The sequence below is a fragment of the Stenotrophomonas sp. CFBP8994 genome (assembly GCF_034044835.1).
Lineage (GTDB): Bacteria > Pseudomonadota > Gammaproteobacteria > Xanthomonadales > Xanthomonadaceae > Stenotrophomonas > Stenotrophomonas rhizophila_A.
In genome coordinates this window covers 1-54,797 of sequence record NZ_JAXCWT010000007.1, presented here as the reverse complement: position 1 = coordinate 54,797, position 54,797 = coordinate 1, and the positions used below count along the sequence as shown (strand labels likewise).

General features: G+C 67.9%; 55 protein-coding genes and 1 tRNA gene (1 of these 56 running past the window's edge). 26 read left to right on the top strand and 30 right to left on the bottom strand.

Annotation, left to right across the window (positions count from 1 at the left end; all coding sequences use genetic code 11):
• The 7 genes from rsmA to SOM39_RS17570 form a co-directional block, all read right to left on the bottom strand.
• Positions 1 to 407 carry the start of a 16S rRNA (adenine(1518)-N(6)/adenine(1519)-N(6))-dimethyltransferase RsmA gene (rsmA, locus tag SOM39_RS17600; RefSeq protein WP_068849330.1) on the bottom strand. The gene continues 409 nt to the left of window position 1, outside the view, so only the first 407 of its 816 coding nucleotides appear in the window; the start codon lies at positions 405 to 407; its stop codon lies off the left edge, out of view.
• Complete coding sequence (gene pdxA, locus SOM39_RS17595; RefSeq protein ID WP_320459114.1) at positions 404 to 1,384, bottom strand: 4-hydroxythreonine-4-phosphate dehydrogenase PdxA; 981 nt, start codon at positions 1,382 to 1,384, stop codon at positions 404 to 406. Before pdxA ends, rsmA begins: the two co-directional genes overlap by 4 nt.
• Before the next feature lie 10 nt (positions 1,385 to 1,394).
• Positions 1,395 to 2,753: a peptidylprolyl isomerase gene (locus SOM39_RS17590; RefSeq protein WP_320459113.1), complete on the bottom strand. Its 1,359-nt coding sequence runs from the start codon at positions 2,751 to 2,753 to the stop codon at positions 1,395 to 1,397.
• Complete coding sequence (gene lptD, locus SOM39_RS17585; protein ID WP_320459112.1) at positions 2,750 to 5,209, bottom strand: LPS-assembly protein LptD; 2,460 nt, start codon at positions 5,207 to 5,209, stop codon at positions 2,750 to 2,752. The genes SOM39_RS17590 and lptD overlap by 4 nt, the downstream gene beginning before the upstream one ends.
• Before the next feature lie 96 nt (positions 5,210 to 5,305).
• Complete coding sequence (locus SOM39_RS17580) at positions 5,306 to 6,217, bottom strand: histone deacetylase family protein (RefSeq protein WP_093532931.1); 912 nt, start codon at positions 6,215 to 6,217, stop codon at positions 5,306 to 5,308.
• A gap of 28 nt (positions 6,218 to 6,245) precedes the next feature.
• The gene (locus SOM39_RS17575; protein ID WP_093532930.1) at positions 6,246 to 6,800 is read right to left on the bottom strand and encodes a cob(I)yrinic acid a,c-diamide adenosyltransferase; all 555 of its coding nucleotides are present in this window, start codon (positions 6,798 to 6,800) and stop codon (positions 6,246 to 6,248) included.
• Between the two features lie 11 nt (positions 6,801 to 6,811).
• Complete coding sequence (locus SOM39_RS17570) at positions 6,812 to 7,396, bottom strand: hypothetical protein (RefSeq protein ID WP_320459111.1); 585 nt, start codon at positions 7,394 to 7,396, stop codon at positions 6,812 to 6,814.
• A gap of 85 nt (positions 7,397 to 7,481) precedes the next feature.
• Between SOM39_RS17570 and ubiH the strand changes: the two genes are divergently transcribed.
• From ubiH to SOM39_RS17550, 4 genes are all read left to right on the top strand, one after another.
• A complete protein-coding gene (gene ubiH, locus SOM39_RS17565) occupies positions 7,482 to 8,687 on the top strand; it encodes a 2-octaprenyl-6-methoxyphenyl hydroxylase (RefSeq protein WP_320459110.1) in 1,206 nt (401 codons plus the stop codon).
• Positions 8,684 to 9,859, top strand: coding sequence for a UbiH/UbiF family hydroxylase (locus tag SOM39_RS17560; RefSeq protein WP_320459109.1), 1,176 nt, complete (start codon positions 8,684 to 8,686; stop codon positions 9,857 to 9,859). Before ubiH ends, SOM39_RS17560 begins: the two co-directional genes overlap by 4 nt.
• A gap of 116 nt (positions 9,860 to 9,975) precedes the next feature.
• On the top strand, positions 9,976 to 10,290 hold the full coding sequence (locus SOM39_RS17555) for a hypothetical protein (protein ID WP_320459108.1): 315 nt from the start codon (positions 9,976 to 9,978) through the stop codon (positions 10,288 to 10,290).
• 155 nt (positions 10,291 to 10,445) lie between these two features.
• Positions 10,446 to 10,871, top strand: coding sequence for a hypothetical protein (locus tag SOM39_RS17550; RefSeq protein WP_093532926.1), 426 nt, complete (start codon positions 10,446 to 10,448; stop codon positions 10,869 to 10,871).
• A 39-nt stretch (positions 10,872 to 10,910) separates the two neighbouring features.
• Here the strand turns inward: SOM39_RS17550 and rlmM are convergent, their stop codons facing one another.
• The 3 genes from rlmM to SOM39_RS17535 are packed head-to-tail and all read right to left on the bottom strand — an operon-like array spanning position 10,911 to position 14,319.
• A complete protein-coding gene (rlmM, locus tag SOM39_RS17545; RefSeq protein ID WP_217537059.1) occupies positions 10,911 to 11,957 on the bottom strand; it encodes a 23S rRNA (cytidine(2498)-2'-O)-methyltransferase RlmM in 1,047 nt (348 codons plus the stop codon).
• A gap of 24 nt (positions 11,958 to 11,981) precedes the next feature.
• A complete protein-coding gene (locus tag SOM39_RS17540; RefSeq protein ID WP_068849352.1) occupies positions 11,982 to 12,542 on the bottom strand; it encodes a nucleoside deaminase in 561 nt (186 codons plus the stop codon).
• A gap of 28 nt (positions 12,543 to 12,570) precedes the next feature.
• Complete coding sequence (locus SOM39_RS17535) at positions 12,571 to 14,319, bottom strand: glutamine--tRNA ligase/YqeY domain fusion protein (protein WP_320459107.1); 1,749 nt, start codon at positions 14,317 to 14,319, stop codon at positions 12,571 to 12,573.
• A 290-nt stretch (positions 14,320 to 14,609) separates the two neighbouring features.
• Here SOM39_RS17535 and SOM39_RS17530 point away from each other — a divergent pair, with 290 nt between their 5' ends.
• Positions 14,610 to 14,876 carry a DUF2007 domain-containing protein gene (locus SOM39_RS17530; protein WP_068849355.1) on the top strand — a complete coding sequence of 89 codons (267 nt, stop codon included), beginning with the start codon at positions 14,610 to 14,612 and terminating at the stop codon, positions 14,874 to 14,876.
• Between the two features lie 30 nt (positions 14,877 to 14,906).
• Complete coding sequence (msrA, locus tag SOM39_RS17525; RefSeq protein ID WP_320459145.1) at positions 14,907 to 15,557, top strand: peptide-methionine (S)-S-oxide reductase MsrA; 651 nt, start codon at positions 14,907 to 14,909, stop codon at positions 15,555 to 15,557.
• Positions 15,558 to 15,965: 408 nt separating this feature from the next.
• Here msrA and SOM39_RS17520 read toward each other — a convergent pair whose 3' ends face one another.
• The 5 genes from SOM39_RS17520 to ahpC all read right to left on the bottom strand — a co-directional run bounded on the left by SOM39_RS17520 (position 15,966) and on the right by ahpC (position 20,877).
• Positions 15,966 to 16,928 carry a transaldolase gene (locus SOM39_RS17520; RefSeq protein ID WP_320459106.1) on the bottom strand — a complete coding sequence of 321 codons (963 nt, stop codon included), beginning with the start codon at positions 16,926 to 16,928 and terminating at the stop codon, positions 15,966 to 15,968.
• A gap of 51 nt (positions 16,929 to 16,979) precedes the next feature.
• Positions 16,980 to 17,384: a nucleoside diphosphate kinase regulator gene (gene rnk / locus SOM39_RS17515; protein ID WP_068849359.1), complete on the bottom strand. Its 405-nt coding sequence runs from the start codon at positions 17,382 to 17,384 to the stop codon at positions 16,980 to 16,982.
• Positions 17,385 to 17,520: 136 nt separating this feature from the next.
• Positions 17,521 to 18,477, bottom strand: coding sequence for a LysR substrate-binding domain-containing protein (locus SOM39_RS17510; protein WP_068849361.1), 957 nt, complete (start codon positions 18,475 to 18,477; stop codon positions 17,521 to 17,523).
• 92 nt (positions 18,478 to 18,569) lie between these two features.
• The gene (ahpF, locus tag SOM39_RS17505; RefSeq protein ID WP_093532920.1) at positions 18,570 to 20,162 is read right to left on the bottom strand and encodes an alkyl hydroperoxide reductase subunit F; all 1,593 of its coding nucleotides are present in this window, start codon (positions 20,160 to 20,162) and stop codon (positions 18,570 to 18,572) included.
• Positions 20,163 to 20,313: 151 nt separating this feature from the next.
• Positions 20,314 to 20,877: an alkyl hydroperoxide reductase subunit C gene (gene ahpC / locus SOM39_RS17500; RefSeq protein WP_068849365.1), complete on the bottom strand. Its 564-nt coding sequence runs from the start codon at positions 20,875 to 20,877 to the stop codon at positions 20,314 to 20,316.
• A 342-nt stretch (positions 20,878 to 21,219) separates the two neighbouring features.
• Here ahpC and prmC point away from each other — a divergent pair, with 342 nt between their 5' ends.
• Together prmC and pip are read left to right on the top strand one after the other, a co-directional pair.
• Positions 21,220 to 22,077 (top strand): peptide chain release factor N(5)-glutamine methyltransferase, encoded by an 858-nt coding sequence (gene prmC / locus SOM39_RS17495; protein ID WP_320459105.1) that lies wholly within the window; start codon positions 21,220 to 21,222, stop codon positions 22,075 to 22,077.
• Positions 22,078 to 22,111: 34 nt separating this feature from the next.
• Positions 22,112 to 23,056: a prolyl aminopeptidase gene (gene pip, locus SOM39_RS17490; protein WP_068849368.1), complete on the top strand. Its 945-nt coding sequence runs from the start codon at positions 22,112 to 22,114 to the stop codon at positions 23,054 to 23,056.
• 34 nt (positions 23,057 to 23,090) lie between these two features.
• Here pip and SOM39_RS17485 read toward each other — a convergent pair whose 3' ends face one another.
• The 4 genes from SOM39_RS17485 to SOM39_RS17470 are packed head-to-tail and all read right to left on the bottom strand — an operon-like array spanning position 23,091 to position 25,934.
• Positions 23,091 to 23,906 (bottom strand): N-formylglutamate amidohydrolase, encoded by an 816-nt coding sequence (locus SOM39_RS17485; protein WP_414715895.1) that lies wholly within the window; start codon positions 23,904 to 23,906, stop codon positions 23,091 to 23,093.
• Positions 23,887 to 24,438, bottom strand: coding sequence for an NUDIX hydrolase (locus SOM39_RS17480; RefSeq protein ID WP_217537069.1), 552 nt, complete (start codon positions 24,436 to 24,438; stop codon positions 23,887 to 23,889). The genes SOM39_RS17485 and SOM39_RS17480 overlap by 20 nt, the downstream gene beginning before the upstream one ends.
• Positions 24,435 to 25,358, bottom strand: a complete 924-nt coding sequence (locus SOM39_RS17475) for a 5'-3' exonuclease (protein ID WP_320459103.1) — start codon at positions 25,356 to 25,358, stop codon at positions 24,435 to 24,437. The genes SOM39_RS17480 and SOM39_RS17475 overlap by 4 nt, the downstream gene beginning before the upstream one ends.
• Complete coding sequence (locus SOM39_RS17470) at positions 25,359 to 25,934, bottom strand: nitroreductase (protein WP_320459102.1); 576 nt, start codon at positions 25,932 to 25,934, stop codon at positions 25,359 to 25,361.
• Positions 25,935 to 26,266: 332 nt separating this feature from the next.
• Here SOM39_RS17470 and SOM39_RS17465 point away from each other — a divergent pair, with 332 nt between their 5' ends.
• Both SOM39_RS17465 and SOM39_RS17460 read left to right on the top strand, forming a co-directional pair.
• Positions 26,267 to 28,576: a DUF1631 domain-containing protein gene (locus SOM39_RS17465; protein ID WP_068849381.1), complete on the top strand. Its 2,310-nt coding sequence runs from the start codon at positions 26,267 to 26,269 to the stop codon at positions 28,574 to 28,576.
• Between the two features lie 711 nt (positions 28,577 to 29,287).
• On the top strand, positions 29,288 to 30,370 hold the full coding sequence (locus SOM39_RS17460) for an NAD(P) transhydrogenase subunit alpha (protein ID WP_320459101.1): 1,083 nt from the start codon (positions 29,288 to 29,290) through the stop codon (positions 30,368 to 30,370).
• 27 nt (positions 30,371 to 30,397) lie between these two features.
• On the opposite strand, the gene SOM39_RS17455 is transcribed toward SOM39_RS17460, so the two are convergent.
• Genes SOM39_RS17455 through SOM39_RS17445 form a run of 3 tightly spaced genes read right to left on the bottom strand, consistent with a single transcriptional unit; the run spans position 30,398 to position 31,715 of the window.
• A complete protein-coding gene (locus tag SOM39_RS17455; protein ID WP_068849384.1) occupies positions 30,398 to 30,817 on the bottom strand; it encodes a DUF3106 domain-containing protein in 420 nt (139 codons plus the stop codon).
• Positions 30,818 to 30,819: 2 nt separating this feature from the next.
• Entirely contained in the window at positions 30,820 to 31,137 is a 318-nt protein-coding gene (locus tag SOM39_RS17450) for a hypothetical protein (RefSeq protein WP_320459100.1), read from the bottom strand.
• A gap of 8 nt (positions 31,138 to 31,145) precedes the next feature.
• Complete coding sequence (locus SOM39_RS17445; protein WP_320459144.1) at positions 31,146 to 31,715, bottom strand: RNA polymerase sigma factor; 570 nt, start codon at positions 31,713 to 31,715, stop codon at positions 31,146 to 31,148.
• 129 nt (positions 31,716 to 31,844) lie between these two features.
• On the opposite strand from SOM39_RS17445, the gene SOM39_RS17440 reads away from it, so the two are divergent.
• Both SOM39_RS17440 and SOM39_RS17435 read left to right on the top strand, forming a co-directional pair.
• Positions 31,845 to 32,153 carry an NAD(P) transhydrogenase subunit alpha gene (locus tag SOM39_RS17440; RefSeq protein WP_068849390.1) on the top strand — a complete coding sequence of 103 codons (309 nt, stop codon included), beginning with the start codon at positions 31,845 to 31,847 and terminating at the stop codon, positions 32,151 to 32,153.
• A complete protein-coding gene (locus SOM39_RS17435) occupies positions 32,150 to 33,604 on the top strand; it encodes an NAD(P)(+) transhydrogenase (Re/Si-specific) subunit beta (protein WP_184124859.1) in 1,455 nt (484 codons plus the stop codon). The genes SOM39_RS17440 and SOM39_RS17435 overlap by 4 nt, the downstream gene beginning before the upstream one ends.
• Before the next feature lie 126 nt (positions 33,605 to 33,730).
• Here SOM39_RS17435 and SOM39_RS17430 read toward each other — a convergent pair whose 3' ends face one another.
• Positions 33,731 to 34,150, bottom strand: coding sequence for a hypothetical protein (locus SOM39_RS17430; RefSeq protein WP_068849394.1), 420 nt, complete (start codon positions 34,148 to 34,150; stop codon positions 33,731 to 33,733).
• Between the two features lie 117 nt (positions 34,151 to 34,267).
• Here SOM39_RS17430 and sufT point away from each other — a divergent pair, with 117 nt between their 5' ends.
• The 3 genes from sufT to SOM39_RS17415 all read left to right on the top strand — a co-directional run bounded on the left by sufT (position 34,268) and on the right by SOM39_RS17415 (position 38,124).
• On the top strand, positions 34,268 to 34,819 hold the full coding sequence (sufT, locus tag SOM39_RS17425; RefSeq protein WP_068849396.1) for a putative Fe-S cluster assembly protein SufT: 552 nt from the start codon (positions 34,268 to 34,270) through the stop codon (positions 34,817 to 34,819).
• A 31-nt stretch (positions 34,820 to 34,850) separates the two neighbouring features.
• Positions 34,851 to 35,948: a branched-chain amino acid aminotransferase gene (locus SOM39_RS17420; protein WP_093534546.1), complete on the top strand. Its 1,098-nt coding sequence runs from the start codon at positions 34,851 to 34,853 to the stop codon at positions 35,946 to 35,948.
• 436 nt (positions 35,949 to 36,384) lie between these two features.
• Entirely contained in the window at positions 36,385 to 38,124 is a 1,740-nt protein-coding gene (locus SOM39_RS17415; protein WP_320459099.1) for a S8 family peptidase, read from the top strand.
• Between the two features lie 91 nt (positions 38,125 to 38,215).
• On the opposite strand, the gene SOM39_RS17410 is transcribed toward SOM39_RS17415, so the two are convergent.
• From SOM39_RS17410 to wrbA, 3 genes are all read right to left on the bottom strand, one after another.
• Positions 38,216 to 38,701: an asparaginase domain-containing protein gene (locus SOM39_RS17410; protein ID WP_320459098.1), complete on the bottom strand. Its 486-nt coding sequence runs from the start codon at positions 38,699 to 38,701 to the stop codon at positions 38,216 to 38,218.
• A gap of 100 nt (positions 38,702 to 38,801) precedes the next feature.
• Complete coding sequence (locus SOM39_RS17405; protein WP_217538802.1) at positions 38,802 to 39,137, bottom strand: DUF2069 domain-containing protein; 336 nt, start codon at positions 39,135 to 39,137, stop codon at positions 38,802 to 38,804.
• Entirely contained in the window at positions 39,134 to 39,724 is a 591-nt protein-coding gene (wrbA, locus tag SOM39_RS17400) for an NAD(P)H:quinone oxidoreductase (RefSeq protein ID WP_093534550.1), read from the bottom strand. The genes SOM39_RS17405 and wrbA overlap by 4 nt, the downstream gene beginning before the upstream one ends.
• 72 nt (positions 39,725 to 39,796) lie before the next feature.
• Between wrbA and SOM39_RS17395 the strand changes: the two genes are divergently transcribed.
• Positions 39,797 to 41,071, top strand: coding sequence for a YihY family inner membrane protein (locus SOM39_RS17395; protein ID WP_068849407.1), 1,275 nt, complete (start codon positions 39,797 to 39,799; stop codon positions 41,069 to 41,071).
• Positions 41,068 to 41,625, top strand: a complete 558-nt coding sequence (locus tag SOM39_RS17390) for a TlpA family protein disulfide reductase (RefSeq protein WP_068849409.1) — start codon at positions 41,068 to 41,070, stop codon at positions 41,623 to 41,625. Before SOM39_RS17395 ends, SOM39_RS17390 begins: the two co-directional genes overlap by 4 nt.
• A gap of 356 nt (positions 41,626 to 41,981) precedes the next feature.
• On the opposite strand, the gene ppk2 is transcribed toward SOM39_RS17390, so the two are convergent.
• Genes ppk2 through hemA form a run of 4 tightly spaced genes read right to left on the bottom strand, consistent with a single transcriptional unit; the run spans position 41,982 to position 46,877 of the window.
• Positions 41,982 to 42,773 carry a polyphosphate kinase 2 gene (ppk2, locus tag SOM39_RS17385; protein ID WP_320459097.1) on the bottom strand — a complete coding sequence of 264 codons (792 nt, stop codon included), beginning with the start codon at positions 42,771 to 42,773 and terminating at the stop codon, positions 41,982 to 41,984.
• A 51-nt stretch (positions 42,774 to 42,824) separates the two neighbouring features.
• Positions 42,825 to 44,534: a tetratricopeptide repeat protein gene (locus tag SOM39_RS17380; protein WP_320459096.1), complete on the bottom strand. Its 1,710-nt coding sequence runs from the start codon at positions 44,532 to 44,534 to the stop codon at positions 42,825 to 42,827.
• Positions 44,531 to 45,616: a peptide chain release factor 1 gene (gene prfA, locus SOM39_RS17375; RefSeq protein WP_217538806.1), complete on the bottom strand. Its 1,086-nt coding sequence runs from the start codon at positions 45,614 to 45,616 to the stop codon at positions 44,531 to 44,533. Before prfA ends, SOM39_RS17380 begins: the two co-directional genes overlap by 4 nt.
• On the bottom strand, positions 45,594 to 46,877 hold the full coding sequence (gene hemA, locus SOM39_RS17370; protein ID WP_095364647.1) for a glutamyl-tRNA reductase: 1,284 nt from the start codon (positions 46,875 to 46,877) through the stop codon (positions 45,594 to 45,596). The genes prfA and hemA overlap by 23 nt, the downstream gene beginning before the upstream one ends.
• Before the next feature lie 64 nt (positions 46,878 to 46,941).
• Here hemA and SOM39_RS17365 point away from each other — a divergent pair, with 64 nt between their 5' ends.
• The 9 genes from SOM39_RS17365 to SOM39_RS17325 all read left to right on the top strand — a co-directional run.
• The gene (locus tag SOM39_RS17365; RefSeq protein ID WP_320459095.1) at positions 46,942 to 48,627 is read left to right on the top strand and encodes a tetratricopeptide repeat protein; all 1,686 of its coding nucleotides are present in this window, start codon (positions 46,942 to 46,944) and stop codon (positions 48,625 to 48,627) included.
• Positions 48,624 to 49,283: a lipoprotein insertase outer membrane protein LolB gene (lolB, locus tag SOM39_RS17360; protein WP_184124878.1), complete on the top strand. Its 660-nt coding sequence runs from the start codon at positions 48,624 to 48,626 to the stop codon at positions 49,281 to 49,283. Before SOM39_RS17365 ends, lolB begins: the two co-directional genes overlap by 4 nt.
• The gene (gene ispE, locus SOM39_RS17355) at positions 49,280 to 50,149 is read left to right on the top strand and encodes a 4-(cytidine 5'-diphospho)-2-C-methyl-D-erythritol kinase (protein WP_320459094.1); all 870 of its coding nucleotides are present in this window, start codon (positions 49,280 to 49,282) and stop codon (positions 50,147 to 50,149) included. The genes lolB and ispE overlap by 4 nt, the downstream gene beginning before the upstream one ends.
• Positions 50,150 to 50,158: 9 nt before the next feature.
• Positions 50,159 to 50,235 (top strand) — tRNA-Gln (locus SOM39_RS17350).
• A gap of 134 nt (positions 50,236 to 50,369) precedes the next feature.
• Positions 50,370 to 51,329, top strand: a complete 960-nt coding sequence (locus SOM39_RS17345) for a ribose-phosphate diphosphokinase (protein WP_038692467.1) — start codon at positions 50,370 to 50,372, stop codon at positions 51,327 to 51,329.
• 114 nt (positions 51,330 to 51,443) lie between these two features.
• Positions 51,444 to 52,061, top strand: coding sequence for a 50S ribosomal protein L25/general stress protein Ctc (locus SOM39_RS17340; RefSeq protein ID WP_217538809.1), 618 nt, complete (start codon positions 51,444 to 51,446; stop codon positions 52,059 to 52,061).
• Positions 52,062 to 52,142: 81 nt separating this feature from the next.
• Positions 52,143 to 52,721 carry an aminoacyl-tRNA hydrolase gene (gene pth / locus SOM39_RS17335; RefSeq protein ID WP_184124884.1) on the top strand — a complete coding sequence of 193 codons (579 nt, stop codon included), beginning with the start codon at positions 52,143 to 52,145 and terminating at the stop codon, positions 52,719 to 52,721.
• Positions 52,722 to 52,773: 52 nt separating this feature from the next.
• Entirely contained in the window at positions 52,774 to 53,865 is a 1,092-nt protein-coding gene (gene ychF / locus SOM39_RS17330; RefSeq protein WP_217538810.1) for a redox-regulated ATPase YchF, read from the top strand.
• Positions 53,866 to 54,676: 811 nt separating this feature from the next.
• Positions 54,677 to 54,797: transposase (locus tag SOM39_RS17325; RefSeq protein ID WP_320457644.1), on the top strand; the 121-nt coding region annotated here is incomplete at its 3' end.

Here is a 54,797-nt window from a genome sequence, read left to right as displayed (position 1 = left end):
ATCGCCGCCGCATGGTCCATCGCGTGGAACAGGATCGGTGACGAGATGTTGTAGGGCAGGTTGCCTACCAGCCGGATCTGGCCGTCGCCGGCCAGTTCGGTGAAGTTCACCTGCAGCACGTCGCGGTGGATGATGGTGAGTTCGCCCAGCGGCTCAGCGGCGGCGGTCAACGGCGCGATCAGGTCGCGATCGAATTCGATCACTGTCAGGCGCGGGTGGCGGCGCAGCAACGGCAGGGTGATGGCGCCCTGGCCCGGGCCGATCTCGACCAGGCGGTCGTCGTCTTTCGGGTTGACCGCCAGGACGATCTTGTCGATGTAAGTGCGATCGGCCAGGAAGTGCTGGCCCAGCTGCTTTTTGGCCGGCGCGGTAAACCCGGCGGCCGAGGGGGAATGCGGGGAAGTCATGGCACCAGTGTACGTTGGCGCGCCAGCCGGGCACACCACTGCGTGGCGGCGAGCAGGCTGGACGGGTCGGCGGTGCCGCGCCCGGCCAGGTCCAGCGCGGTGCCGTGGTCAACCGCTACGCGCGGGTAGGGCAGGCCCAGAGTGATGTTCACTGCGTGCTCGAAACCGCTGTACTTGAGCACCGGCAGGCCCTGGTCGTGGTACATCGCCAGCACCGTGTCGAACCCGGCCAGCTTCTGCGGCAGGAAGGCGGTATCGGCCGGCAGCGGGCCGATCAGGTCCATCCCTTCAGCGCGCAGCCGCGCGAGCAGCGGAATCACCAGGTCCAGTTCTTCACGGCCCAGGTGCCCGTCTTCGCCCGCATGCGGGTTCAGTCCGAGCACGGCGATCCGCGGCGCGGCAATGCCGAATGCCCCACGGAGCGCACCGTGCACGATCCGCAGCGTACGCGCCAGGCCGTCCGCAGTGATCGCATCGGCCACCGCGCGGAGCGGCAGGTGGGTGGTGGCCAGCGCCACCCGGACGATGTCGTTGGCCAGCATCATCACCACCTCCACCCCGGCCTGGTCGGCCAGCAGTTCGGTGGTGCCGCTGTAGGCGATCCCGCCCTGGTTGATGACCGCCTTGTGCACCGGCCCGGTGACTACCCCGTGCAGGTGGCCGTCCAGGCAGGCCTGGCCGGCCTGCAGCAGGGCGCCGATCACCGCGCCGGCGTTGGCCGGGTCGGCCTGGCCGAAGCGTGAGGGGGCCGCATTGCGGACCTCGCGCAACGGCAGATCGCCCGGCTGGCGGGCGATGGCATCTTCAGGAAGCAGGTTCAATGGCAGCGACAGCGCCGCTGCGGCCGCCCGCAAGGTATCCGGGTCGGCGAAGCCCAGCAGCCGGCAATCGGTGCGCGGCTGCTGGATCAGGCGAAGACAGAGTTCAGGACCGATCCCGGCGGGCTCGCCCGGTACCAGAGCGAGCTGCGGGATCATGGCCAGTGCCTCAGGGCTTGGTCGCGGCCGGGGCCGGGGCCGGAGCAGTGGCCGGGGCCGCTGCCGGGGTGCGCAGGTCCACGTAGGCTTCGCCGCGCAGTTCCTGCAGGTAGCGGTTGTACTCTTCTTCCAGCTTGCGGCGGCCGATCGTCTCGCGGATCTGGGCGCGCTTGTTGTCGGTGCCCGAATCGGTCTGGCGGGTCGCCACGCGCTGCACGATGTGCCAGCCAGCGTCGGTGCGGAACGGCTGGCTGACGCCACCGTCGCTCAGGCCGGTGACCTGCTTGCCGAAGTCCGGGCCGAACGCGTCAGCCGGGAACCAGCCCAGATCGCCGCCCTGGCCCTTGCTGTTGGTGTCCTCGGACGAGGCCTTGGCTTCGGCCTCGAAGTCGGCGCCGCCGGCGATGCGTGCACGGATCGAGTCGATCTTGGCCTTGGCGGTGGCGTTGTCCTGCTGGTCGTTGACCCGGATCAGGATGTGCCGGCCGTGGTATTCGGTGATGGTCTGGCCGGTGGTGGCGGCACTGGCGTCGCGCACTTCCACCAGCTTGAGCAGCTGGAAACCGCTCGGGCCGCGCAGCGGACCGACAACGTCGCCGGCCTTCATGCCGCTCATCATCTTCGCGAACGCGCCGGGAATCTCATCCAGGGAACGCCAGCCCAGGTCGCCGCCTTCCAGCGCGTTGGGGCTGTCCGAGTACCGGACGGCAGCCGCGTTGAAGTCCAGCTCGCCCTTGTCCAGCAGGCCCTTCACGCCGTCGACCTTCTGCTGGCCGGTGGCGATCTGCTCGGCGGTTGCGCCTTCGGGTAGGGCGATCAGGATGTGGGCCAGGTGGTACTGGGTGCCTGCGGTGGCTTCCTGCTTCAGCGCGGCATCCACTTCACCCTCGCTGACGCTGATGCGGCTCTGGGCGAAACTCTGGCGCAGGCGCTGCACGGTGATTTCATCGCGGACCGAGCTGCGGAAGTCGTTGAAATCCACGCCATCGGCGGCCAGGCGCTGGCGCAGGGCGTCCAGGTTGGAACCGTTCTGCTGGGCAATCGCGTTCAGGGCCTGGTTGAGCTCCTGGTCGCTGACCTTGATGCCACTGCCTTCGGCGCGCGTGACCTGCAGCTTGACCAGCACCAGGCGCTCGAGCACCTGGCGGCTGAGCACGTCATCCGGCGGCAGCTGGCCTTCGCGGCCGGCGTACTGGGCCTTGATGTTCACGATGGCGCGGTCCAGCTCGCTCTGCAGCACGACATCCTCGTCGACGATGGCGGCGATGCGGTCCAGCGACTGGCTCTGCTGGGCCAGCACCTGCAGCGGCGCGGAAACGGTGCTGACCGCGATCAGGGAGGCGAGTAGGACGGGGAAGGTCTTGGTCATGGGATCAGATTGGGATCGTAGTCTTCGCGCGTGGGGGCGCCCGTGTTGGCGGGCGGCACGAGATAGAGGTCGTCTCGGTAGTACCCGAGAATAGCACGGCGCAAAGTGCGGTCCGTGTTCTGGCCGATGGAGCTCAGGCCCTTCAGCACGAACTCGATCTGGAAGGAATTGTTCAGCTCACCTTCGCGGTTGCGCACGTAACGGCGGGCCAGTGCGCGGACCGCCAGGCAGCAGCTGTCCCATTGCACGCCGCCGATGATTTCCAGCGGCGCCTTGTCTTCGATGGAGTAGTAATAGCGCCCCACCAGGCTCCAGGTCTGGTTGATCGGGTACAGGAAGGACAGGTCCACCTGTTCCAGCAGGGTGCGTTCTTCCTTGGTCGCCGTCGCCGGGGCGGCCGTGTTGAGACGGTGGCGGTAGGTCAGGTTGACGATGCCGTCGTTGGACATCAGGTAGCGCGCGCGCACGCTGGCCAGGTCCTCGCGCTTGTACTTGGGATCCCACTGGTAGGTGGCGCCCAGGTTCCAACGGTCGTTGATGGCGTAATTGGTATCGGCGATCCAGGCCGACTTGCCCTGTTCCACCTGCGAGGTGGTGCCGGGCAGGGTCACCCGGGAATCGTCGAAATACAGGATCTGGCCGATGCTGGCGGAGAAGCGCTCGCGGCCGGTTTCCTGGTTGATGAAGCGGGTACTCAGCGCCATGGTCAGCTGGTTGGCGTCGTTCTGGCGGTCCGCACCGGTGTAGCGCGAATCGCGGAACAGCTGGCCCCAGCTGAAGGTGAAGTCGCGCGTATCGAAGATCGGCAGATCGCTCTGGTCGCGGTAGGGCGTGCGCAGGTAGAACAGGCGCGGTTCCAGCGTGTGCAGGTACGAGGTGCCGCCGATGGTGGTCTCGCGGTCGAAGAACATGCCTGCGTCGAGACTGGCGATGGGCACGCCGCGGTGCGGCGAGGTGTTGCCACGCAGCTGGTCGGGAGTGAGCGTGCCCAGATCGACCTTTGCGTCGGTCAACGCCTGCAGTCGGGTCTGGTCAGCCAGTCCACGGTCCAGCTCATACCCGGTGTAGCGGTACGCCAAGGTCGGGGTGACATACCAGGACGCGCCGGCGAACGGGAAGGTCACGTAAGGCTTTACATCCAGCCGCGAACCGTTGAAGTACGGGGTGACCACGCCATTGTGGACGAATTCGCCATCAGGCAGCTGGGTCTTCTGGTCGACGTCGTCATGGGTGAAGTGCACCGCCTCGGCGTACACCCCCACTTCCAGCCATGGCAGCAGCGGCTTGTCCCAGGTGGCGAACAGGCGCGGCTGGCGGGAGTAGGGCAGCGACGCGTCGGTCAGCGTGTAATCGGTGTTCTGCCAGTAGTCGGCCATCAGCCCGGCCGTCCAGTTCTCACCGGTACCGTAGATGCCGACCTGGCTCTGCAGGCTCGAGGTGGTCACCCCCAGCAGCTTGCTGGAGAAGTCCTCGGTGTACCGCTCGTCACTGACCCAGGCGATGTTGGCGCGGGCCTGCCAGTGCGGGTCGATGTTGTGGTAACCCTGGTATTCGACCTGGCCGCGGTCGCGGTCGCGCAGCTTGTCATTGGGCAGGTAGGCGGTCTGCAGTTCGCCACGGCCGCCGTCGTACAGATAGCGGAACTCGTTGTCGAGCATCAGGCCGCGCTTGCTCATGTAGCGCGGGGTCAGGGTGTCGTCGTAGTTCGGCGCCAGGTTGAAGTAGATCGGCTGGGCATAGTCGAAGCCGTTGCGGCCGGACATGCCCAGCTGCGGGTAGAGCAGGCCGGTCTGGCGGCGGTCGTCGATCGGGAACTTGAAGTACGGCGCCCACAGCACCGGCACGTTGCCGATGCGCAGCACCGCGTTGCGGGCGGTGCCGAAGCCTTCGTCATTGTCCACGTCGATCTGCGGCGCCGACAGTTTCCACACCGGCTGCGAGGGGTCGCAGGTGGTATAGGTCGAGCGGTGCATCTGGCCCACCGAACCCTGCAGGTCGATCGAGTCTGCGCCGCCATGGCCGCGCCGGTCCACCAGCTGGTACTGGATGTCGCTGATCTTGTGGGTGTCCGATTCCTGGTTGCCTTCGGCGCGCTTGGCCGTCATCCGGATCGACGAATCCTGGTAGCGCACATTGCCTTCGGCGATGTAGTTGCCACTTTCGGTGTCGAAGCTCAGGTGGTCGGTGCCCAGGAACTGGTCGCCACGCTTCAGCGCCACGTTGCCCTGGTATTGCGGCACGGTGCTGGTACCGGTAAGCGCGTCGCCTTCGATATCGGTGGGTTGCTGGTCGCGGGTTTCGGCCGCGGCCTTGTCCGCCACAGGGGCGTCCTGGAAGGCGGGCAGGACATCGGTCACCGGGCACAGGCCCCAGTTCACCGGTTTGTCGTCGGCCATGGCCGGCAGGCAGATGGCGATGCTCAGGGGGAGAGGCAGCAGGCGGAGGGCTCGGCGCACGCGGGATTCGGATTCGGACGAAAACGGATCGTAGCTTGCCCCATCCCTTGCATAGGGGCAATGAAGGCTTGCTGCAGCCAAGGGTTCAGGTTCATCTCACAGCAGCGCGCCTACGTGCGCGACGGAGCATTCGGCAAGCGCCTGCAGGTCGTATCCGCCCTCCAGCATGGAGACCATGCGGCCGCCGCCATGGCGACGGGCCAGCCGGCGGAGCTCGGCGGTGATCCAGGCGAAATCCTCGGTTTCCAGCATCAGGTCGGCCTGCGGGTCGCGCAGGTGGGCATCGAAACCGGCCGAGACCAGCAGCAGCTGCGGGCGGAAATCGTCGATGGCCGGCAGCATCTCGTCGGCCCAGGTGTTGCGGAAGCGGAAGCTGCCGCTGCCCGGTGGCAGCAGGATGTTGAGCAGGTTGCCCGCGCCACGGTCGCGGCGCAGGCCCGAGTTGGGGAACAGCCCGGCCTGGTGGGTGCTGTAGTAGGCCACGCGCGGGTCGGCCACGAAGATGTCCTGGGTGCCGTTGCCGTGGTGGACGTCGAAATCGACCACCGCGATCCGCTCCAGCCCATAGCGGTCGCGCGCGTACGCGGCCGCGATGGCGATGTTGTTGAAGAGGCAGAACCCCATCGCCGTGGTCGCGGTGGCGTGGTGGCCGGGCGGGCGCACCGCGCAGAACGCCACCGGATCCCCGCCCAGCATCACGGCATCCACCGCAGCCACGCCGGCGCCGGCGGCATGCAGGGCGGCGCTGGCCGAACCGGGCGAGGTCATCGTGTCCATGTCGATCAGGCGCAGCGGTTCGGTCTGTGGTGCCAGCACCAGGTCGATCAGCGCGCTGTCGTGCACGCGCGCCAGTTCGCCGAACTTGGCCGGCGGCGCCTGGCGCCAGTCCAGCTGGTCGGGGTAGGTGGCACGCAGGGCATCGAGCACCACCTGCAGGCGTTCGGGGCATTCGGGGTGGCCGCGCCCGGGATCGTGTTGCAGACAGGCGGGATGGGTGAAAACCAGCATGCGGACGGGGTTCCGGAGCGGGGGCGGCTCAGCCGTGGCGGCGGGTATGCTGCCAGAGGACCTCGCCGTGGCCGTCGGCGCGGGCGAGCACGCGGGCCAGCACGAACAGCAGGTCCGACAGCCGGTTGAGGTAATGCAGCGCTTCGGCGCGCACCGGCTCCTGGCGGGCCAGGGTGACGGTTTCGCGCTCGGCGCGGCGCACGATGGTGCGGGTCAGGTGGCAGCGTGCGGCGGCTTCGCCGCCACCGGGCAGGATGAATTCCTTCAACGCGGGCAGGTCGGCGTTGTAGTGGTCCAGGTGGCGCTCCAGCGCCGCCACGTCGCCCGCCTGGATTGCCGCATGGCCGGGAATGCACAGCTCGCCGCCCAGGTCGAACAGCTGGTGTTGCACGGTGGTGAGCAGGGCGCGCACGTCATCGGGCAGCGCCACCGCCAGCAGCACGCCGAGCGCCGAATTGGCCTCGTCCACGCTGCCGAAGGCGTTGACCCGTGCCGCATCCTTGGCCACCCGGCTGCCGTCGCCCAGGCCGGTGCTGCCGTCATCGCCAGTGCGGGTGTAGATGCGCGACAGCCGGTTGCCCATGCGTGCCGGGCTCAGTGCAGCGCGTCGCGGCGGGCGTGCAGCAGCTTGACCACCTGTTCGGTGGCCAGCTGCAGCGCGGCGGCCAGGCCGACGTAGATCGCGGCGGTGCGCAGGTAGGGCAGGAACCAGTCCGCATAGTTGCGTGCCCAGCCCTGCAGCGTGGGGGCGGCGACCACGTCGCTGGTCCAGTAGAAGCCGCTCTGCGCGAACAGGTGGCACACCGCCACCGCCGCCAGCAGCAGCACGCAGCCCTTGGCCAGCGCGGTCCAGTCCGCGCCGTGGTAGCCCTGGCGCAGCAGCGCGCCACCGGCCCACATCGCGAAGTAGGCCGGCACCAGCAGTGCGGTCCCCGGCGAGACGCAGTAGTGCTGCCAGTAGCCGATGCCGCTGGCGCGGATCACCAGCACATCGATCACGATCGCCAGCACCATCAGCAGCGGGAAGGCCCAGCGCGTCCAGCTGCGCAGGTGGAAGCCTGCAATGAAGAACACCGCCCACGACGCGTCGGGGATCGCCGCGAAGTGATTGACCCGGGTCGCCGCCATCAGCAGCACGAGCACGAACAGGATGAAGGCGCGTTGGGCGGTAGGGGTCATGGGGGCAGGCGTCGGGAGTCCAGCGTTCATTCTAGCGCCTGCCGCCACGGGGCGTAGCCGGGCCGCACGCACTATCATGGGCGGCATGAGTGAACGTCATGACGTAGTGATCGTGGGCGGCGGCCTGGTCGGCGCCAGCCTGGCCATCGCCCTGGACCGGGCCGGACGCGATGTCGGGCTGGTCGAGATCGCGCCGCCCGGCGCGCTGCCGCCGGTGTTCGACCAGCGCAACCTCAGTTTTGCCGCCGCCACGGTCAACGCCCTGACCGCCTTGGGGGTGATGCCGTTGCTGGGCTCGGCGGTGGGGCCGATCACCCGCATCCAGGTCACCCGCGCCGGTGATTTCGGCCGGGTCCAGATGGACGCTGCGCAGTACGATCGCCCGTGGTTCGGCCAGGTGGTGGTGGCGCGCGATTTCGGCCAGGCACTGGAAACCCGCCTGCAGGGCCTGCGCCGCCTCACCCGGTACCGGCCGGCGCGGTTCGTGCGGCTGGGCGCCACGGTCGATGGCTGCCGCGAAGTGGTGATCGCCGACGATGCCGGTGAGCGCACCCTGCTGGCGCGGCTGGTGGTGGGCGCCGATGGCACCCGCAGCGGCGTGCGCGAAGCGCTGGGCATCGGGGTGGACGAACATGATTTCCAGCAGACCCTGTTCGTGGCCCGCGTCCGCTCGGCGCGCGCGCCGGACGGCACCGCGTTCGAACGCTTTACCGATACAGGCCCGACCGCCCTGCTGCCGCGGGGCGACCGCCATTACGGGGCGGTGCACGGCGTGGCCCGCGACCAGGCCGATGCCGTGCTGGCACTCGACGACGCGGCCTGGCTGGCGCGCCTGCAGCAGGCCATCGGCTGGCGCGCCGGGCGGCTGCTGGAAAGCGGCGCGCGCAGTGCCTACCCGCTGGTGCAGGTGTTGGCGCAGGGACTGGTGGGCGAGCGCGCGGTGCTGCTGGGCAATGCGGCGCAGACCATCCATCCGCTGGGCGCGCAGGGCTTCAACCTGGGCCTGCGCGACGCGCTGACCCTGGCCGAGCTGATCGAAACGGCCGACGACGTGGGCAGCGATGCGCTGCTGCAGGCGCATGTCGCGCGCCGTGAAGAGGATCGCCGCCAGACCATCGCCTTCTCCGGCGGACTGGCACGGCTGACCAGCAATCCCGCGCCGTTGATGCGCCCGCTGCGCAGTCTCGGGCTGCTGGCAGCGCAGGCGACCTCGATGCAGTCGATGCTGGTCGGCGGTGCCATGGGCTTCCGCGGCGAGGTCCCGGCGTTGTGCCGGGGAGCCGGCGCATGAGCCGGCGCGCGCGCGATGTGATCGTGGTGGGCGGCGGCGTGGTGGGCGCCGCCTGCGCGCTGGCGCTGGCCGATGCCGGGCTGGAGGTCACCCTGGTCGAAGGCCGCGAACCGCCAGCGTGGCAGCCGCAGCAGCCGGACCTGCGGGTGTATGCGTTCGCGCCGGACAACGCGCAGCTGCTGCGTACGCTCGGCGTATGGCCGGCGGTGCTGGCCGCGCGCGCCTGCGCGTACCGGCGCATGCGGGTCTGGGACGCCGCCGGCGGTGAGGAACTGCAGTTCGATGCCGACCGCCTGGGCCGTGAGCAGCTGGGCTGGATCGTGGAAAACGACCTGCTGGTGGACCGGCTGTGGGCGGCCCTGCCGGCGGCGGGTGTGCAGCTGTGCTGCCCGGCACGGGTGGAAGGGCTCGAACAGGATGCCGACGGCGTGCGCGTGCGGCTGGAGGACGGGCGCCGGCTGGACGCCGCGCTGGCCATCGCCGCCGACGGCGCGGACTCGACCCTGCGCCGCCTGGCCGGCGTGCAGGTCAGCCGCCAGGAGTACGCCCAGCGCGGCGTGGTCGCCTACATCGATACCGAACAGGACAACCAGGCCACGGCCTGGCAGCGCTTCCTGACCACCGGGCCGCTGGCAGTGCTGCCGGCCGGCACGCACCGCAGCTCCATCGTGTGGACGCTCCCCGATGCGGAGGCCGAACGCGTGCTGGGGCTGGACGAGGCCACCTTCAACGCCGAGCTGACCCGCGCCTTCGGCGCCCGGCTGGGCGCGATGACCCTGGCCTCGCGGCGCGCCGCCTTCCCGCTGCGCCGCCAGCTGGCCAGTGCCTACGTGGCAGGCCGCGTGCTGGCGCTGGGCGATGCCGCGCATGTGGTGCATCCGCTGGCCGGGCAGGGCGTGAACCTGGGCCTGCGCGATGTGGCGGCGCTGCATGCCACGGTGCTGCGTGCGCAGCAGCGACGCCAGGACTGGGCTTCGCCCGACCGCCTGCAGCGCTGGGCGCGCGAACGCCGCAGCGAGAACACAGTGTCGGCTTATGGCTTTGACGCGATCAACACCATTTTCTCCAACGACGAGATGCATTTGACGCTGGCGCGTGGTTGCGCGCTGGGCAGCGTGGGCCGCCTGCCGCCACTGGTGTCGGCACTGTGGAAGCGCGCGGCGGGGCTGTAGGTTCCGGGGGATCGAAATCTGGAAGTGGGCTGGGCTGCCACTGCGCAGACTGCGGCGCGGCTGGCGCTGTCCGGCCTCGACAGCGCGTCGCGCTTCCCATCTTCCGGAACTCCCCCATGGCACTTTCGCCCCTTGATCGTCCCCAGCAGCCTTCGTCGGCGAACCGCATGTGCGGCCGCACTCCGCGAGGCGTCTCTGGCAGCCTCGGCGTGCAGCTCACCACCATACACAACCGTGGTGTGGCGTCGAAGCCGCTGCGTGACATCCCGGAGGTCCGCGCGGTCGGCGGTGAGGTCCACACGGTGGCGGCCGTGCGGCAGGACGACGTCGATCGCGACAGTTGCCAGTACTTCGTGAAGCTGTTGCTGTCCCACAAGCAGGGTATCCCGGTCGAGCAGTGCCTCGCGTTGAACCGGCGTCGCCAGGGTTGATGCGTGCGGCAGCAAGGCCCACGCGTTGGCGCGACGAGCCCGGGATGATTGATTCTTGAAAGTGGGTGGCCCCTGCGTTTCAGCAGACTGAACGGGTCTGGAGGCGTTCCACCGTAACGGGTGCGGCGCGTCGCTCCCTTTCCCGAGGAAGAATCATGAGCATTGCCGAGGTTCTCAACCAGCTTTTCCGGCCGGCGTCGTTCAACGCTGAAAAGACCGTGCGCGCGATCGTTGCCCATCCCGAGGCGGCCGCCAGGGATTTCAATGGACTGATCACGCACATCAACAACAGGTGCCACCAGTACGGCATCGGCTGCCGGGGCGAGGATGGCCTTCGGGCGCAGGTGAACCTGGACAAATTTGCCCGCTCCAAGGGCGCCGCCGCGCCGACCGAGGGCCAGGCCAAGCTCCTGCTGAACAGCCTCAAATCCCTGCAGCGCGACCTCGAGCGCCAGCGTGGTCCGGCCCGGTTGGCCTCCGGAGCCCATGACAGCTGGAACAATGACCGCCTGAATCAGTTGAACAAAGCGCTGGAACTGACCCGCAGCCTGCAGCACTTCCGGGGGCCCGCCAAGGGCTGAGCCCTCCTCAGCGCAGCAGCCAGCGCTGCCGCGCGTCCTTCATCGCCCGGTCCAGGCCAGCACCGTGATTTCCTCACGGTCGTGGTAGAGCTGCTTGGCGCGCACGGTGAGCGGTCGCCCGGCCTGCGCTTCGAACAGCTCCAGGCACAGCCGGGTTTCGTCCCAGCGCTTCTTCATCGGCAGCTTGAGGTTGAAGATCGCGTGCCGGCACCAGCCCTCGCGGAACCAGGTGGCCATGCGCTCGGCCACGCGGCGCGGCTGCTCGACCATGTCGCAGACCATCCAGTCCAGCGGCGCCTCGGGCTGCCAGTGGAACCCATCGGCGCGCAGGTGTTCGACCAGGCCGGTTTCCAGCACGTGCTCGCGCAGCGGGCCGTTGTCCACGCTGATCACGTGCATGTGCTGGCGGGTGAGCACCCAGGTCCAGCCGCCGGGGGCGGCGCCCAGATCGGCCGAGCGCATGCCGGGCTTGACCAGCTGCTCGCGCTCTTCAGGGCTCATCAGGGTCAGCAGCGCTTCGTCCAGCTTCAGCGCCGAGCGCGACGGCGCGTCGGGCAGCAGCTTCAGGCGCGGAATGCCCAGTGCCCAGGGAGCGCTGTCGCGGGTATCGGCCACGCAGACAAATGCATGGCGACCGTCAACAAACACGACATGCAGGCGTGGCAGGCTGGTGTTGGGCTTGTCGGTGAGCAGGCCGGCCTTGCGCAGCGCCGGGCGCAGGGCATTGCCGAAGGCGCGGGCCAGGCCGGCCAGCGGCTTGCCTTCGTCCGAATCGGGATGTTCCACCCACATGTCGCCGAAGCGTTGCTGGCCGTCCAGCGCGGCCAGGATCGGGGTGATCCGGTCGGTTGGATCCAGCTCGCGCAGTTCGGCCAGCACTACCAGCTTCTGGCGGGCGAAGATCAGCGAACGCCAGGGCAACGCTTTGGATAGCGCGGCGCCCTCGTCGGTGGCGAACAGCACGTAGCCATCGTTGCGCTGGGTACGGGCGTAACCGGCAATGTTGGCGTAGGCGGCACGCTCGGCAAGTTCACCGGCCAGTTCGGGCTCGAAACCCTGCCGGCACAGGCACAGCAGGCCACTCATCGACGCACGCCCATGGCGTGGGTATCAGTAATGCGCACCGTTGATCTCCCCGTACTGGCGCAGCACTGCGCGTGCCGCGTCGCGTTCGATGTCGCGCACGACCTCGATGCCGCGCTTGTTGAGTTCGCCGATCCAGTCGGCCGGCAGCGGACCTTCATCGAACGGGGTCAGTTCTTCCACATCCTGCGCGCTGGCGCCGATCAGCAGCCGGTCGATGCCGGCCCAGATGGTGGCGCCGTAGCACTGGCAGCACGGCTGCGAGGAGGTGGCCAGGGTGATCGGCGACAGCACGTCGTTCAGGCGCGGGCTCTGCAGGCGCTGCTGGGCGAGCATGTAAGCCATGTTCTCGGCATGCGCCAGCGAGGTGCTGTGCGGCACCACGCGGTTGACGCCGGCCGCGATGACGCGGTCGTCCGGACCAAACACCACGGCGCCGAACGGGCCACCGGTTTCCGCCTCGACGTTCAGCCGCGACAGTTCGATCGCCAGGGCGACCTTGGCGGCATCGCCGGGATACGCACGGGCCAGGTCGATCTGGTCGTGGATCCAGGCGGGCAGGGTGAGGTGGACTTGCGCGTACAGCATGGGACAAACCTTTCGAATGCGGTGGGGCTTACGCCGACCAGGTGTCGCGCAGGGTGACGCTGCGGTTGAACACGGGGGCGGCGGCGGTGTGGTCGCGGCGGTCGGCGACGAAGTAGCCGGTGCGCTCGAACTGGAACGACTGTTCAGGCGCGGCGGTGGCCGCGGCCGGTTCGACGTAGCCGGTGACGGTGCGGCGCGACTCGGGGTTGAGGTAGTCGCGGTAGGTCTTGCCTTCGGACTCATCGTCCGGGTTGGGCACCGAGAACAGGCGGTCGTACAGGCGGATTTCGGCCGGCACGGCGTGCACGGCGCTGACCCAGTGGATGGTGCCCTTGACCTTGCGGTTGGCGCCTTCCATGCCGGGACGCGATTCGGGATCCAGCCAGCCGCGCAGTTCGGTGATGGTGCCGTCGGCATCCTTGATCACTTCATCGCAGCGGATGATGCCGGCGCCGCGCAGGCGCACTTCGCCACCGGGCACCAGGCGCTTCCAGCCCTTGGGCGGCACCTCGGCGAAGTCTTCGCGCTCGATCCACAGTTCGCGCGCGAACGGCACGTCGCGGGTCCCGAAGGCGTCGTCCTTGGGGTGGTTGGAGAAGGTCAGCGTTTCGGCATGGCCCTCGGGCAGGTTGGTCAGCACCAGCTTGACCGGGTCGACCACGGCCATGCGGCGCGCGGCGGCACTGTCGAGGTCTTCGCGCAGCGCGCCTTCGAGCACGCTGAAATCGATCATCGAGTTCTGCTTGCTGATGCCCACGCGTTCGGCGAACAGGCGCATCGCGGCCGGGGTGTAGCCACGGCGGCGCAGGCCCTGCAGGGTCGGCATGCGCGGGTCTTCCCAGCCATCGACGAGCTGTTCGGTGACCAGCGCCATCAGCTTGCGCTTGCTCATCACGGTGTAGTTGATGTTCAAACGCGAGAATTCGATCTGGCGCGGCTTGGCAGCTTCGCGCGGCAGGCCGCGTTCGACCAGCGGCGCGGTCAGCGCATCGTCATGGGCGAAGTCGACGTTGTCCACGCACCAGTCGTACAGCGGGCGGTGGTCTTCGAATTCCAGGGTGCACAGCGAGTGGGTGATGCCTTCGATGGAATCGCCCAGGGCATGGGCGAAGTCGTACATCGGGTAGATCGGCCAGGCGTTGCCGGTGTTCTGGTGCTCGACGTGCTTGATGCGGTACAGCGCGGGATCGCGCAGGTTGATGTTGCCGCTGGCCATGTCGATCCTGGCGCGCACGGTGCGCGCGCCGTCGGGGAACTCACCGGCGCGCATGCGGCGGAACAGGTCCAGGTTTTCGTCCACGCTGCGGTCGCGCCAGGGCGAGGGGCGGCCGGGTTCGGTCAGGGTGCCGCGGTAGGCGCGCACTTCCTCGGCCGACAGGTCGCAGACATAGGCCTTGCCGTCGCGGATCAGCTTTTCGGCGGCCAGGTAGTAGGCGTCGAAGTAATCGGAGGCATGCCGCAGTTCGTTCCAGGTGAAGCCCAGCCAGCGCACGTCATCCTGGATGGCGGCCACGTACTCGGGGTCTTCCTTGGCCGGGTTGGTATCGTCGAAGCGCAGGTTGCAGACGCCGGCGAACTCACCGGCGATGCCGAAGTTCAGGCAGATCGACTTGGCATGGCCGATGTGCAGGTAGCCGTTGGGCTCGGGCGGGAAGCGCGTCTTGATCGCGGCATGCTTGCCGGCGGCCAGGTCCTCGCGGACGATCTGACGGATGAAATCCCGCTTTTCGTGGGTTTCCGGAAGGGCGTCGGTAGGGGCGGCAGTAGGCTCGGACATGATGCGCAGGCAGAAGGCAGAAAGATTGCCAGTCTAACGCGTCCCCCCGGGACGCGTTAGACGGTAGGTGCCGACCGTTGGTCGGGGTACGCGCCATCGCATGCGCGCTGTCGCCCCAAGGATTGCTGCGCAAACCTTGGGCCCCTTCTCACCAGCACCCATACCCCCGCCGCTTCGCGGCCGCCCCCTGACTCAGGGGGCTAGCACCCAGACCGGTCCCGGCAAAGCCCCGGCCCACGTGTTCATGCCGACCGCGTATGCTGGCCACGAACTCGCCCGGAGCCTGCCCCATGCACGTGATCTACCAGGCCGACAACCTGTTCGACGCCCATCTGGTCAAGCACGCGCTGGAGGCGGCCGGGATTCCGGCCTTCGTTTTCGGCGAGTCGCTGCTGGGCGGGATGGGCGAGCTGCCGCTGTTCGGGGTGCTGCGGGTCTGCGTTCCGGACCTGGCCCGCCCGGAGGCGGAGCAGATCGTGGCCGGGCTGGACTTGGGCGGGCCACAGGACGACCCCATATTCGACGGTGACGAAAGCGCCGGCCTGTTGCCGGCCTAGGAGAGCGCCATGTTGGGTATTGCCAAGGGCCTGTTGGGCATTGGAGCGTTCAAGCAGCGCCTGCCGCGCCCGGAAGAGGCGCTGCCCGGCCGCGAGCACCCGCTGCCGCTGCACAACCAGCACTACGTGAACAGCCACCCGCTGAAGGACGGCTTCGCCGGGCTGGAGCGCATCCGCTTCGCCATGGGCTGCTTCTGGGGCGCCGAGCGCAAGTTCTGGACCTTGCCGGGGGTGTATTCGACCTCGGTGGGCTATGCGGGCGGGGTGACCCCGAACCCGACCTACGAGGAAGTGTGCTCGGGCCTGACCGGGCACACCGAGATCGTGGAGGTAGTGTTCGACCCGGCGATCATCAGCCTGGGCGAGCTGCTGCAGGTGTTCTGGGAGAACCACGACCCGACCCAGGGCATGCGCCAGGGCAACGATACCGGCACCCAGTACCGTTCGGCGGTCCATGCCACGTCCCAGGCCCAGTTCGATGCGGCGTTGGCCAGCCGTGATGCCTACCAGCAGCGGCTGACCGAGGCCGGGTTGGGGGCGATCACTACCGAGATCGAATTCCCGGCGCCGGAGTACTACTACGCCGAGGACTATCACCAGCAGTATCTGGCCAAAAACCCGAATGGTTACTGCGGGATTGGTGGCACTGGGGTGAGTTGCCCGATCGGGGTTGGGGCGTAACAGCGCTTGGTTGCATTTGATGCTGGAGGTGCCGGGCATTGCCCGGCACCTTCATGCGTTCTGGCGAACAGCCGGTAGCCTGCGCATGGCCTTAGCTGGGCCGGCGGGTGCGGGTTTGCGGGACACGCCGTGAACCCATCCATGGGGGCTTGTAGAAAACATCCATGTTTTCTACAGTCCCGCAAACCCGCCCCCGCCGACCCTCGACGGTGTGTTGGGGGCCACGGTAGATCAACGGCGGTGCCGATCATTTTCATGCGTTACCGGGCGTGGTGGCGTTCCGTGCCGTCGTTCGGGAACCGACGCTACCGGTCCCAGGTCCAGCCGTTCGCGGAAACCCAAAAACAAACGGGACGGATGCAATCGCTGCATCCGTCCCGTCTTTGCGTTCGAGAACGCAGGAACTGCTTACAGCCGTTCGCGAATCGTCTGGCGCAGCGCTTCAAGGTCCTTGGCGAATGCGTCGATGCCGGCGGCCAGCTTCTCGGTGGCCATCGGGTCGGCGGCCAGGTCGGCGGCGAATGTCGCGGCGTCGATCGGGGTGACGGTGACCGCTTCGGGGGCACCCGCCACCAGCTTGCGCGGCAGCTCGCCGTGGTCGGCGTCCAGCTTTTCCAGCAGGTCCGGCGAGATGGTCAGGCGGTCGCAACCGGCCAGTGCTTCGATCTGCGCGGTGGAACGGAACGAGGCGCCCATCACCACCGTCGGCGAGCCGCGGCGCTTGAACTCGGCGTACACGCCGCGCACGAACACCACGCCCGGGTCGGCGTCGATGTTGGCCGGGGCCTGGCCGTTGGCCACGTACCAGTCCAGGATCCGGCCGACGAACGGGGAGATCAGGAACGCGCCGGCCTCGCTGCAGGCCAGCGCCTGGGTCGGGTTGAAGATCAGGGTCAGATTGCAGTCGATGCCTTCGGCCTGCAGCTGGCGGGCGGCTTCCACGCCTTCCCAGGTGGCGGCGATCTTGATCAGCACCTTGCTGCGCGGCACGCCGGCCGCTTCGTACATGGCGATGAACTGGCGCGCCTTGGTCACCGTGCTCGCCGTGTCGTGCGCCAGGTCGGCGTCGACTTCGGTGGACACACGGCCCGGCACCAGCGTGCTCAGCAGCGTGCCCACGCCCACGGTGAGGCGGTCGGCCACGGCGTGCACGACAGTTTCGCGCTCGCCCGACTGCTCACGGCCCCAGGCCAGTTCGCGCTCGATCAGTTCGGCATAGACCGGCAGGTCGAGTGCCTTCCTGACCAGCGTGGGATTGGTCGTGCAGTCGACCGGCTTCAGGCGCTTGATCGCCTCGTAATCGCCGGTATCGGCCACGACCACGGACAGGTCGCGCAGCTGCGAAAGTTTGGACGGGGTTGCGGTGCTCATTGCGGCTCCTGGAACGTTACCTGGGCCCTGCGCGGTGCGTGGCAGGGACGATCAAATCTTGGGGGCGTGGACGGCCTTCACCCGCAGGCGCAGTTTGCGGCCGCCAGGTGCATCCCAGTCCATCGACTGGCCAACGGCCAGGCCCAGCAGTGCGGTGCCCACCGGTGCGAGGATGGAGACCTTGCCCTGGTCGACATCGGCTTCGCGCGGGTACACCAGCGTCAGCTCGTGCTTGTCGCCGTGCAGCTCATCTTCGCATTCCACCCGCGAATGCATCATGACCACGCCTTCGGGCATCTGTTCCGGCGCCACGACGGTCGCACGGTTCAACTCATCGGCCAGGGCCAGCGCCGCAGGCGTCTTGGCGACGGTGGGTCCGTCGAGCATGGCCTCGAGGCGGTCCATGTCGTGACTGGAAACGGTGATGGACGGCGGCAGGCCGCTGGCGGTAGACATCTGAAACTCCTTGATTATGGAAGACCCAAGCAAAAGGCGGCGCCTGCTGGCACCGCCTTGTCCTATTGTGCTGCCTATCCGCAGAGTATGCGACCCGGGCCCGGGGCGCCCCGGCATGGCCGGTTCAGCGTGACCGTCAGGCCCGCGCCTGCAGCGGCTGCGGCCGGTCCGGGGCGCCATCGGCGGGGTCCAGCATGAACAATGCCTCCGGCAGCCGCTTGAACTGCTCGGCCAGCTGTTCCAGGAACCCGGTCATGGCCGAGCTGCGCCGCCAGGCCATCGCGATGCGCCGGCTGGGCCGGTCTTCGCCTTCGAAGTCGAGCAGACGGATGTTGTCCGAGCGCGGCACCGGCGGCTTCACCGACAGCGTCGGCAGCAGGGTGATGCCGACGTCGGCCGCGACCATCTGGCGCAGCGTCTCCAGGCTGGTGGCGCGGAATTCGGATTTCTCGTTGGCGCCGAACAGCCGGCACACCGCCAGCGCCTGGTCGCGCAGGCAGTGCCCGTCTTCAAGCAGCAGCAGCTTCTGCGAAGACAGCTCCTGCACGTCCAGGTGCAGGCGTCGCGCCAGCGGGTGCTGGCCGGAGACGGCCAGCAGGAACGGTTCCTCGAACAGGAACTCGGCGTGCAGCTGGTCGTCGTCCAGGGGCAGTGCCAACAGCGCCGCGTCCAGCCGGCCGTCGCGCAGCCGATGCAGCAGTTCGTCGCTTTTTTCTTCGACCAGCAGCAGTTCCAGCTGTGGGAACCGTCCGCGGATGTTGGGGATGACGTGCGGCAGCAGGTAGGGGCCCAGCGTGGGGAAGATGCCCAGCCGGACCGTGCCCGCTTCCGGATCGCGGCTGCGCCGCGCCGCTTCTTTCAATTGTTCGATTTCGCCCATGATCGAGCGCGCGCGCGCGGCCGCTTCCAGTCCGGCCGGGGTCAGCATCACCTTGCGCGGGGAACGCTCCACCAGCGGCAGGCCCAGCTCATCCTCGAGCTTGCGGATCTGGGTCGAGAGCGTGGGCTGGCTGACGAAGCAGGACGCCGCCGCGCGACCAAAGTGGCGATGGTCAGCCAACGCCACCAGATATTTCAGATCACGTAGGTTCATTTCCTTGTACCTCTAGACGGTAATGGACCGGGCGATGGCGTGGTTTCCCCAGCAGGTAAAAAAGGTTCCCCGCAAGCGGGGAACCGGACGTTTCAGGCAGCTTCGGCGACGGCGCCGCTGCTCTTGGGAACGGTAGTTCGGATCAGGTGGTCAAAAGCGCTCAGCGCGGCCGTCGAACCGGCGCCCATGGCGATGATGATCTGCTTGTAGGGTACGGTTGTGCAATCTCCTGCGGCGAACACGCCCGGAACACTGGTCTGGCCGCGGTCGTCAATGACCACTTCGCCGCGCGGCGACAGCGCCACCGCGTCCTTCAGCCATTCCGTATTGGGCAGCAGCCCGATCTGCACGAAGATGCCTTCCAGCTCGACCCGGTGGGCGTCGCCACCCACGCGGTCCTTGTAGACCAGGCCGTTCACCTTTTGACCATCGCCCAGTACTTCCTGGGTGAGCGCGCTTGTGATGATGGTGACATTGCCCAGGCTGCGCAGCTTCTTCTGCAGGACTTCATCGGCACGGAGTTTGTCGTCGAACTCCAGAAGGGTCACATGCGTCACGATGCCGGCCAGGTCGATCGCCGCTTCCACCCCGGAATTGCCGCCGCCGATCACCGCCACGCGCTTGCCCTTGAACAACGGACCGTCGCAGTGCGGGCAGTAGGCCACGCCCTTGTTGCGGTACTGGTCTTCGCCGGGCACGTTCATCTGGCGCCAGCGCGCACCGGTGGACAGGATTACCGAGCGCGACTTCAGCGATGCGCCGTTCTCCAGCTTGATCTCGACCAGGCCATCGTCGCCGGCCGGCACCAGGCCGCTGGCGCGCTGCAGGTTCATGATGTCCACGTCGTACTCGCGCACGTGCTGTTCCAGTGCCATGGCCAGCTTCGGGCCTTCGGTTTCCTTGACGGAGATGAAGTTCTCGATCGCCATGGTGTCCAGCACCTGGCCACCGAAACGCTCGGCTGCCACACCGGTACGGATGCCCTTGCGCGCGGCGTAGATCGCCGCAGCGGCGCCGGCCGGGCCGCCGCCGATGACCAGCACGTCGTACGGCGCCTTCGCGGCGATCTTCGCCGCATCGCGCTTGGCCGAACCGGTGTCCAGCTTGGCCACGATCTGCTCCAGGCTCATGCGGCCTTGGTCGAACACTTCGCCGTTGAGGTACACGGTGGGCACGGACATGATCTGGCGCGCTTCAACCTCGGCCGGGAACAGGCCACCGTCGATCGCCACGTGCTGGATGCGCGGGTTCAGCACCGCCGCCAGGTTGAGTGCCTGGACCACGTCCGGGCAGTTCTGGCAGGACAGCGAGAAGTAGGTCTCGAACCGGTACTCGCCTTCCAGCCCCTGTACCTGCTCGATCACCTCGGCCGTTGCCTTGGAGGGGTGGCCGCCGACCTGCAGCAGCGCCAGCACCAGCGAGGTGAATTCGTGGCCCATCGGCAGGCCGGCGAAGGCCAGGTGGATGTCCTGGCCCGGCGTGGTCAGCGCGAAGGAGGGGGTGCGCTCGGCGCCGTCGCGGCGCACGTCGAGGGTGATCTGGCTGGACAGGCTGACCAGGGTTTCCAGCAGCTCCAGCATCTCCTGCGACTTGGCGCCGTCGTCGGCGTGCGCGGTGATCTGGATCGGCCGGGTGACGCGTTCCAGGTAGGTCTTCAGCTGGGACTGGAGGTTGGCATCCAACATCGAGAAACTCCTTGATTCAGGCAAAGGAACGGCGTCGACGTACCACTACGGTACATCTGGGCGGCGTAGGGGTGAATCGAAACGGGCGCGGGCGCACCGGCTTGGATTCACCCCCACTCCCGTCGCAACGGGAATGGGGATGAGGCGTTGCTTAGATCTTGCCGACCAGGTCCAGCGACGGGGTCAGGGTCTTCTCGCCTTCCTTCCACTTGGCCGGGCACACCTGGTTCGGGTTGGCGGCGGTGAACTGGGCAGCCTTCAGCTTGCGCAGGGTCTCGGAGACGTCACGGGCGATCTCGTTGGAGTGGATCTCCAGGGTCTTGATCACGCCTTCCGGGTTGATGATGAACGTGCCGCGCAGGGCCAGGCCTTCTTCGGCAATGTGCACGCCGAAGGCGTTGGTCAGCTGGTGGGTCGGGTCGCCGACCAGCGGGAACTGGGCCTTGCCGACGGCCGGCGAGGTTTCGTGCCACACCTTGTGCGAGAAGTGGGTGTCGGTGGTGACGATGTACACCTCGGCACCGGCCTTCTGGAACTCGGCGTAATGATCGGCGGCGTCTTCAATCTCGGTCGGGCAGTTGAAGGTGAAGGCGGCCGGCATGAAGATCAGGACCGACCACTGGCCCTTCAGGGTGCTGTCCGACACCTTGATGAATTCGCCATTCTGATAGGCGTTGGCTTCGAACGGCTTGATCTGGGTGTTGATGAGCGACATCGATATTCCTCGTGGTGAAGGGGGATGGGTGAATCAGCCAACACAGAGTACCGGCTGGGTTTCGATAAGGAAAATGCATTGATTTCATCAATACGATAGACACAGTCTATCGAAACGGCCTGATTCCCGAGTGAACGCGGGCCGCTATTCATTCGTAGCCCATTGTGTGGAAAGGATTTTCATCATTTCCTCGCGCCGCGCGGTGATAGCCGCAGGTTATCCGCCCGTCGCGGTGCCTGAACCGCCTTTCAGCGTCGCGAGGTGGCTGCGACAACCGGTCGCGGCGGCCGGCCCGTGCCGCCATTGGCCTACACTGCGCCCCCACCGACGCCCAGGCCCGCCATGACCGCCACTCCACAGGAGATCCGCCAGCTGCTTGCCGCCGCCGCCCGCGTGCTGCCCGGGGTGGAAGGCCGGCACGAAGCCGAACTGCTGCTGCTGCATGTGTTGGGGCGTGAGCGCGGCTGGCTGTTCGCGCATGCCACCGACCTGCTCGACCCGCGCACGGCGGAGGCATTCGCGGCCCTGCTGCAGCGTCGCATTGCCGGTGAGCCGGTGGCCTACCTGCTGGGCCGGCGCGGCTTCTGGACCCTGGACCTGGCGGTCAGCCCGGCCACCTTGATTCCGCGCCCGGAAACCGAACGGCTGGTCGAACTGGCCCTGGAGCGGCTGCCAGAGGGCGTGCCGCTGCGGATCGCCGACCTGGGCACCGGCAGCGGTGCCATTGCGCTGGCCCTGGCCAGTGAACGCCCGCTGGCGCAGATCGTGGCCACGGACATGAGTGCCGATGCCCTCGCCGTCGCTGCAGGCAATGCCCGTCAGCATGGGCTGGCCAACGTCGCGTTCCGCCAGGGATCCTGGCATGCACCCTTGGCCGGCGAGCGCTTCGACCTGATCGCCAGCAATCCGCCGTACATCGCCAGCGACGACCCGCACCTGGCACAGGGCGACCTGCGCTTCGAACCGGCTACCGCGCTAGCCTCCGGCTACGACGGGCTGGACGACATCCGCCTGATCATCGCCGGCGCGCCCGCGCACCTGCAGCCGGGCGGTTGGCTGCTGATGGAACATGGGTGGGACCAGGGCGAAGCGATCCGCGCGCTGCTGGAGGGCGCCGGATTCGTCGAGGTGGAAACCGCGCAGGACCTGGAGCAGCGCGACCGGGTGAGCCTGGGACGGTGGCCCACCACCCAGCGGTAGAATGAGCGACCGTGATTCCACTGGAGCTCCACCCATGCGCACGCTGTACCCGGCCATCACCCCCTACGACGTTGGCAGCCTGAAGGTCGACGACCGCCACACGCTGTATTTCGAACAGTGCGGCAATCCGCAGGGCAAGCCGGTGGTGATGCTGCACGGCGGCCCCGGTGGCGGCTGCAGCGACAAGATGCGCCAGTTCCATGATCCGGCCAAGTACCGCATCATCCTGTTCGACCAGCGCGGTGCTGGCCGTTCCACCCCGCACGCCGACCTGGTGGACAACACCACCTGGGACCTGGTGGCCGACATCGAGAAGCTGCGCGAGCACCTGAAGGTAGAACGCTGGCAGGTCTTCGGCGGCAGCTGGGGTTCGACCCTGGCGCTGGCCTATGCCCAGACCCACCCGCAGCAGGTCACCGAGCTGGTGCTGCGTGGCATCTTCATGCTGCGCCGCTGGGAACTGGAATGGTTCTACCAGGAAGGCGCCAACCGCCTGTTCCCCGATGCATGGGAACACTACCTGGCGCCGATCCCGGCGGTGGAACGCCACGACCTTATTTCCGCCTTCCACCGCCGCCTCACCAGCGACGATGAAGCCACCCGCCTGGCCGCGGCCAAGGCGTGGAGCGTGTGGGAAGGGGCCACCAGCTTCCTGCACGTGGATGCCGACTTCGTGAACAGCCATGAAGACCCGCGCTTCGCGCTGGCATTCGCGCGCATCGAGAACCACTACTTCGTCAACGGCGGTTTCTTCGAGGTCGAAGAACAGCTGCTGCGCGACGCGCACCGCATCGCCGACATCCCGGGCGTGATCGTGCACGGCCGTTACGATGTGGTGTGCCCGCTGCAGAATGCGTGGGAGCTGCACAAGGCCTGGCCGAAATCCACGCTCGAGATCAGCCCGGCATCGGGCCATTCCGCGTTCGAGGCAGAGACCATCGATGCGCTGGTGCGCGCGACGGATGGTTTCGCCGCCTGATGGACGTACCACCCACGGTGGGTACCTGCCGGGGCTACGGGGTTGACCGCGCCGTGACGTCCAGCGCGGTGAACACCCGCGCCAGGCGTTCGGCCCACGCGCGCTGACCGGCGGCATCGGCGATCAGGTCCTGGCGGATTTCCAGCTCAACGTGCAGCAGCCCGCGGCCTTCGCCATGCACCGGCACCGCGTAATCGCTGGTGCTGCTGACCGAATACGGTTCGTTGTCGCCCACCACCAGGTCGCCTTCGTCGCGCAGTGCCTGCAGCAGCGCATGCGCCAGGCGCGTGTCCTGGTGGTACAGCACCCCGGCATGCCACGGCCGGTCCGCACCGTTCATGCGCGGGGTGAAGCTGTGCATCATCACCAGCAGCGTCGGGCGCTGCTGCCCGGCGCGTGCATCCAGTTCGGCGGCAATGCGTGCATGGTAGGGCGCGTGGATCGCATCGATGCGCTGCTGGCGCTGCGCGGCCGACAGCCCGGCGTTGCCCGGCACCACGGTATGGTCGCTGACCTCGGGAATCAGCGTCGGCGACGCCAACGGACGGTTGCAGTCGATCACCAGCCGCGAATAGGTCTGGGTGATCGCCCACGCGTCGAGCAACCGGGCCAGTTCGCGGGTGACCCCGGCAATGCCGATGTCCCAGCCGATATGGCGGTCGCGCTCGACCTGCGGCAGCCCCAGGTTCGCCAGCACCTCCGGCACCTGCTGGCCGGCGTGGTCGGTGATCAGCACATACGGCGAACGCCCGGCCGGATGCAGCACGGTGAACGGTGCAGGATCCTTGGCGCCAAGCAGGGGCGTGGCCGCCAGCGGAAGCGCGCGGGAATCAGCCACGTGCGGTCCCATCCAGGTGGTGCTCGATCATCCACAGCCCAGCCCACAACTTCGCGTCCAGCTGGTAGCCCTGGCCCATCTTCTCCACCAGCCAGGCCGCCGCGCGGGCGCGCGGCACCTCATGCACGGTGATGTCCTCGCTGGCATCGCCGCCGCCCTCGCCGACCCTGCGCAGGCCGGTGGCGCGCACGAAGGCGATTTTCTCGCTGCTGGCACCGGAGGAGGTCGGGCCGATCATCAACACTTCGGCATGCCCGGCGGTCCAGCCGGTTTCTTCTTCCAGCTCGCGCACGGCCGAGTCTTCAATCGATTCTCCCGCGTCGATATCGCCGACCAGGCCGGCCGGCATCTCGATCGTCTTGGCCTGCAGCGGTACGCGGAACTGTTCGACGAACAGCACGTTGTCGTCGGGGGTGACGGCGATGATGATCGCGGCCAGTCCGCCGGCGTGGGTGCGTTCGCTGTACTCCCACGAGCCGCGCACGACCATGCGCTGGTACTTGCCTTCGTAGACGACCTTCGGGGCTTGCGTGTTGGGGCTCATGCGAACTCGCTTGCGGGAGGAGAAATATCGGGAATGCCGGCAGCGTTGAACAGCCGGCGCCGGGTCAGCGGACCAAAGCGCAGCGCCTCGCACAGGCCCTGCAGCATCTGCGGATCGGCGCTGGAACGGCTGAAATCGGCCTGCTCCGCATCCAGCGGTGCATCCAGCGCGATGGTGGTGAGCTGCCGCCACAGCAGTGCATGCTCACGCTGCTCGCGCAGCCGCACCGCCATCTGGGCGGCGCCGCGCAGGCGCAGGAACGGCACTTCGTCCAGCCGCTCGTAGAGGATGTCCAGGCTGCCGAAATGGGCGAGGAGCACGGCGGCCGACTTGGCGCCGACGCCGCTCACCCCGGGAATGTTGTCGACCGCATCGCCGCACAGTGCCAGGTAATCGGCGATCTGGTGCGCATGCACGCCATGGCGGGCCTTGACCCCGGCCATGCCCCAGCGCTGGTTGCGGGCGTAATCCCATTGCTCGTCATGCTCGAACAGCAGCTGCGACAGGTCCTTGTCGGCCGAGATGATCACCCCGCGCATGCCGGCCGGGCGGCGCGCATGCAGCGCGCTGCCGATCAGGTCGTCGGCCTCGTATTCGTGGTGGGCCAGCACGGTCAGGCCCAGCGCGCTGCACAGCGCCTTGCAGTGCGCGAACTGGCGGCGCAGCGCGTCGGGCGCCGGATCGCGGTTGGCCTTGTAGGCAGCGTAGAGGGTGTGGCGGAAGCAGCTGTCCAGCGCCTCGTCGAAGGCAATGGCGATGTGCTGCGGGCGCTCGCGCTCCAGCAGGTCGAGCAGGAAGCGGGCAAAGCCATGCACCGCGTTGGTCGGCCAGCCCTGCTGGTCCTGGAATTCATCGGGCATCGAATGCCAGGCCCGGAACACGTACAGGCTGGCATCCACCAGGTAGAGGGGCGTGTGCACTCAGCCCACCCAGTCCTGCAGCAACGCGGCCGGATCAGGGCGCTCACGTTCGGGCACGGCGGTCTTCGGGGTGCCGATATGGATGAAACCCACGATCTGCTCAGGCTCGGCCAGGCCCAGGTGGGCATGCACGGCCGGGTCGAACGCCATCCAGGCGGTCAGCCACTGGGCGCCAAAGCCCAGCGCCTGCGCGGCCTGCAAAAGCGCGAAGCAGACGCAGCCGGCGGTCATCAGCTGCTCCAGCTCGGGTACCTTCGGGCTGGGCGTAGGCGCGGCGATGACGGTGATGATCAGCGGCGCATGCGAAAAGCGCAGCCGGTCCTTTTCGACCTGTGCGTCGGAGACAGTGGGGTCGCGCTCGCGGCTGCGCCGGGCCAGGAACTCACCCAGCTGCAGGCGCGCATCGTCGGCGATGCGCAGGAAGCGGAAGGGCACCCGCTTGCCGTGGTCCGGCACGCGCACGGCCGAGGCCAGCATCCGCTGCAGGGTGGCCGGGTCCGGTCCGGGCGCGCCCAGTTGCAGGGCGGGAACCGAACGGCGGGCGTCCAAGGCTTGCAGCGCAGGGGAGTCGAGCATGGGGTCTCTGTCGGGCATCGGGGTGGCTCAGATTATAGTCGGGGCAGTTTGTGACCCGTCTTCCGGCGATCTCCTGCCCATTTGCGACAAAACGTGATGAACCTCACTTAATTAACGGCACTCCTTCACGTCGCTGTACTCGCTTCCCACCCGCGCTGGCCTTACGATACAAGGCCTGCCGGCACCCGGGTCATGAGGTTCAAAGTGCGGACTGTTTCACTGTCCCTGACCGGTGGGGCGTCCTACCATCCGTGTGCTGGTGTCTTGGGGACGCCCGTGCCTGTTGTATCCATGCTGCATTCTGTACCAGCGAGGGTGGGGAGCCTTTTCGCATGATCGCCACGCCCAACGTATCGGGACAGCCGGGTCGCGACCCGGCGCTGTTGAAGCTTGCACGCGAGGCCGCCCTGCCGGGCCTGGCCGAGTCGTTCGCGACCGTGATCGCCCGCTTCGACGACGTGCTGTTCGACCGTGCCGGCACCGCCGGCGCGTCGCAGCTGCTGTTCCTCGATGGCATGCGTGAACTGCGTCGGCGCCGTGAAGACATCGTGGCCGGTTTCCGTGGGCACCTGGCCAGGGCCTGGGACGCGCTGGAACACGCTGAGCCGCTGTCGGCCGAAGCCACGCTGGCCGGTGCGGGCGGGGAAGGGCTCAGCCTGGTCCCCGAGCACGTGCTGGAATCGCGGCTGGCGGTGCGCAACTTCGCCACCGTGCTGCTGCGCGACTGGAAGCCGGTACTGGGCCGGCTTGACCGCCGCCTGGGCTGGATCGCCGGCGGGCTGGAACTGAACGCCGACAGCAACCCGATCAGCCCCGAACACATCGGCGTGGCCATCCATGAGGCCTTCGCAGACTGTGAACTGGCGCCGGAAGTGCGCCTGGTGCTGATCAAGCTGTGCGAGCGCGACCTGCACGCGCCGATCGGCAAGCGTTACGAGAAACTCGACGAACAACTGGCCGCTGCCGGTGTGATGCCGCAGATGGCCGCCCCGCGCCGCGCCGCGCCGCGTCCGCCCACGCCCCGGCAGGAGCTGGACGAGCTGGTCCAGGCCCTGGAAACCGAAAGCGGCGCAGCCGACGAAGGTGCGGCCCCGGCATGGGCACGGCGCTTCGCCGACCGCTGGGCGGCCAGCCGTGGCCGCATGCAGTCGGCGCAGGCCGCGCATGACCATGCAGCCGAAGGCCCGGACGGGATGAGCGGCAACCAGGGCATGTTGCTGGAAGCGCTGCACGAGCTGCTGCAGCAGACCCGGCATGTCCGCGAAGACGCGACCTCCGCCGCCAGCGTGGCGGTGGGGCAACAGCGACCATTGAGCCAGCGCGAAATGATGTCGGTGCTGTCGCTGCTGCAGGCCACGCCGAGTGCGACCCTGCGCGCGGCGATCGGCGAAGACGGCGAATCGCTGGCGCAGCGGCTGAAGAGCGAAGTGCTGTCCGGTGCTACCCGGCTCGGCGTGGACCCGGCGCAGGCGCGCCTGGACCCGCAGGATGAAGATGCGATCGACCTGGTGGGCATGCTGTTCGATGTGATGCTGGACGAGCGCGACCTGGAAGGTCGCTCGCGCGAGCTGATCGGCCGGCTGGTGGTGCCCTTCGTGAAGGTGGCCATGCTCGACCGCCGCATGTTCGTGCAGAAGACCCACCCGGCGCGCAAGCTGCTCAATTCGCTGGCCGAGGCCTGCGAAGGCAACACCGGCGAGAGCCAGGCCGAGCGCGTGCTGATGGGCAAGGTCGAGGAAATCATCGAGCGGCTGGTGGCCGAGTTCAACGAGAACCTGGCCATCTTCCTGACGTTGGAAGAAGAATTCCGCGACTTCCTGGCCCAGCACCGCCGCCGCATCGAGATCGCCGAGCGCCGCGCGGCCGAGACCCAGCGCGGCCAGGAAAAGCTGGAAGTGGCGCGCACCCGCGCGGCGTCCGAACTGGATTGGCGGATCGCCGATACGGCATTGCCGCAGGCCATCGGCGATTTCCTGCGGCAGCCGTGGCAGCACCATCTCACCCTGGCGGTGCTGCGCGAAGGCGACGACGGCCCCTCCGTGAGCGAGGCGCTCGCGTTGGCCGACGGGATCCTGGAAGAAGTGTCCGAAGCCCGGCGCCAGATCGTCGGCAAGCCGTGGCTGCAGGCATGGCACCCCGTGCTGCGCAAGGTGTTTGCCAGTGTCGGCGTACACGCCGATGGCGCCAACGCGGCGATCGATTCGCTGCATGACACGCTGCAGTCCATTGCCGAATCGCGCCCGGAACTGGAACGCGCGCTGCCGGAGCTGCCGCAGGTGGTCCTGCCGACGCCGCCGGCTGCGGACAGTGCGGGCGTGGAGCTGGGCAGCAAGGTCGACGTCACCGATTTCGACAATGCCGATGCCGACCGTTTCCGCGGCCTTGAAATCGGCAGTTGGCTCGATTTCGTCGACAAGGACGGCAAAGTCCAGGCGGGCAAACTCTCCTGGGTCAGCCCGATCTCGCAGCGCCTGCTGTTCGTGAACCGACGCGGCGTGCGTTTCTGCGTGGCCTCGCCGGAAGAACTGGCGGTCATGGTGCGCCTCGGCCGCCTGCGCGCGCACATCGACGATGGCGCCTTCGACAGCGCCATGCAGGGCGTGATCGATCGCCTGGATACCAAGGGCGCTACGGTTCACTGAGGTTGCCGCTTGCGGCAACGTCAACGTCAACGTCAAAGGCAGCGTTTCGGTTGCTACGTGCTGGGGGAGGCCGACGGGCAGCCCCTTACGGGACACGCCGTAAACCCATCCCTGGGGGCTTGGCAAAAACATCCATGTTTTTGACAGTCCCTACAGGGGCTGCCCGCCGGCCTCCCCCGACAGCGGATCGCGCGCGGATGGAAAAATCAGCCACGCAGGGCGTGGCTCTAAGCGGATCACATGGGGCAGGGTAGGGTCGGTTCCCAAACGACTGCCGTTGTAACGCCCGCGCGCGGTAACGCATGGAAATGATCGGAACTGCGTTTGATCTTCCATGGCCACCGACCGAATTCGGGAGGGCCGGCGGGTGCGGGGGTACGGGGGCTTTGCGAAACATGGATGTTTCGCAAGAGCCCCCATGGGTGAAGGCGCACTGCTTGCGAGGCACTGCCTCGCGTGCGACTGAACGCACAGCCGCTGGCGGCTGGGCCGGACCCCGGAGGGGGGTTCACGGCGCCCCCCGTACCCCCGCACCCGCCGGCCCTGCGCGATAACGTGTCAGGCATCAGGCTGTTCGCCCAACTGCGTGAAGCCGCCGGCCAACGGCCGGCAACCACGCGAAGCCCGATTCCAGGCAGCTTCCAGCGGAAAGGCATCCAAACCAGCCAATCGGGTTACGATCCCACCACTTACCGCTGCTCGGGGACATGCATGGCTGTCGAGGTGTTGGGGGTCAAGGAACACGCGCAGGGCGAACGCCGCGTAGCGCTGACGCCGGAAACGGCGCGCAAGTACATCGCGCTGGGCGCCACCGTGTGGATCGAACCGGGCGCCGGCACGCGCGCCGGCTTTACCGACCAGGCCTACCTGGATGTCGGCGCGCAGCTCGCCGATGACACCCGCCTGGGCCAGGCCGACATCGTGCTGTGCGTGCAGCCGCCGGAAACCGCGCGGCTGCGCCAGCTCAAATCTGGTGCCAGCCTGGTCGGCATGCTGCACCCGCAGGCCGACGCCGAACGCGCCGGCGTGATCCAGTCACGTGGGCTGCAGGCATTTCCCTTGGAGCGCCTGCCGCGTACCACCCGAGCACAGTCCATGGACGTGCTCAGTTCGCAGGCCGGCATGGCCGGCTACAAGGCCACCCTGATTGCTGCCCAGCTGGCACCGCGCTTCTTCCCCATGCTGACCACCGCCGCGGGCACCATCCGCCCCTCGCGCGTGCTGGTGGTGGGCGCCGGCGTGGCCGGCCTGCAGGCCATCGCCACCGCGCGCCGGCTTGGGGCGCAGGTGGAGGGCTTCGATGTGCGCCCCGAAACCCGCGAACAGATTGAATCGCTCGGCGGCAAGTTCCTTGACCTTGGCGTCAGCGCGGTGGGCGAGGGCGGTTACGCCCGTCCGTTGACCGACGACGAGCGGGCCGAGCAGCAGCGCCGGCTGGGCGAGCACCTGCGGTTGGTCGATGTGGTGATCTGTACCGCCGCCGTGCCCGGCCGCCCCGCGCCGAAGATCGTCACCAGCGCGATGGTGCAGGGCATGCGCCCGGGCAGCGTGATCGTGGACCTGGCCGCTGAGACCGGCGGCAACTGCGAGACGACCCGGCCGGGCGAAACCGTCGACGTCGGCGGTGTCACCGTGGACGGCCCGCTCAACCTGGCCAGCCAGGGCGCGGTGCACGCCAGTGAGATGTATGCGCGCAACCTTTACAACTTCGTCGCGCTGTTCCTGAAGGATGGCGCGGTGGCGTTCGATTGGGACGATGAGCTGCTGGCGAAAACGCGCTGGATTGCGAACTGATATCGCGCCGCCGCGCAGGGCGTGGCGCTACCGCGGCGGCAGGTCCTTGACCGGATTGGCCTTCAGCCATTCCTGCCGCTGCTCCGGGCTCATGCTGCCCCAGCGCTCACGCAGCGCATCGCGCTGGGCCGGGGTCATGCCGCGCATCTGCGCGAACAGCGCGCGGGCCTGCTCGCGCTGCTCCGGACTCATGTTCTCGAAACGGTGGCGGCCGCGCCGCGCCAGCTCGCGCTGTTCCGGGGTCATGCTCTGCCAACGCTGGCCATGCTGCAGCATGCGTTCGCGCTGTGGCGGCGGCGCGTCGTTCCAGCGGTCGCGCACCGGCGCGATCAGCGCATCGCGCTGCTGCGGGGTGAGCTTGTCCCACTCCGGCAGCGTCGAGGTCTGTGCGGCGCTGGCCGCGCTCAGCGAGAGCAGTACCAGTGCCAGGGTCAGTCGCGGTTTCATGTTCACTCCATTGCCAGGTCGGTGGCGCCCAGCCACAGGTACAGGTCCGGATTCTCGTCGAGCACGTCGCTGCTGTCATCCGCCGCCACGGCCGCCACCTGCATCGGGGTGGCCGCCGGCGGTCGAGCGGTGAAGCTGATGCCCAGGCCCAGCGCCACCAACAGCGAACACGCGGTTGCCAGCCACCAGCCGTGCGCGCGGGCCCGCTGCGGCGCATGCCGTGCGGCACGCAGGCGCGCCAGCGTGGCGGGAGAGAGCTGGGTCACCGCATGTGCGTGCAGCTGCGCCAGTGCGGCGTCATCGGGAAGGGTGGGGGGCACGGGGCGGCTCACAGTTCAATCTCCAGGTGCTGCTGCAGCGCCTGCCGGGCGCGCGAAAGATGGGTTTTTACCGCGCCCTCGCTGCAGCCCATGGCCGCTGCGGTCGTGGCGCCGTCGAGCTGCTGCAGCACGCGCAGGGTGAAGGCCTCGCGCTGGCGTGCAGGTAGATCGCGCAATGCCCTGACCAGCGCCGCGTACTGGTCGCGCTGCTCATGGGCCTGGGCCGGGCCGGGTCCAGGATCGGCCCAGTCGATGTCGTGGTCGCCGGCCAGCTCGTCGCTGCTGCGCCAGAACCGCAGCCGGAAGCCGCGGCGGCGCTGCAGGTCGACCACCCGGCGGCGCAGGATGCTCCAGAACAGCGGTGACCACTCCCCTGCCGGCTTGTCGCGGTAGGCCAGCATGCGCAGCATCGCGTCCTGCACCGCGTCCAGTGCGTCCTCGCGCTGGCGCAGCCCGGCCTCGGCGAAGCGGAACGCGCGCGGGCCGATCCCGGCCAGGAACGCATCCAGCGACACCGGCAACGCGGTTTCGGCATCGGCATCGTCAGCCAGGGGCGGCAGGGAAGGGCTCACCAGCACAGGGTAGCGCTCGCGCAGGGGGATACGGTGAGAACGCACCAGTGCGGCATCGGTTGACCGCCCTGCAGAACGGTTCAGCGCATGGTTATGATGCAGGGGACGGGATGACCGCCGGGAAGAGGGACAGCAATGAGCGACGGGTTCGTGGCGTTGTATATCTTCATGCTGGCTGCGATCGCAGGCCACGTGATCATTTCGCGGGTGCCGGTGATCCTGCATACCCCCCTGATGTCCGGGTCGAACTTCATCCACGGCATCGTCCTGATCGGTGCCATGGTGGTGCTGGGCCATGCGCAGACCCCGCTGGAAAAGATCATCGGCTTCATCGCCGTGGTGCTCGGCGCGGGCAATGCCGCCGGTGGCTACGTGGTGACCGAACGCATGCTGGACATGTTCAAGCCCAGCCAGAAGCGCGACGCCGGGGAGAAGGCGCCTTGAACGTCACCACCGCGCAACTGCTGCAGTGGCTGGTGCAGGTGAGCTACCTGGTTGCCGCCACCCTGTTCCTGCTCGGCCTGCAGCGCATGGCCTCGCCGATGACCGCGCGCAGCGGCATCCGCTGGGCCGGCCTGGGCATGCTGATCGCCACGGTGGCGACCTTCTTCCTGCCCGACCTGCACAACGTGCCGCTGATCCTGGCTGCGGTGGCGATCGGTACCGGCGTGGCGTGGTGGTCGGCCAAGCGCGTGGCCATCACCGACATGCCGCAGATGGTGGCGCTGTACAACGGCATGGGTGGCGGGTCGGCCGCCGCGATCGGTGCGGTGGAACTGCTGCGTTTCTCGTTCCTGGCCAACCGCGATACCAGCCACTGGAGCGCGCAGGCCATCGCCGAACTGAGCGCGCGCCAGCCCTCGGCCACCGTGCTCGCGCTGGCGGTGATCGGCTCGGCGATCGGCGCGGTGTCGCTGTCCGGCTCGGTCATCGCCTGGGCCAAGCTCGATGGCCGGCTGGACCGGCGGGTGACCTTTCCCGGCCAGCAGGCCTTCAACCTGCTGGTTGCGCTGGCGATGGTGGTGCTGGGCATCTGGGCGGCAGTGACCCTGAGCCCGGTGGCGATCATCAGCTTCTTCGTGGTCGCGCTGGCGCTGGGCGTGCTGATGACCCTGCCGATCGGCGGCGCCGACATGCCGGTGGTGATCTCGCTGTACAACGCGTTCACCGGCCTGGCGGTCGCTTTCGAAGGCTACGTGCTGGGCAACGAGGCGCTGATCATCGCCGGCATGATGGTCGGCGCGGCCGGCATCCTGCTCACCCGCCTGATGGCCAAGGCGATGAACCGGCCGATCAGCGGCGTGCTGTTCTCCAACTTCGGCGGCGGTGGCACGGCCCAGGAAATCACCGGCGCGCAGAAGCCGATCGAGGCCAGCGACGTGGCCGCGATGCTGGCGTTCGCCGAGCGCGTGGTGATCGTGCCCGGTTATGGCATGGCCGTGGCCCAGGCCCAGCACAAGGTGTGGGAGCTGGCGCAGCGGCTGTTGGAACGCGGCATCAAGGTCAAATTCGCGATCCACCCGGTGGCCGGGCGCATGCCGGGCCACATGAACGTGCTGCTGGCCGAAGCGGGCGTGCCCTACGACCTGATCGCCGACATGGACGATATCAACCCCGAGTTCCCCACCACCGACGTGGTGCTGGTGATCGGCGCCAACGACGTGGTCAACCCGGTGGCGCGCACCGACCCGGCCAGCCCGATCTACGGCATGCCGATCCTGGACGTGGTCAACGCCCGCAACGTGGTGGTGATCAAGCGCGGCAAGGGCACCGGCTTCGCGGGCATCGAAAACGCGCTGTTCTACGCCGACAACGCCCGCATGCTCTATGGCGATGGCGCCGGTGCGGCCAGCGCGCTGGTCAGCGAGCTCAAAGCCCTCGATGGAGGGCATTGACCGCACGTGGCGCCGGGGGCCAGGGCCGGCCAACGGCCGGCGCTACGAATTGTTACGGGCCCATTGAGATCTGGATCAATCGACCGGTAGCGCCGGCCGTTGGCCGGCCCACGCAATCGCCGAACGTTACCTCGCTATCCACCAGCCGATGACCAACGCCACCCCCAGCCACAGCCATTCGGCCACCCCGTTGGCCAGCTGAACCAACGTGAACGCCATGAACGGCCCCATCCGCAACGCTGATTCCCACGGATCCAGTCCCAGCGACCCGCCCAGGTAGGCCGACGCGATCCCCCAGTTGGCTGCCAGGGCCACCAGCACCGTGCCCAGCAGGGTCAACGCCACCCGCAGCAGGCCGCCGCGCAGGTTGCCCAGGCGCAGCATGAAACCCAGCTCCAGGGCCACCAGGACGGCCATCCAGCCTGCCTGGCGGCCGCTCAGCAGCGCGATGAACAACCAGGCCAGCGTGGCCGTGACAACTCCTAGCAACAACAGCGGGGGCCAGAGCCAGTGGGCGGACCTGGCGGGCGCAGAGGTGGGCGGCATGCATTCTTCCTTTGGTCCGCCACAGGATACCGGCTTGCGGGGTGACCGGCGCGTGGCCGGCCACTGGGCTAAAATGAGCGCCTTGCGGGAATCGGCCGCGACCCCATATCGATCCACATGTACTCCCGTAGCAGCGAACCCGTCCACTTCGAACGCGACTGCGAGGCCGTCATGGTCCCGCAGGGCGAAACGGTCACCTTGCCCGCCGGCAGCTATGGGTACATCACCCAGGCGCTGGGCGGCAGCTATACCGTGTTTGTCGAAGGCAATCTGTTCCGCATCGCCGGCAAGGACGGCGACGCCATGGGCAAGGAACCGCCCGCGCCGCTGGAACTGCCCGCCGACGCCTCCGACGAGGAGGTCGAAAAGCTCGTCTGGCAGCAGCTGCGAACCTGCTTCGACCCGGAGATCCCGTTCAACATCGTCGACCTGGGCCTGGTCTACGAAGTGGAGCTCAAGCACCTGGATGACGGCCAGCGCGAGGTCGACGTCAAGATGACCCTGACCGCGCCGGCCTGCGGCATGGGCGATATCCTCGTCGACGACGTGCGCAGCAAGCTGGAAATGATCCCGACCGTGGTCGAAGCCGATGTCGAACTGGTGTTCGACCCACCGTGGGGCCAGCACATGATGTCCGAGGCCGCCCGCCTTGAAACCGGCATGCTGTAATTGAACCCGTAACCAGAACAGGAAATTTCCGGTGTCCCAGTCTTCCGTGAGCTTCACCACCACCCGTTCCGCCCAGCCGCGCAGCAGCGAGGAGCGTGAACGCATCCTGGCCGCCCCCGGTTTTGGTCTGCACTTCACCGACCACATGGTGGAAGTGCGGTGGGACAAGGACACCGGCTGGCACAACGCCAGCGTGCGCCCGTACGGCCCGCTGCAGCTGGACCCGGCTGCCGCGGTGCTGCATTACGGCCAGGAAATCTTCGAAGGCATCAAGGCGTACCGCCATGCCGACGGTTCGATCTGGACCTTCCGCCCCGATGCCAACGGCCGCCGCCTGCAGCGTTCGGCGCAGCGCCTGGCGCTGCCGGAACTGCCGGTGGAGATCTTCGTCGAATCGCTCAAGCAGCTGATCGCCGTGGATGCCAGCTGGGTGCCGTCGGCCGACGAATCCAGCCTGTACTTCCGCCCGTTCATGATCGGGGATGAAGCCTTCCTCGGCGTGCGCGGCGCGCAGAAGGCCGGCTACTACGTGATCGCCAGCCCGGCAGGCCCGTACTTCGCCAAGGGCGTGGCCCCGGTGTCGATCTGGCTGTCCACCGAATATGCGCGTGCGGCCAAGGGCGGCACCGGTGCGGCCAAGTGCGGTGGCAACTACGCCGCCTCGCTGCTGCCGCAGCAGAAGGCGCAGGCGCAGGGTTGCTCGCAGGTGCTGTTCCTGGATCCGGTCGAAGGCAAGTACCTGGAAGAACTGGGTGGCATGAACGTGTTCCTGGTCTACAAAGACGGCACCCTGGTCACCCCGGCGCTGTCCGGCAGCATCCTGGAAGGCATCACCCGCGAAAGCATCCTGCAACTGGCGCGCGACCGCGGCATGAAGGTCGAGGAGCGCAAGGTGACCATCGACGAGTGGAAGCAGGGCGTGGCCTCGGGCGAGATCGCCGAAGTGTTCGCCTGCGGGACCGCTGCGGTGGTCACGCCGATCGGCCAGCTCAAGGGCGAGGGCTTCTCGGTGGGTGACCTGACCGCCCCGGCTGGCGAAGTGACCATGTCGCTGCGCAAGGAACTGACCGACATCCAGTACGGCCGCCTGCCGGACCGCCATGGCTGGCTGGTGCGCCTGGACGGCTGATCGTTCGACGCGCGTTGAATACCCAAGGCCCGCCTGGCAACAGGCGGGCCTTTTTCATGGGCGGCGCCTCCCGAGGACCGGTCTGAACGATCCAAACGGACCCAACTCATTGACGCGCAAGCAATGTCTCGGTCATGACGCGCAAGACAGTGACGCAGGACACGAATTGCGTCCGGCGTGACCGCATCGGCACGGGGAAGTTTCTTCACATTCACAAACCGTTGACCCGAAAAGTCTCAGATCGAAAATTTCACAACCCTGAAAGCGGGCTGAAACATTGTTGGGCTTAATCGAAACCACTAGCGTCCGGGTTCGGGCGGTTTCGCAGGGGAAAGCCGATCCGTCTTCCAGGTTCGATCCAAGCCACCGCTCCACAGCGCCGGATCTGACCGACCTTTGCCGCCTCGACGGCTCCTCAATCTTGAAGGGAATTCCGATGTCTCATGATCCGCAGCGCTTGCGTCAGCGTGCCTTGGTTGTACTCGGTGGTTCGGTGCTTTCGACCCTGCTCCTGGCGGCGCCGGCGTTCGCCGGCGACGTGCAGTTGAGTGGCCTGGCCTCGGCCCCAACCCACCAGCGTTTCATCGTCAAGTACAAGGACGGCGCCACCGACGTGGCCACCCCGACCGCACTGGCCAGTTCGCTCAAGGCCGCCGCCCAGGCCGTTCCTGCCGCGCAGGGTCGCGCGCTGGGCCTGCAGAAGCTGCGCCAGCTGGCCATCGGCCCGACCGTGGTCAAGGCCGACCGGCCGCTGGATGCCGCCGAATCGGAACTGCTGATGCGTCGCCTGGCCGCCGATCCGAACGTGGAATACGTCGAAGTCGACCAGCTGATGCACGCCACCCTGGTGCCCAACGACAGCCGCCTGTCCGAGCAGTGGGGCTTCGGCACCAGCAACGCCTCGATCAACGTGCGCCCGGCCTGGGACAAGGCCACGGGGACCGGCGTGGTGGTGGCGGTGATCGATACCGGCATCACCAACCATCCGGATCTGAACGCCAACATCCTGCCCGGCTATGACTTCATCAGCGATGCCGCGATGGCGCGCGATGGCGGTGGCCGCGACAACAATGCCAACGACGAAGGCGACTGGTACGCCGCCAACGAATGCGGCGCCGGCTACCCGGCTTCCAATTCCAGCTGGCACGGCACCCACGTGGCCGGCACCATCGCCGCGGTGACCAACAACACCACCGGCGTGGCCGGCACCGCCTACAACGCCAAGGTCGTTCCGGTGCGCGTGCTGGGCAAGTGCGGCGGCTACACCTCCGACATCGCCGATGCGATCGTGTGGGCATCCGGCGGCACCGTCAGCGGCGTGCCGGCCAATGCCAACCCGGCCGAAGTGATCAACATGTCCCTGGGCGGCGGCGGCACCTGCTCGACCACCTACCAGAACGCCATCAACGGCGCGGTCTCGCGCGGCACCACCGTGGTGGTGGCAGCGGGCAACAGCAACACCAACGTGTCCTCGTCGGTGCCGGCCAACTGCGCCAACGTGATCGCGGTGGCCGCTACCACCTCGGCCGGCGCCCGCGCCAGCTTCTCCAACTACGGTGCCGGCATCGATGTCTCGGCGCCGGGCCAGGCGATCCTGTCCACGCTCAACAGCGGCACCACCGTGCCGGGCGCTGCGTCCTATGCGTCGTACAACGGCACCTCGATGGCGGCCCCGCACGTGGCCGGCGTGGTCGCGCTGGTGCAGTCGGTCGCGCCCACCGCGCTGTCGCCGGCGGCCATTGAAACGCTGCTCAAGAACACCGCACGGGCCCTGCCGGGCGCCTGCAGCGGCGGCTGCGGGGCGGGCATCGTCGATGCGGATGCGGCCGTCACCTCCGCGCTGGGCGGGACCAACCCGAACCCGGGCACCGGCACGCTGCAGAACAACGTGCCGGTCAGCGGCCTGGGTGCTTCCAGCGGTGCATCGCTGGCCTACACCGTGGCCGTGCCGTCGGGCCGCTCCCAGCTGAAGGTGACCATCGCCGGCGGCACGGGTGATGCGGACCTGTACGTGCGCTCGGGCAGCGCGCCCACCGACACCGTGTACACCTGCCGCCCGTACCTGAGCGGCAACAACGAGACCTGCACGATCACCGCCCCGGCCGCGGGGACGTGGCACGTCCGGGTGAAGGCCTACAGCACCTTCTCCGGCGTGACCCTGACCGCGCAGTATTGATGTGATCGGTCACCCGACCAACGGTCGGGTGCTGCCGCAGGTAGGTGCCGACCGTTGGTCGGCACGCCCCACGCGTGACGCGGTTACCGCGTCACGCGTCTTCGAACCGGTTCGCCGCGACGTTCTTTCGCACGTGTTCGGGGTTCCAGATGCGGCCGTTCATGGCGATGTACACGCCCGGCTGCAGCGACTGCACCGCGCCGATCGCACAGCCGATGTTGAACTCGGCGTCCGAGCCGCGGAAGCGCGCCGGGCTGAGCGCGCCGGTCATGACGATGGTCTTGTCGGGGATGCTCCTGAGCACCCGGCCGGTCTGCACCATCGAATCGGTGCCGTGGGTGACCAGCACGTGGCGGGTCGGCTGCGCGGCGATGGTGGCGCGGATCAGCTCGCGGTCTTCGTCGGTGATGTGCAGCGAATCCTTGCGCAGGATCGGAATCACGTTGAAGCGGAAGGTCACCCCCAGCTCGCGCAGGATCATCCCGATCTGGGGATCGCCGATCTGGTAGTTCGACTTGTCGTCGAAGTAGATCTTGTCGATCGTGCCACCGGTGGTGATGATCAGTAGTTCTTCCATTGCAGGCTTCCTGGAGTGCGGGCGGTACCGCGCGGCAACACCCGCGCTGGGTGCCCATGATACGGCTGCCGGCGCCCGCCCGCAGCCGCGCGCGAGGCGCTCAACGCTTCGAGAAACGCCGGCGCAGGCCGGGCGCGCTGGAGATCCCGATCACCGCCAGGGCCAGCAGCAGTTCCAGCCAGGCAAAGTGCGCGGTTTCCGGGTGGCTCCAGGCACTCATCACGCCGTGGCTGAACCAGAACAGCGCCAGCACCCCGGCCCAGAACATCGCCTTGCCGCGCCCGGTGACCACGCCGAGCGCCAGCAGCAGCGGCGGGGCGGTGAAGACCAGCTGGCTGGCCAGCCAGTGCCGGTCGTGCGCGAACCACACCGCAAACACCGCCGCCAACGCCAGCAGCACGGTGGCCAACGTCCACTTCTGTGCGCGCGGGCTCATCCCAGCCGCCGCGCGATATCGGCCACGCGCCGGCCGAGCGCGCGCGCCAGGATCGCTTCGTCCTCGCTCGGCACCGGGTTGTCGTCGGCACCGGCCACATGGCTGGCACCGTAGGGGGTGCCGCCGGTGGTGGTGTGGCTCAGCGCCGGTTCGGTGAACGGAATGCCCACGATCAGGCAGCCGTGGTGCAGCAGCGGCACCTGCATCGACAACAGCGTCGATTCCTGCCCGCCATGCAGCGACGCGGTGGAGGTGAACACCCCGGCGGGCTTGCCGGCCAGCGTGCCGTTGACCCACTCGGCCCCCAGCCCGTCGAGGAAATGCTTGACCGGCGCGGCCATGTTGCCGAACCGCGTCGGGCTGCCCAGCAGCAGGCCGCTGCAGTCGGCCAGGTCCTCCACGCTCACGTAGGGCGCACCGTCATCGGGCACCGGCGGCCGCGCGGTCTGGGTGACCGCCGCCACCGGCGGCACCGTGCGCAGGCGCGCGCTCATGCCGGGCACTTCGCCGATGCCACGCGCGATCTGGCGCGCAAGCCGCGCCACCGAACCGCCGCGGCTGTAATACAGCACCAGGATCTCCGCCATCTCGCTTCCGTTGTGTCCAGTCTGTCCGCAGTATGGCATTGCCTCCACCCGGCTTCAGGTACGCTTGCCACGATGGAACCCCTGGACACCCTCAACCTGTGGATGGAACGCGTGCGCGATCGCGCCCGTACCGCCAGCTTCGGTCGCTTCCTGTGGCGCCGCTTCCTCGACGACCGCCTGTTCCAGGCCGCCGCCTCGCTGGCCTACACCACCGTGTTCGCGCTGGTGCCGCTGGCGATCGTGGTGTTCGGCGTGCTCTCGGCGTTCCCGGTGTTCGACCGCTGGAGCGACACGCTCAGCGACTACGTGTTCTCCAACTTCGTGCCCAACGCCGCGCGGGCGGCCGAAGGCTACCTGCGCCAGTTCTCGGCCAGTGCCGGGCAGCTCACCGCCGCTGGCTTCATCGCGCTGGTGGTGTCGCTGCTGATCACCCTCAACAGCGTCGAGCAGACCTTCAACCAGATCTGGCGGGTCAGTTCGGCGCGGCCCAAGCTCACCCGCTTCCTGGTCTATTGGACCGTGCTGACGCTGGGCGCGATGCTGGCGGCCGCGTCGCTGGCCGTATCGGCCCGCGTGTTCGCGCTGCCGCTGTTCGGCACCAGTGAAGGCCGCCTGCTGGCCAATGCGTCGTTGACCCTGGCGCCGATCCTGATCGAGTTCGTCTGCATCATGCTGGTCTACCGGGTGGTGCCGCACCACACGGTGAAGTGGCGGCATGCCATTCCCGGCGCGATCCTCGCGGCCGTGATGCTGGAGCTGGTGAAGTGGGGCATGGGCGCCTACCTGGGCAGCTTCCAGTCCTACCAGAAGCTTTACGGCACGGTGGCCTTCGTGCCGATCCTGCTGCTGTGGATCTACCTGTGCTGGGTGTCGGTGCTGCTGGGTGCCTCGCTGGCCTCGTCGATCGCCGCGTTCCGCTACCAGCCGGCCGACCTGCGCCTGCCCACCGGCTACGAACTGTATGGCCTGCTGCGCCTGATCGGCCGCTTCCACCAGGCGCGCATGGACGGACGCGGGCTGGACGAAGACGAGATCCTGGGGCTGGAGCCGATGCTGACCGACTCGCTGCTGCAGAGCATGCTCTGCGACCTGGAAGCGATCCGGGTGGTGCGCCGCGACGAACAGGGCCAATGGCTGCTGTCGCGCGACCTGGACAAGCTCACCCTGGCCGACCTCTACGAATCCACGCAGCTGCGCATTCCGGTCAAGGAAGCCTACCTGCCTTACCGCGACGACAGCCTCGGTACCGCCTCGGTGGCGGCGCTGGATGCCCTGCGGCTGCCGTTGCGCGAGCTGCTCAAGCGCCGCGTCAGCGATATCTATTCCCCGTCTGGAGACACCCCATGACCTTCAAGCCCCTGCTGCTGGCCGTCGGCCTGCTCGCCCTGGCCGGCTGCAACAAGCCGGCACCGCAGCCCGAAGCGGCCGCCCCGGCGCCGGCCCCCGCAGCAGAACCGGCCGCCCCGGCCGCCGACCCCGCCACGCCTGACCTGGAGCGCAAAACCGTGGCGCAGCCGCGCCTGGTGCTGCCCGCCCTCGACGGAACCACGTACGACCTGGCCGCACATCGCGGCAAATGGGTGGTGGTGAACTTCTGGGCGACCTGGTGCGCGCCGTGCCGCAAGGAAATGCCGGAGCTGTCGGCACTGCATGCCATGCGCGAGGAGATCGAAGTGGTCGGCCTGGCCTACGAAGACATCGAGCCGGAGGAGATGAAGGCGTTCCTGCAGAAGCTGCCGGTGACCTACCCGATCGTGCTGGTGGATACCTACAACCCGCCGGAAGACTTCGCCGTGCCGCGCGGCCTGCCGCTGACCTACCTGATCGCCCCGGACGGCAAGGTCGCCAAGGAATTCCTGGGCCCGGTCACCGCAGCGGACATCGAAGCGATTGTGCATTGACGATCTGCCCTTGGTTGATTGATCCCGATCCGCGGACGCCACGTAACAATTCGTAGCGCCGGCCGTTGGCCGGACACCGCGCGAAGCGCGGCCCAAGTGTCCGGAGACGGTTGCGCCACGCTCGCGACCAACACGCCGGGGTTTACAGGTTCCGAAGCCGTCTGTCGGGCGTTCATGGCGCCGGAACGAAAAGCGGCCGGCCAACGGCCGGCGCTACAGTCGGCTTCGGATCGTCCAAGCGTCGGACGGATTACCTGAGCCGCGTTTTGCCGGCTGCGGATACGTGGGCCGCGCTGCGCGCGGTGTCCGGCCAACGGCCGGCGCTACGAATTCATACGGGCCCATCAGGATCGGGATCAATCAACCTGGGGGTCATGAGGTGACAGGTTGATCGGCTTCAATGCACCGTATTGTTCCTTGTGCAGTTTTCCCTTGAGCGGCGGCAGGTCCGGGATGGGATCGTCCACCCCGGTATCGGGCAGGCGATCCAGCAGGTTGCGGATCAATCCCAGCCGCCCGCGCTTCTGGTCGTTGAAGTCCACCAGCGTCCACGGTGCCTCTTCCCGATGCGTCGCGCGCAACATCGCCTCGCGCGCTTCGGTATACGCGGTGTACTTGCTGCGCGATTTGAGGTCCACCGGTGACAGCTTCCAGCCCTTGAGCGGGTCGAGGTGGCGCTCGGCAAAGCGTTTCTCCTGCTGCACCTGATCGACCGTGAGCCAGTACTTGAACAGCAGGATGCCATCGTCCACCAGCAGCTTCTCGAACACCGGCGCCTGCGCCAGGAACGCGTGGTACTCGGCCTCGGTGCAATAGCCCATCACGTGCTCGACCCCGGCCCGGTTGTACCAGCTGCGGTCCATCAGCACGATCTCGCCGGCAGCGGGCAGGTGCGACACATAGCGCTGGAAGTACCACTGGGTACTTTCGCGGTCGGTCGGCTTGGGCAGCGCCACCACCCTGCACTGGCGGGGGTTTAGGTGCTCGGCGATGGCCTGGATGGCGCCGCCCTTGCCGGCGGTATCGCGGCCCTCGAACAGCACCAGCACGCGCTGCCCGGTGTGCTGGGCCCAACGCGCCATCGCCGTGAGTTCGAGCTGCATCGGTTCAAGCAGTGCCTGGTACGCCTTGCGCTTGAGCTTGCCCATCGGTGCGGGATTCCGGCTGACGAAGAAGCCCGAGCCTAGCGCAATGGGTAGTCAGCCCGCGTGTGCATCCTGCCAGCCATGCAAACGCCCCATCGCCTGCACCTCGGCACTGAAGTCGCGGGCGAACCCGGCCATGTCGAACAGGCCGGTGTCCGAACGCCGCTGGGCCAGGGTGGCGCGCAGCGCTGCCAGTGCCTGCGGGTCGTTGCCCAGCGCGATGGCGGTCTCCACGAAGACGCGGTCGTCGGCAGCGTTCATCGCCGGCAGCTGCAGGTGATGGTTGAGCGAGCCGGCCACGCGCGAAGCGAACGTCGCGCCCGGGCAGGTCAGCACCGGGCAGCCGGCCCACAGTGCATCGGATGCGGTGGTGTGCGCGTTGTACGGGTGCGTGTCCAGGAACAGGTCCGCCTGCTGGTAGCGCGCCAGGTAGGTCGGGTGCGGCAGCTTGGGCATGAACACCAGCCGCGCCGGATCCAGCCCCGCCTCGCGCGCCGCCGCGCGCAGCCGCGCATCGGCATTGCCCGGCCCGGACAGCAGCCACAACACGCTGCCCGGTACGCCCTGCAGCACCGCGAACGCGCGGCGCATGCTGCGCGGGTTGAGCTTGTAACTGTTGTTGAAGCAGCAGAACACCACGCCCTGCGCTGGCAGGCCACAGGCCTCGCGGCCTGGCGCGGGCTCGAGCACGCGGGTGTTGTCCGAGGGCTGGAACGCGCGGGGCAGGCGCCGGACCTGTTCGCTGAAGGCCGGCGTCAGCGCGGCAGGCAGCACGTAGTCATCGGCCAGCACGTAGTCGATCCATGCCGCGCCCGACGTGCCCGGATACGCCAGCCAGTTCACCTGCACCGGGGCCGGGCGCATCGCCAGTACCGCCGGCGCGCCACCGCCGCCCCAGCCACGCAGATCGAACAGCACATCGATGCCGGTCGCGCGGATCCGCGCGGCGATCGCCGCGTGCGGCAGGCTCGACACGTCATGCAGTGCAGTGGCAGCGGCCTGCAGGCGCGCGCGGATCGCGCTGCCATCATCGGCGTTGAGGGCAAACAGATGCAGCTCCAGCGCGCCGAGCGCACGCAGCTGCTCGAACAGCGCCACGGTAAGCAGCCCGGTGGGGTGCGCGCCGAAGCCATTGGAAAGGAAACCCACGCGCAGCTGGCCCTCGCGGCGGACCTGCGCAGGCGGCAGCGCACGCACTCCCTCGGCAATGCCCGCAGCGCGCTGCCGCGCACACGCCCGCTGCTCGGCGGCGCTGGCGTCTTCGCTGAGGAAGGCGAACGGCTCCACCACCGCCGCGCCTTGCGCCACGGCCTGGCGCACCTGCTGGGACAGCGGTTCGAGTTCGCGCCAGTCGCACAGCCGGCGTTGCCAGTTGAGCAGCTGGGCGGTGATGTAAGGCTCGCCGGGCAGCAGCCGATGCGCCTGGCGGTAGGCATCGGCAGCGGCTTCGGGCTGGCCGGCGTCTTCCAGCGCGTGGCCCAGCCACAGTGCGATGCCGGGGTGCTCGGGGACCAGGTTGGCGGCCTGGCGCAGCAGCGTGGCTGCTTCGCCATGGCGGCCCTGCATCCAGCGCGTGCGGCCCAGTCGGGCCAGCGCTTCGGGGTGGCCGGGGCGCAGTTGCAACGCGCGTGCAGCGGCGTGATCGCCGGCAGCGGTGTCACCGGCCTCGAGCTCGGCGTCGGCCAGCATCACCCAGGCGATGAAGTCCTGCGGCTGGCGCTGTACCGCGCTGCGCAGCTGCTCGCGCTGCGGGTCCATGCTCACGCGCCGGCGGACAGCTGGGCCAGTTCATCGGCCTGGTGTTCGTGGATCAGCCGCTCCACCAGCGTGTCCAGCTCACCGGCGATGATGTTGGGCAGGTCGTACAGGGTCAGCCCTTCCACGCGGTGGTCGGTGATCCGGCCCTGCGGGAAGCTGTAGGTGCGGATGCGCTGGCTGCGGTCGCCGCTGCCGACCTGCAGCCGGCGGCTTTCGGCGGTGGCGGCCGCCTGCTTGCTGCGCTCGGCATCGAGCAGCTGCGCCTTCAGGCGCTTCATCGCCTTGTCGCGGTTGGCGTGCTGGCTGCGCTCGGTCTGGCATTCCACCACCACGCCGCTGGGCACGTGGGTGATGCGGATGGCCGATTCGGTCTTGTTGACGTGCTGGCCACCGGCGCCGGACGAGCGGAACGTATCCACCCGCAGGTCGGCCGGGTTGATGACGATCTCATCGACCTCGTCGGCTTCGGGAATGATCGCCACCGTGGCCGCCGAGGTATGGATGCGGCCCTGCGACTCGGTGGCCGGCACGCGCTGCACGCGGTGCGTGCCGGATTCGAACTTGAGCTTGGAATAGGCGCCGCGGCCGACCACGCGCGCCACGATCTCCTTGTAGCCGCCATGCTCGCCGGGGCTGTCCGATTCGATCTCCACCTTCCAGCCCTGGCGCTCGGCATAGCGCGCGTACATGCGGAACAGGTCGCCGGCGAAAATCGCCGCCTCGTCGCCGCCGGTGCCGGCGCGCACTTCCAGGAACAGGTTGCCATCGTCGCGCGGATCGCGCGGCACCAGCAGCAGCGCCAGGTCATGGTCCAGCTGCTGCAGGCGATCCTGCGCGGCGGTGATTTCCTCCTCGGCCAGCTCGCGCAGGTCCGGGTCGGCACGCATCGCTTCGGCGGCGGCCAGGTCGGCCAACGCCCGGGCTTCGTCGTCCAGCGCGGTGGCGATCGGCTGCAGCTGGGCGAATTCACGTGAAAAATTGCGGAAGCGCTCGTTGTCGCCGACCACATCCGGGTCGGCCAGCAGGCGTTCAAGTTCTTCGCGGCGTTCGGCCAGCGCTTCCAGCTTACGGCGCAGGGTCGGCGTCATCGTTGCTCACGGCAGGGTGTTGGTAGCCCGGCTTGGCCGGGAACAGGCGCTCGGCGGCGCGGGTCAATTCAGTATCGCCGCTGAGCGCGGCCGCACGCAGCGCGGCGGTCGGCGGGTGCAGCAGGCGGTTGGTCAGCCCATGCGCGAGCAGCTCCAGCACCTCCTCCGGCGATTTGCCGTGGGCCAGCTGCTGGCGCGCCTTGTCCAGCATTTCCACCCGGGTGGCTTCGCCGTACGCGCGCAGCTGGCGCAGCGGCGCCTGGTGCGCGTTGGCCTGCAGGGTCTCGACGAACCGCGATACCTGCAGCTCGATGATGGCTTCGGCTTCAGCGGCCGCCTCGCGCCGGCTGCGGCGGTTGTCCTCCACCGCGCGCTCCAGGTCGTCGACCGTGTACAGGAAGGCGTCCTGCAGCTCGCCCACCCCGGTTTCGATATCGCGCGGTACCGCCAGGTCGAACAGCAGCATCGGCTTGTGCTTTCGGGAGCGCAGCGCGGCGGCGATCTGCGCCTTGGTGATCACCGGCTCGCGCGCGGCGGTGGCCGAAAACACCACGTCGGCTTCGCCCAGGTGGCGTTCCAGCTCGGTCAGCGGCAGCGCCACGCCGCCGTGGCGGGTGGCCAGCTCCTGTGCGTGCGCCAGGGTGCGGTTGGCGATCAGCAGCCGGCGGACTCGGCCTTCGCTGAGGTGGCGGGCGGCCAGTTCGATGGTTTCGCCGGCGCCGACCAGCAGTACGGTGGAGTCTTCCAGCCGCGCGAAGGAGTTCTGCGCCAGGCGCACTGCGGTGGAGGCCACCGAGATCGGGTTGGCGCCTACGCGGGTATCGGTGCGCGCGCGCTTGGCCACCGAGAAGGTCTGCTGGAACAAGCGATCCAGGCGCTGGCCGAGCAGGCCATGGTCGCGCGCGGTCGCCCAGGCGTCCTTCACCTGGCCCAGGATCTGGGGCTCACCCAGCACCATCGAGTCCAGCCCGGTGGCGACCCGGAACAGGTGGCGCACCGCATCGGCATCGGCATGCTGGTACAGGTAACCGTGCAGCTGCCCGGCGTGCGACTCCAGCCACTGCGCCAGCGCCTCGCCCGATTCGGCCACGGCATACAGCTCCGTGCGGTTGCAGGTGGACAGCAGCACCGCCTCGGCCACCTGCGGGGTATCGCGCAGCGACGCCAATGCCTGGGGCAGGGCGTCGCCGCCAAAGGACGCGCGTTCGCGCAGTTCCACTGGCGCGGTCTGGTGATTCAGTCCGAGCACCCACAGGGTCATTGTTCAGTTGCTTGCGATAAGCTGCTGGCCATTCAAGTCGTCATTTTAAGGCCAGAAGCCCCCGATGCCCGCATTGATTCGCATCTCCAGCGTTCTGCTGCTGTCCCTGTTCACCGCCACCGCCCTGGCGGCGGCCCCGGCTGCACCGGCCGGCAAGGCCGGAACGGCCGAACCGGCGTCTCTGACCCCGGTCATGGCCGGTGAGTTCGCGCTGCAGGCCGGCAAGCTGCCCGAGGCCGCGCGCTGGTACCTGGAGGCCGCCGAGGCGGGCCGTGACGACGCCGGCCTGGCCGAGCGCGCCACCCGGATCGCCATGCTCGCCGACGATGACAAGCGCGCCAGCCGCGCGTTGTCCCTGTGGGAGAAGCGTGCGCCCCGTTCGTTGTCCATGCGCAGCGCTGCGGCCGCGCTGGACCTGCGCAAGGGCGATGTGAAGGGCGCGCGGACCGAGCTGGCCAGCCTGCTGTGTGACCCGGACCCGCGCGGCTGGAAGTTCGCGCTGGCCGCGCTGGTCGGTGGGGGCCGCGACCCGGCCGCCGCCGCCGATGTGCTGGGCCGGCTGGTCGACGACAACGCCATCCCCAACCAGCTCGAGCCCTGGCAGGAATTCGGCCGGCTGGCCATGCGCATGGACCGGCCCGAGCTGGCCCGGCGCATGGTCGATGAAGTGGTGCGCCGCTTCCCCGGTGAGCCGCGCGTGGCGCTGCTCAATGCCAGCCTGATGTTCCAGGCCGGGAAGACCGACGACGCTCTGGCGGCGCTGCGTTCGGTGGAGCCGCGCACCGCCGAAGACCCGGAGCTGCGCAATGCCGTGGCCATCGCCTACGACGCCATGGGCGATGCGACATCGGCCGAGCGCGTGCTCGCGGTCGGTCCGCAGAACGTGCAGACCTGGGGCATGCGCGCCTCGCTGCTGGCCAAGCAGAAGGACGATGTGGCGCTGCTGGCGCTGTATACCGATCTCTCGAAGCAGGCGACCAAGCCGGATCCGGCGCAGCGCCTGCTGCTGGGCAAGATCGCCGAATACCTCAAACGCCATGCCGAAGCGGTGGACTGGTACCTCAGCGTGCCGGGCGGCGAAGAACGCGCCGAAGCGCGCCTGCGTGCGGCCAGCGCACAGTACGAACTGGGCCAGACCGACAAGGCCTTCGCCGGGGTGCACGCGATCCAGTCCGACGCCATGATCGACGATGAAGCGCGGCGCGATGCCTACCTGCTCGAAGCCGAGCTGCGCCAGCGGGGCGATGACCTGCCGGGTGAGCTGGACGCGCTGGCCCGGGCCCTGGCCGCCTACCCGGACGAGAACGCGCTGCTGTATGCCCGCGCGCTGGCCTGGGAGCGCCGCGATGACGTGCCGCGCGCCGAAGCGGACCTGCGCAAGATCCTGGTGACCGAGCCGGAGAACGTGGCCGCGCTCAATGCGCTGGGCTACACCCTTGCCGACCGCACCACGCGTTACCAGGAAGCATTGGAGCTGATCGACCGTGCCCGCGTGGCCGAGCCGGACAACGCCGCCATCGTCGACAGCTACGGCTGGGTGCTCTATCGCCTGGGCCGCAACGAAGAAGCGCTGGTCCAGCTGCGCCGCGCCTGGACGCTGGCCAAGGACCCGGAAATCGCCGCGCATGTGGGTGAGGTGCTGTGGGTGCTCGGCCGCAAGGACGAGGCCCGCCGTTTCTTCGATGAAGCACGCAAGCTCGACCCGGAAAACCGTGCGCTGCAGCGCGTGATCGAGAAATACGGCGTATGAACCTGATTCCCGTGAAGGCCGCCCTGGCGGCGGTCCTGGCCGTGTCGTTGTCGGCCTGCGTGTCATTGGACACGCGCAAGGCCCCGGCCGCCCCCGATGTGGTGACCACCGTGAGCACCGAAGCGCAGCAGGCCGAGGCCGCGCGCGTGGACGCACTGCGCGCACAGCCGGCGTGGTCGTTCCAGGGCCGGGTCGCGGTCAGCAAGGGGCGCAACGGCGGCAGTGGTCGCATCGATTGGCAGCAGCAGGCGCGGCAGTACGTGGTGTCGCTGAGCGCGCCGGTCACCCGGCAGAGCTGGACCCTGAGCGGCGACAGCGAAAGCCGCAGCGGGCGCCTGGACGGCGTGGACGGTGGTCCCCGCCAGGGCGAGGATGCGCAGCAGGTGCTGCTGGAGGCCACCGGCTGGGATATCCCGGTCAACCAGTTGCCGGACTGGGTGCGCGGCCTGGTCGCCGAAGGGGCCGGCGCCGGGCAGATCGATCGGGACGCCGACGGCCGGCCGCGCCGCGTCCGCCAGATGGACTGGGAGATCCAGTTCCTGGACTGGTATCCGGCCGAAGGCGACCGCCCGGTGCTGCCGCGGCGGATCGAGGCGGTCAATGGCGACGCCAAGGTGCGCCTGCTGGTCGACGGCTGGGTGCTCGGCAGCCCATGAGCGCGCTGGACCTGAACGCCGGTGGGCCGTGGTTTCCGGCCCCGGCCAAGCTCAACCTGTTCCTGCACATCACCGGCCGCCGCGCCGACGGCTACCACGAACTGCAGAGCGTGTTCCGGCTGCTGGACTGGGGCGACCGGGTCCAGTTGCAGGTGCGTGAAGACGGCCAGGTGCGTCGTGTGGGGCCGTCCGCGCCCGGCGTGGCCGAGGCCGATGATCTCGCCGTGCGTGCTGCGTTCCTCCTGAAAAATCATGCGAGCGTCGCGAAAGGTGTCGATATCGCCGTCGAAAAGCACATTCCGGCGGGTGGCGGTTTTGGCGGGGGTTCTTCCGATGCGGCGACCGTCCTGGTGGCGTTGAACGCGCTATGGAAAACGGGTCTGGACGAAGACGCGCTGGCCGGCCTGGGCCTGCAGCTGGGCGCGGACGTGCCGGTCTTCGTGCGCGGCCGCAATGCCTGGGCCGAAGGCGTGGGGGAACAACTGACCCCGCTGGCGCTGCCGCCGGCCTGGTATGTGATCGCCGACCCCGGCGTTCACGTGCCCACGGCTGCACTTTTCGCCAGTCCCGATTTGACGCGCGACGCCCCAGTAGCGAAAATAGCGGACTTCGCTTCCGGGTCTTTGCTCGGGAATGCGTTCGAGCCGGTACTGCGCCGTCGCGAACCTGCCGTCGAGGCAGTGCTTATCGCGTTGGACAGGATTGGCCGGGCACGACTCACCGGGTCGGGAAGCGGTTGTTTCGTCGAGTTCGCCACGCGCGCTGCTGCAGAGCAGGGCCTGGCGCGTTTGCCGAAGGAACTGCGGGCATGGGTGGCTGCGGGCGTGGAGCGCTCGCCACTGCTTGATGTACTCGAGCGTTATTGATTTTGATGCAGGGGCGTCGCCAAGAGGCCCAAGGCACCAGGTTTTGATCCTGGCATTCGGAGGTTCGAATCCTCCCGCCCCTGCCACTTGCGGACGCCAACCGCGTTCCATGCGCATGCTGCGCGGACACGGTTGAACGGCCGCGGTGTTGTCACCGCAGACGTCCTCGGGCGCCGGCGGCCGAGTTCTCCGCCAATCGCTCCCGCCCGAGACCGTCATGATGCAAGATCACCCGAACCTGCTGGTATTTTCCGGCAACGCCAACAAGCGCCTTGCGCAGAGCATCTGCAAGGAACTGGGGGTGCGACCGGGCAAGGCGCTGGTGTCGCGCTTCTCCGATGGCGAAGTGCAGGTCGAAATCGAAGAGAACGTCCGCAAGCAGGACGTCTTCGTGATCCAGCCGACCTGTGCGCCCAGCGCCGAGAACCTGATGGAACTGCTGGTCCTGATCGATGCGCTCAAGCGCGCTTCGGTCAACAGTGTCACCGCCGTGGTGCCGTACTTCGGCTACTCGCGCCAGGATCGCCGCATGCGCTCCTCGCGCGTGCCGATCACCGCCAAGGTCGCCGCCAAGATGTTCAGCGCCGTTGGCGCCGACCGCGTCCTGACGGTGGACCTGCATGCCGACCAGATCCAGGGGTTCTTCGACATGCCGGTGGACAACGTGTATGCCTCGCCGCTGCTGCTCGCCGATATCTGGCGCGCCTACGGCACTGAAAACCTGATCGTGGTGTCCCCGGACGTGGGTGGCGTGGTGCGTGCGCGTGCCGTCGCCAAGCGCCTGGACGATGCCGACCTGGCGATCATCGACAAGCGCCGTCCGCGCGCCAACGTCTCCACCGTGATGAACATCATCGGTGACGTCGAAGGCAAGACCTGCGTGATGGTCGATGACATCGTCGATACCGCCGGCACCCTGTGTGCGGCCGCCGCGGCGCTGAAGGCGCGTGGCGCCCTCAAGGTGGCCGCGTACTGCACCCACGCCGTGCTCTCCGGCCCGGCGGTGGACAACATCAACAACTCCCAGCTTGACGAGCTGGTGGTGACCGATACCATCCCGCTGCGTGAAGAAGCGCGCGTGTGCAGCAAGATCCGCCAGCTCAGCGTGGCGGAAATGCTGGCCGAAACGATGCGCCGCATCGCCTTCGGCGAGTCGGTCAGCTCGCTGTACGTGGATTGATTCGTTTTTTTCCTGGCCGCCGGCAACGGCAGCCAGGGCCCCGGGGACGTCTGGTCGCGGACGTGCCCTTCATCGCCAAGCCATTCCGGCAAGGCAACAACTGGTAGAAGCAAAATGTCGAAGACCCATGAAATCAAGGTCACCAAGCGTGAACTGCAGCGTAAGGGTGCGAGCCGCCGCCTGCGTCACGCCGGTGTGATCCCGGCCATCGTGTACGGTGGCAACGCCGAACCGGTCGCCATCAGCCTGGACCACAACGCCACCTGGCTGGCCCAGCAGAACGAGTGGTTCTACTCGTCGATCCTGAGCCTGAACCTGGACGGCCAGATCACCAAGGTCCTGCTGCGTGACATGCAGCGCCACCCGCACAAGCAGCTGATCATGCACCTGGATTTCCTGCGCGTGGATGAGAACCAGGCCCTGACCGCTTCGGTGCCGCTGCACTTCCTCAACGAAGACACCTCGCCGGCCGGCAAGGCTGCCGACGTCGTGGTCACCCACGAACTGAAGGAAGTCACCATCAGCTGCCTGCCGAAGGACCTGCCGGAGTCGATCGACGTCGACCTGGGCGAGCTGAAGGCTGGCGATGTGGTGTACCTGTCCAACATCAAGCTGCCGAAGGGCGTTGAGATCGTTGCCCTGGCCCAGGGCAAGGACCACGACGACGCCATCGTCACTGCCAAGCACGGCAAGGGCGAAGCCGCTGACGAAGAAGTGGCTGCTGCAGAGTAAGTGATTGCGGCGCCTGTCCCCCCGGGGCAGGCGCCGTTTCTGCATGTACCGGCACGACGCCGGTAGCGATGAAGAAGAGCGATGACAGGATTGCGATTGATCGTTGGCCTGGGTAACCCCGGACCCGAGCACGCCCAGACCCGGCACAATGCCGGGTTTCGTTTCATTGACGCCCTGGTCGCACAGGCCGGCGCGCGCTGGAGCGTGGACAGCAAGCTGTTCGGCGAGACCGCCAAGGTCGATATCGCCGGCCAACCGGTGTGGCTGCTCAAGCCCGCCACTTTCATGAATCTCAGTGGCAAGTCGGTCACCGCCGCCCAGCGCTTCTGGAAGATCGAGCCCGAGGAAACCCTGCTGGCGCACGACGAACTGGACCTGCCGCCCGGCGTGGCCCGGCTCAAGTTCGATGGCGGCCACGGTGGCCAGAACGGCCTGCGTGACACCATCCGCCTGCTCGGCCATGGCAGGTTCCACCGCCTGCGCATCGGCATCGGTCATCCCGGTCACAAGGACCGCGTGGTGCCATGGGTGCTCGGCCGTGCCAGCAAGGACGATGACGTGCTGATCGGGCATGCCATCGACGACGCCATCGACGTACTGCCGCTGGCCGTGCGTGGCGATTACAGTGAGGCGATGAAGCGCCTGCACACCCCGAAATAACCACGGCGTACCGACCGACGGTCGGTGCCTACCACCCCAGAGGTTGTCAAAGATGGGTATCAAATGCGGCATCGTCGGCCTGCCCAACGTCGGCAAATCGACTCTGTTCAACGCGCTGACCAAGGCGGGCATCGCCGCGGCCAACTTCCCGTTCTGCACCATCGAGCCGAACGTCGGCATCGTGCCCGTGCCGGATCCGCGCCTGAACGAACTGGCGGCGATCATCAACCCGCAGAAGGTCATCCCGACCGCCGTGGAGTTCGTCGACATCGCCGGCCTGGTCGCCGGTGCCGCCAGCGGTGAAGGCCTGGGCAACAAGTTCCTGGCCCACATCCGCGAAGTGGATGCGATCACCCACGTGGTGCGCTGCTTCGAGCACGGCGACATCATCCACGTGGCAGGCAAGGTGGATCCGATCTCGGACATCGAGACGATCGACATCGAGCTGGCCCTGGCTGACCTGGACAGCGTGGAAAAGGCGCTGAACCGCGCCGAGCGCGCGGCCAAGGGTGGCGACAAGGATGCCGCGGCACGCAAGCCGGTGCTGGCCAAGCTCCAGGCTGCGCTGGCCGACGGCAAGGCGGGTCGTTCGGTGGGCCTGGACGAGGAAGAGAAGGCGCTGGTGCGCGACCTGTTCCTGCTGACGCTGAAGCCGGTGATGTACATCTGCAACGTGCTGGAAGACGGCTTCGAGAACAATCCGCACCTGGAAGCCGTGCGCGCCCACGCTGCGGCCGAGGGCGCGATGGTGGTGCCGGTCTCGGCGGCCATCGAAGAAGAGCTCTCGCAGCTGGACGACGAAGACCGCGACACGTTCCTGGCCGACCTCGGCCTGAGCGAGCCGGGCCTCAACCGCGTGATCAACGCGGCGTACAAGCTGCTCGGCCTGCAGACCTACTTCACCGCCGGCGTGAAGGAGGTCCGCGCCTGGACCGTGCGCAAGGGCGCCACCGCCCCGCAGGCGGCCGCCGTGATCCACACCGACTTCGAGAAGGGCTTCATCCGCGCCGAAACGATCGCGTATGACGACTTCATCAAGTACAAGGGCGAAGCCGGCGCCAAGGAAGCCGGTCGCCTGCGCCTGGAAGGCAAGGAATACCGCGTCCAGGAAGGCGACATCCTGCACTTCCGCTTCAACGTCTGATTCAACACGACGCTGATGTCCGCAACGCCCCGCCTTGAGCGGGGCGTTTGCGTTTGGGCGTGGACAATAATTAGCCACGCCCCGAAAGCGCTGCGCGACAGGCTTCAGCGCACTTGTCCACAGCAAACTCCCATGGCTTTCCACGATGCGTGTGGAAAACCCGTCGTTCGCCTGGACAAATAATCACCACGCACTCAAGACCGTTGCAGCGCGGTGCTCATGCAGGGTTGTCCACAGCTAACTCCCACCGCTCTCCACGACCCCTGTGGAGAACCCGCAAGCCACTACCGTAGAGCCGGGCTCTGCCCGGCTGCTTCACGCATCTGGGCCAACAGCCTTGCTCTGCGAGCGAACCTGGCTTGGGCCGTCGGGTGCGGGTTTGCGGGACACGCCGTGAACCCATCCATGGGGGCTCGTAGAAAACATCCATGTTTTCTACGGTCCCGCAAACCCACCCCCGCCGGCCCCCGACAGTTGGTCGGTGGCCAAGGAAGGAGCGGAATTACCGTTGTTCGGCATGCTCCGGCATCGCCGGTAGGGTTGGTTCCCAAACAACCGCCGTGAACGTAGCTACGTCCGGTGGCGCATGAATTGGATCGGAATGATTGACGGCCAACGGCCGTCCCCCGCGTTTCCCATGGCAACGACATACCGTCAAAGGCGGGTCGGGGCGGGTTTCCGGGGGTGTAGAAAACATGGATGTTTTCTACAAGCCCCCATGGATGGGTTGAGGTGGTCTAATCCGGCTGGACACTCGATAGGATCAATCCAAGCATCGAGGTGACCCGTGGCAAGACAGATAACTCAAGGTATGAGAGACGAGGCCGTGCGCTTGGTCGTGGTGGAGGGGCAGACGGTAAGAGAGGTCTGCCAGCTGATGGAGGTCGGCCCAACCGCGCTGAGGCGCTGGATAGATCAATGGCAGCGGAAGC

Excerpts from the sequence above, each read along its gene's own strand:
- pdxA (WP_320459114.1), bottom strand. The coding sequence starts at position 1,384 with ATGATCCCGCAGCTCGCTCTGGTACCGGGCGAGCCCGCCGGGATCGGT.
- SOM39_RS17590 (WP_320459113.1), bottom strand. The coding sequence starts at position 2,753 with ATGACCAAGACCTTCCCCGTCCTACTCGCCTCCCTGATCGCGGTCAGC.
- SOM39_RS17580 (WP_093532931.1), bottom strand. The coding sequence starts at position 6,217 with ATGCTGGTTTTCACCCATCCCGCCTGTCTGCAACACGATCCCGGGCGC.
- SOM39_RS17575 (WP_093532930.1), bottom strand. The coding sequence starts at position 6,800 with ATGGGCAACCGGCTGTCGCGCATCTACACCCGCACTGGCGATGACGGC.
- SOM39_RS17570 (WP_320459111.1), bottom strand. The coding sequence starts at position 7,396 with ATGACCCCTACCGCCCAACGCGCCTTCATCCTGTTCGTGCTCGTGCTG.
- ubiH (WP_320459110.1), top strand. The coding sequence starts at position 7,482 with ATGAGTGAACGTCATGACGTAGTGATCGTGGGCGGCGGCCTGGTCGGC.
- SOM39_RS17560 (WP_320459109.1), top strand. The coding sequence starts at position 8,684 with ATGAGCCGGCGCGCGCGCGATGTGATCGTGGTGGGCGGCGGCGTGGTG.
- SOM39_RS17555 (WP_320459108.1), top strand. The coding sequence starts at position 9,976 with ATGGCACTTTCGCCCCTTGATCGTCCCCAGCAGCCTTCGTCGGCGAAC.
- SOM39_RS17550 (WP_093532926.1), top strand. The coding sequence starts at position 10,446 with ATGAGCATTGCCGAGGTTCTCAACCAGCTTTTCCGGCCGGCGTCGTTC.
- rlmM (WP_217537059.1), bottom strand. The coding sequence starts at position 11,957 with ATGAGTGGCCTGCTGTGCCTGTGCCGGCAGGGTTTCGAGCCCGAACTG.
- SOM39_RS17540 (WP_068849352.1), bottom strand. The coding sequence starts at position 12,542 with ATGCTGTACGCGCAAGTCCACCTCACCCTGCCCGCCTGGATCCACGAC.
- SOM39_RS17535 (WP_320459107.1), bottom strand. The coding sequence starts at position 14,319 with ATGTCCGAGCCTACTGCCGCCCCTACCGACGCCCTTCCGGAAACCCAC.
- SOM39_RS17530 (WP_068849355.1), top strand. The coding sequence starts at position 14,610 with ATGCACGTGATCTACCAGGCCGACAACCTGTTCGACGCCCATCTGGTC.
- SOM39_RS17520 (WP_320459106.1), bottom strand. The coding sequence starts at position 16,928 with ATGAGCACCGCAACCCCGTCCAAACTTTCGCAGCTGCGCGACCTGTCC.
- rnk (WP_068849359.1), bottom strand. The coding sequence starts at position 17,384 with ATGTCTACCGCCAGCGGCCTGCCGCCGTCCATCACCGTTTCCAGTCAC.
- SOM39_RS17510 (WP_068849361.1), bottom strand. The coding sequence starts at position 18,477 with ATGAACCTACGTGATCTGAAATATCTGGTGGCGTTGGCTGACCATCGC.
- ahpF (WP_093532920.1), bottom strand. The coding sequence starts at position 20,162 with ATGTTGGATGCCAACCTCCAGTCCCAGCTGAAGACCTACCTGGAACGC.
- ahpC (WP_068849365.1), bottom strand. The coding sequence starts at position 20,877 with ATGTCGCTCATCAACACCCAGATCAAGCCGTTCGAAGCCAACGCCTAT.
- prmC (WP_320459105.1), top strand. The coding sequence starts at position 21,220 with ATGACCGCCACTCCACAGGAGATCCGCCAGCTGCTTGCCGCCGCCGCC.
- pip (WP_068849368.1), top strand. The coding sequence starts at position 22,112 with ATGCGCACGCTGTACCCGGCCATCACCCCCTACGACGTTGGCAGCCTG.
- SOM39_RS17485 (WP_414715895.1), bottom strand. The coding sequence starts at position 23,906 with ATGGGACCGCACGTGGCTGATTCCCGCGCGCTTCCGCTGGCGGCCACG.
- SOM39_RS17480 (WP_217537069.1), bottom strand. The coding sequence starts at position 24,438 with ATGAGCCCCAACACGCAAGCCCCGAAGGTCGTCTACGAAGGCAAGTAC.
- SOM39_RS17470 (WP_320459102.1), bottom strand. The coding sequence starts at position 25,934 with ATGCTCGACTCCCCTGCGCTGCAAGCCTTGGACGCCCGCCGTTCGGTT.
- SOM39_RS17465 (WP_068849381.1), top strand. The coding sequence starts at position 26,267 with ATGATCGCCACGCCCAACGTATCGGGACAGCCGGGTCGCGACCCGGCG.
- SOM39_RS17460 (WP_320459101.1), top strand. The coding sequence starts at position 29,288 with ATGGCTGTCGAGGTGTTGGGGGTCAAGGAACACGCGCAGGGCGAACGC.
- SOM39_RS17455 (WP_068849384.1), bottom strand. The coding sequence starts at position 30,817 with ATGAAACCGCGACTGACCCTGGCACTGGTACTGCTCTCGCTGAGCGCG.
- SOM39_RS17440 (WP_068849390.1), top strand. The coding sequence starts at position 31,845 with ATGAGCGACGGGTTCGTGGCGTTGTATATCTTCATGCTGGCTGCGATC.
- SOM39_RS17430 (WP_068849394.1), bottom strand. The coding sequence starts at position 34,150 with ATGCCGCCCACCTCTGCGCCCGCCAGGTCCGCCCACTGGCTCTGGCCC.
- sufT (WP_068849396.1), top strand. The coding sequence starts at position 34,268 with ATGTACTCCCGTAGCAGCGAACCCGTCCACTTCGAACGCGACTGCGAG.
- SOM39_RS17415 (WP_320459099.1), top strand. The coding sequence starts at position 36,385 with ATGTCTCATGATCCGCAGCGCTTGCGTCAGCGTGCCTTGGTTGTACTC.
- SOM39_RS17410 (WP_320459098.1), bottom strand. The coding sequence starts at position 38,701 with ATGGAAGAACTACTGATCATCACCACCGGTGGCACGATCGACAAGATC.
- SOM39_RS17405 (WP_217538802.1), bottom strand. The coding sequence starts at position 39,137 with ATGAGCCCGCGCGCACAGAAGTGGACGTTGGCCACCGTGCTGCTGGCG.
- wrbA (WP_093534550.1), bottom strand. The coding sequence starts at position 39,724 with ATGGCGGAGATCCTGGTGCTGTATTACAGCCGCGGCGGTTCGGTGGCG.
- SOM39_RS17395 (WP_068849407.1), top strand. The coding sequence starts at position 39,797 with ATGGAACCCCTGGACACCCTCAACCTGTGGATGGAACGCGTGCGCGAT.
- SOM39_RS17390 (WP_068849409.1), top strand. The coding sequence starts at position 41,068 with ATGACCTTCAAGCCCCTGCTGCTGGCCGTCGGCCTGCTCGCCCTGGCC.
- ppk2 (WP_320459097.1), bottom strand. The coding sequence starts at position 42,773 with ATGGGCAAGCTCAAGCGCAAGGCGTACCAGGCACTGCTTGAACCGATG.
- prfA (WP_217538806.1), bottom strand. The coding sequence starts at position 45,616 with ATGACGCCGACCCTGCGCCGTAAGCTGGAAGCGCTGGCCGAACGCCGC.
- hemA (WP_095364647.1), bottom strand. The coding sequence starts at position 46,877 with ATGACCCTGTGGGTGCTCGGACTGAATCACCAGACCGCGCCAGTGGAA.
- SOM39_RS17365 (WP_320459095.1), top strand. The coding sequence starts at position 46,942 with ATGCCCGCATTGATTCGCATCTCCAGCGTTCTGCTGCTGTCCCTGTTC.
- lolB (WP_184124878.1), top strand. The coding sequence starts at position 48,624 with ATGAACCTGATTCCCGTGAAGGCCGCCCTGGCGGCGGTCCTGGCCGTG.
- ispE (WP_320459094.1), top strand. The coding sequence starts at position 49,280 with ATGAGCGCGCTGGACCTGAACGCCGGTGGGCCGTGGTTTCCGGCCCCG.
- SOM39_RS17345 (WP_038692467.1), top strand. The coding sequence starts at position 50,370 with ATGCAAGATCACCCGAACCTGCTGGTATTTTCCGGCAACGCCAACAAG.
- SOM39_RS17340 (WP_217538809.1), top strand. The coding sequence starts at position 51,444 with ATGTCGAAGACCCATGAAATCAAGGTCACCAAGCGTGAACTGCAGCGT.
- pth (WP_184124884.1), top strand. The coding sequence starts at position 52,143 with ATGACAGGATTGCGATTGATCGTTGGCCTGGGTAACCCCGGACCCGAG.
- ychF (WP_217538810.1), top strand. The coding sequence starts at position 52,774 with ATGGGTATCAAATGCGGCATCGTCGGCCTGCCCAACGTCGGCAAATCG.